Here is a 55,226-nt window from a genome sequence, read left to right as displayed (position 1 = left end):
GGCGGGGGAATTGGACGGTGGGGTATCAGACGGCGGACCGACACTCAGGTGGTTTGGACCCTGGAGGAGCGACCGGCCCGGAGGACCAGTGCGATTGCCGCTGCCGCTGCAACAAACAGCCCCATGCTGGCGGCGGCGGTCACCGGACCCGGTTGGACAATCGATTCACCGGCGAGGGCCTGAAGTGTAAGCACCACGAGCATCCCGGCGTACAGCAGCGACAGGACGATGACGATACCCACCCGAACCACCTCAGGCCGGAGCGCCGGAAGCCTGCGGGCAGCCCATGCCAGCGCGAGCGCGGCGATCGGCAGCAGCTGCAGGGCGTGCATTCCCACAAAGTGCGGGACCCGCAGGTCGCCGCCCACGGTGCTCCATCCCAGCAGGAACAGCCCGGGACCGCCGTCGGGCACCCCGACGGCGTGGGCTCCGGCGACCCCCTGGAAGTCCTCGAGCTGGGCGCTGGTCGGTGAGGTCATGAAGTACGCAACACCCATGCCGGCCAGGCCGAGGACGACCCCGGCGCGGACCGCCCACGAGACCGCGCGGTCGCCGAGCCGGCTGAGGGCCAGGAGGGCGCCGACGATCAATGTGGCAAGCCAGACCACCACGATCGAAAGGGCCATCACGCCCCACAGGGTGGCGTGAAGCGGAGTCGAGACGTTGAAGTGGCTCGTGGTACCGAACAGCACAGCGCCGACAATGACCACCATTTCAATGCCAAGGGCGGCGGCCGCCACGGTGGCCACCCACCAGGCAAGTCTCCGTCCGCGGGTGAGAAGGCCCGTGAGCCAGGCGAGGGTGAGGGCGTAGATGAAAATCGAGAGGGCGAACTTCAGCGGTTTGGCCCACGCCGGAGCGCCCGTGATTTCGCGGGGATCGAAGATCAGGCCGAGCAGGCTGATGACGGCAAGCAGGGCCATGGCCCCGGCGAGGAGAAGCAGCGGACGGTGCCACGTCAGCGAGGCACGGGTTGGACGCTGGGAATCCGGGATGAGCAGTTCCATGATGTCTCCAAGGTGATCAGGGAGATGCGTTAGGGAGCGGTTTCGGTGCTCCCGGAGGGGTAGCGCTGGCTGGAAAAGTGCTCCTGCGCAGCGCGTCGAAGGGCGGCGAGGAGGGCATCGCCGAGCACGGTGCCGATTACGACGGTCTCGGCTTTGGCCAGCCGGCCCTCCCGGCGGTCAATCAGGTCGATGTCGGCTTCGCCGATGATTTCGGCCGCTTTGCGGTAGCTTTCCCGCCACGCACCGTCGGCCTCGAGCCCGGCCTCGGCCATGGCCCGGAGGGTTTGCGCCACTCCGAAACGGCCGGGGCCGTCATGGTAGGTCAGGCCGGCGAGAAAATCATCGGCACGGGCAAGATCGGCGTCGCTGAGATCGGTTCCGTCGACGTCGGGCGAGGCCGCGCGCTGGGCGAGGCCGAAGGTCCAGTTCAGCGGCAGGTCGGAGTCGATGGCGTCTAGGACGGTTTTGGCCGAAGCGACGGAGAGCCCGCCCACCTGGGTGAGCGTGCGGATGATCCCGAGGCGCCGCACATGGGCTTCCGAGTAGGTCGCCTGATTGGCATGGGTCTTGGCCCCCGGTGGAAGGAGGCCCTCGCGCAGGTACAGCTTGATCGTGGGCTGGGAGACACCACTGGCGGCACTCAGCTGCGAGATCTTCATAATGGATAGTCTAGGTATCTATAGTGGTAGTGTCCATATTTTTGGGCACCGAATCGGCTGGCCCGCGCTTTACTTGGCGGTACCGCGAAGGGCTTCGCCCAGAAGTATCGCGGAGTCAAGGAACTCCACGATTCTGCTTTTCGTCCCATCGTCCCGCGCCGAAATGGGAAGGGACCGCACCTGGCGGCCGTCGCCGATGAGGGAACCGTCCGGGTCGGGCAGCAGGGCGCCCTGCTCGAAGGTCAGCAGCAGGCCCGTCGGCCGCGGAAACAGGCCGCAGACGTATCCGGCTCCGGCATGGACGAACCCGATGGCCTGCCACCCCTGGTACACCCGCTGCTCAAGCCCCGGAGCCGCCTCGAGCAGCACGCCGCGGACCCAGAGCGCCAGCTCGGCGGCGTCGGGGTGGTGCTGGCGGAGATAGTCCGCGGCGGAGTCCACTACACCCTCATCCAGCGGTCGACGAGCCTCAGGAAGTCTTCCCGCTTTTTCTCTGCGTCGTCGGCGCTGGCGAAGGATACGGTTCCCCGGTCCCGAGCCAGCCATTGCACCAGTCCCGACTCATCGGCGAACTGGAAGCCCGCGACGTCTGCGCGCACTTTCGCGCCCCGGTGCAGGACAATCTGGAGGCGATCCGTCGGGCGGAGGTTCATGGTCACCCGGTCCGTTCCCGCGAAACCGAAACTTGGCGCCTTCCACTTAATCTGCTCGGTGATGCCGGGATCAAGAGCGAGGATCTCCGACCGAAGCACCCCGATGACCTCCTTGAAGGGGTGGTGAAGATCGCGCAGAAAGGCTGTCACGGCCGGTGATTGGTTCTCCATCGTCGTCCTCATCTCCAGACGGTACGTCGCTCCAGCGGAGGGCCTGTAGCGCAGCCTCGTGGCGGCGTGGCGCGCAACCATTCTCGCCCCACCTGCCGCCGGGCGGTAGGCCCGGGACCGTGGTGCCACCCCGGCTATCAGGACGGCACCTCGGCCCTATGCCGCGGCGTCCGGCACTTCCTAGTCTCGAAGAGGAAGCCCAACCGGGCTCCCGACGAGAAAGGAACCTCCGATGACTTCTCCCTATCTCACCCGCTGGGTCGGCGCCGGACTGATCGCCCTGCCCGTCTCCGCGCTGATGACCGCCCTGTCCACGCTCAAGCCCCAGCCAGACCAGGAGAAGGACCCCCAGGCGTGGGCGGAATTCGTCAGCACGCCGACATACCTGACCAGTCACCTGATCGGCAGCACGGGCGGCACCATCCTGGGGATCTTCGGATTCCTCGCCCTGGGCATTTACCTGGCCGGCGGGAGGGCTGCCCGGATCGCGGTGCCCGCAATGGTCATCGCGGTCTTCGCCCAGACCCTGCTGCTGGTGCCTTCGGTGATTTCAACGTTCGTCACGCCGGCAGTAGGCCACGCCTACCTGGCGGGGATACCGGAGGTCATGGAGCTTGAATTCCCTGCTTCAATGATGGCCACGTTCTTGCTCGGTCTCCTGCTCGCCTTCGTCGGGCAGGTGCTCCTCGGGGTAGCCGTGTGGCGCTCGACCGTCCTCCCCAAGTGGGCCGGGGCCCTGTGGATCGCCGCCACGGTGATCTTCTACCCGCTGGGGGTCGTGCTCGGAATGGTGACCACCGGCAGCAGCCTGCCCACCCAGCCGGTCGGCGCCCTCCTTGCGGCCGTTGCCGGCGGCTGGATTGCCTGGACCGCTGTGCATGGTCCTCGACAGCAAGGCCGGCATCCGCGTGGATGAGGCCTGCCGGGTCGACCCGTGGGCGTTGGGCCCTGGGCGGAGGGCTTTCCCTCGGGGAAACCCCGCCAGGAGAGCTGCGGCGACGCGTCTCCGCCGCCGGCACCGAAGACGACCTGCGGCATCCGAAGCGGCTGAAAATTCTCGCCATCGTCGCTGCTCACCTCAGACCCGGCCACCACCGGCAGATCGGCGTAGGGGCCGCGGGTCATTGCTGCCTCCTCGATTGATCGGGAACTAGGGGTGCTCGTCCACGGGGCTGCCCGGTCCGTCGATGGCGGTCCGGCCGGACTGCGGGCCGCCATCCTCACAGTGCCGCAATCCCGGCTGAATGCCCCTCGTCCACGGCCTTTTTGACGGGCTGCTGCGGCGCAGCAGCGGCACCGGCATGCCGGTGCCGGGGGCTAACCGTCCGGCTTCCGGCAGGCGCGGTGAGTCATCGGCGTGATTTTCGGGACCTATAACCATTTGGCCACAGGATCTACCGGTAACTTTTCGGCTACCCGTGAATTCGATACGCTCCGGTGATCAGGTTTAATACGGGGGGAATTGGGATGACAAAATCATCGTTTGGCGTGGAAACTTCACCGCCGACCGCTTTGAGTGGGTAATTACTTTCCCGCACTGCCCTTCCTGGAACAGCCCGGCGGCTAACCGCCTGCGGCACACGGAAGCGGCCCTTCCGCAACGAACCTCCGCTGACTCCAGTGCTCTGCCCGCGTGTTTTGTCGCGCGCCCCGGCGGTACTCCCTGCGGTAATTCCTCCCTCCACTTTGCGCACAAGGAATCTATGAACACACGATCCGCAGGGCTGCGGACCATCGCCGCGGTACTTGCCGCAGCCGGCATACTGGGCGGCGGCCTCCTCGTACAGGCACCCCCGGCGCGGGCCGACATCCGGGAGGCCGTTCAGGAGACGAACCCCTGCGAACGCTTGAACGCAGGCCAGGTGCTGTATCCGGGGTACGGAGCAAATAGGGTCACCTTCGCGACCACGGCCCACCGAAGCAGCAGTGATGCCCTGGTCACCACCTGCGTGAGGTCGGGTCCGCGCTACGTGCAGGACTGGCAGAAACCCGGAAATGTGGGGCGCAATGGGTTTCGAGCCCCCGGAATTCCAAGCGGCCACACGGCGGCGGAGTATTCCCCGACGGGTTCCTACTCGGTTACCGAAGGCTTTGGGCTGTGGAACCCGGGCACCCGGCTCCGGTTCCGGATTCTTAACAGTCTGTCCCGCTGGGGCGGCGGGGGAGAGTATTCGGCCGATTACAACAGATATTTCGAATCGAGCTCCCATGACTTCCCCGACGAAGACATGTGGGAGTTCGCGACGCGCGCGACCGGAGATTACCGGCAGGGCGTGGTCCTGAATTACAACAGGCCCCCGGATTCTCCCATCCGGGAGGGCGCGGGATTCGCAATTTTTATGCATTCGAATCCGGCCCCGACGGCGGGATGCATTGCACTGCCTGAGGCTCTGGTTACCCGCTACCTCAAGGATGCGGTGCCCGGCGACCGGGTGATCATGGGCGCGGTGGGTGATGTCTTCACCCCCTACTCCGCCGCCCCGACCGGTCCGATCACCAGCAAGTTCACGGTGGCCGGCGGGCGGGTGGCGTTGGGCGGGCCCGTGGGCAATGAGGTCACGGGGTTGACGCGTGGCGGAAGGTCCCAGGATTTCGAGCGAGGGACCATCCGGTGGTCACCGGACGGCGGAGCGCACGTCCTCCGGGGTGCGATCCGGGGTGCCTATGACCGGGCGGGCCGGGAGCAGGGAGCTCTGGGGTATCCCACGTCGGATGAGACGGGCGGAAACGGCGGGGTTTTCCAGACCTTCGAGGGCGGGGCGGTCTACTACTCCCGTGCGACCGGAGCCCGGATCTCCACGGGCCTGGTCCACGACCTCTATCTGGAAGCGGAGGCCCGGGCGGGCCGGCTGGGCTATCCGACGTCCAATCCCACTCCAATTCGAGGCGGAGTTCGGCAGGCCTTTCAGGGCGGGTCGATCACCTGGTCCCTAACCTCAGGGATCCGGGTGGAACGGCTGCCTGCCCTGTAGCTTCACGGGGCAACAGGGAACGGGCAGGCGGCGGGCGGGGCTATTCGGCCGGTTCGATGAGGTGCGGCCCGTCATTGCGGACCGATCCCACGTCCTTGCCCACGACGCGGGGGACCAGGACGGGTTCCGGGATCGCGTCGATCAGTGCCAGGACGTCCTGCTTCGCGGTGACCGCCGGATCGAGCCAGTCCGAATGGAGGTCCTTCGGGACGATCAGCGGGGAGCGGTCGTGGATGTGCCCGAGGCTGTCGGTGGCGTCGGTGGTCAGGATGGTCGCCGTGGTCAGCCACTTCTGAGGATCTCCGTCCGCCTTCTGAGGATCCGGCCAGAACTCATACAGGGCGGCGAAGGCGATCAGGTCGTCCTCCCGCTCGGGGTGGAGGTAGGTGGGAGTCTTCGTGCCGTCGGGATTCTTCTGCCATTCGTAGTACCCATTAGCGGGAACCAGGGCCCGGCGTTTGGCGGCCGCGGTGCGGAAGGAGGGCTTGTCGAGGACCGATTCGGCGCGGGCATTGATCATCCGGGCGCCGATCTTGGGGTCCTTCGCCCACACGGGGACAAGGCCCCAGCGGGCAATGTCGAGCCGGCGGGTCAGGGTGCCATCGCTGAGCCGTTCCGAGACGAAAGGGATCCCGGTCATCGGGGCAACGTTCCAGGACGGGTTCATTTCGTCCTCGAACGACTCGTCCACATTGAACGCATCGAGCATTGCCGCCTTGTTTCCCGCGATCACGAAACGTCCGCACATGCTGCCATTGTGCCGCACTCCCCGCCCGGAGTCCGCTTCCTTCCGCGGGCGTCGGGACCGAACCGTTAGCCGTACGGCGGGCCGCCGATGAGCGGGCGTGCCCGGACGGTAGGGTCGAGGCTGAGCAATTCCGCACCACCACACCCCTGGGAACCATGCACCTTCGCACCACGAGAGCCGCCGTCCTGCTCGGGGCCGCCCTGGCCGCCGGGGTCGTCGGCTGCTCGCCCGCCCTGCAGGGCGCCCCGGCGCCCGTGCCGTCGGTGGCTCCCGCCCCGTCGACCGCCCCGACGGAGGACGGGTCGGACGAACCCGCAGCTCCTGTCCCGGACGCGTCGATGCCGGCCGCCCCGGCGCCGCCGGCCGGGACGGCGCTCGCCGGCCTCGAAGCGCTCGCCGTCAAGGGGCGGGCGCCGAAAACCGGATACGAGCGGGAGAAGTTCGGGCCGGCCTGGGCCGACGTCGATCGGAACGGCTGCGATACGCGCAACGACATCCTTGCCAAGGACCTCTCGGAGGAAACCTTCAAACCCGGCACCCGGAACTGCGTGGTGCAGGCCGGTGTCCTGAAGGACCCGTACACGGCGGTGAGCGTATCGTTCGTCAAGGGCGGGGACGCCCTTGTCGACATCGATCATGTCGTCGCGCTGGGCAATGCCTGGGAGACGGGCGCCCAGCAGCTTTCGGACCAGGACCGGCTGCGCTTCGCCAATGACCCGCTGAACCTCCTCGCCGTCGACGGCCCGGCCAACCGGCAGAAGGGGGACGCCGATGCCGCGACCTGGCTGCCGCCGAACACGTCGTACCGGTGCGACTACGTGGCCCGGCAGACCGCGGTCAAGCTCAAGTACCGTCTGTGGGTGACGGCCGCCGAACGAGGCGCCATCGAGCGGATTCTCAGGTCCTGCCCGGGCCAGCCGCTTCCCAGCGCGACCACCGCTCCGCCCGCCGGCGCCCCGGCCGGGACGCCCGGGGAAATCCCGCCCACGGGCGGACCGGGGGGACGGGAGAGCGTGCCGCCAACCGGGGAGGTGATCTACGGGAACTGCTCGGACGTCGAGGCGGCCGGCGCCGCGCCGATCACTCCGGCGGATCCGGGGTGGGATGCCTCGTTCGACCGGGACGGCGACGGTATTGGGTGCCAGTCCTAGGCCGGTTCCGAACGATTAGCGCGCTTTCAGCCCCTCCGGACACGCCCACGGTTGCCGTTTTTCGAATTGCGTGCGACGCGGAAATTGCATGTTACGCTCCGGTAATGTCGCCAACTTTATCGGCCGACTAATGCGCCACAGACGCATTAAAGGGACGTGGAGCCGGGGCCTGCGAGGGCAGGTCGGCCGCCGAACAGCGAGGGTCTCACCATGCCATGTGCACACCACGGGTTCGCCCCTGTCGCGGCGGACGCCGCACAAACCGGCTTTCGGGCCGCCCGCTCCACACGCTTGAGGCGCACCGCGTGAGTGCAGCTCCAGGCTACGGTCCCGGGTCCGGAGCCCTTTCGGGCCGGAACGCGCTTCGGTATCGAAGCGGCGCTGAGCGCGACCCCGAAAAGTGGACGGGGAACCTCGTGGATTGCGATGCGGGCATCGCGAAGGCCAATTTTCCAGCCCAGGGAGCCTCCGGCAGCCCTTCCCTTCTCGACGTGGTGCTTGATACCGCCGACCCCGGCCCGGACGAGCTGCTTTCGGCGATCAAGGGGCTGGCGGCAGAGCTCGATTACTGCATCGTCCGCCTCGCGCAGTCTTCATCGGCAGGAATTGCCGACCGGGACCTGCGGGTTGCCAACAGTTCGGCGGCGGAGTGGGTGCGGCGGACCCTCGAGGACATCATTGCCACCTCCGCGGGAATCCGCTTCGCGGGCCGGGATCAGGTTCAGTCCTCCCCGGCGAGGGAAGGCCTTTCCGCAGCCGGCTGAACGGGCCGGTCCGGCCCCGGCGACCGACGCGGTGCCATTTTTACTTAGGTAACCCTTCCTCATAAGGTTACGCAGTGACCTCGAACCTGTTCCTCACGCGTGCCTCCTTCGCCGCCGATCTCGCCCACCACGGGGACCGCCCTGCTGTGCTGATCGATGGTTCGACCCTCAGCTACCGTGAACTGGCCGGCCGCGTTGAGGCCTTCGCCGCCCGCCTGGGCGCCCAGCGGCGGTTGGTGGCGCTCGCGGCCGCCAATGATCTCGATTCGCTTATCGCCTACCTCGCGGCGCTCACCGCCGGCCACCCCCTCATCCTCGTTCCTGCCGACAAGCCGGCCGCCCTCGAGTCCATCGTGGCGGCGTACGACCCCGACGTCGTCCTGCGCTCCGGCGATTTCCTCTCCTTCGAGGAGCGGCGCCCCGGCACTGCGCATGAGCTGCACCCCGAGCTTGCCCTGCTGGTCAGCACCTCCGGCTCAACCGGTTCCCCCAAACTGGTGAGGCTCTCCCACGAGAACCTCCAGTCCAACGCCGAAGCGATTGCCGGGTACCTTGCGATCGGGCCCGAGGACCGTGCCGCGACGACGCTTCCCCTGTCCTACTGCTACGGACTGTCGGTGATCAACAGCCACCTGCTGCAGGGGGCGGGCCTGGTGCTGACAGACCTGTCCGTCGTCGACCCCTGCTTCTGGGAGCTGGTCCGCACCCACGGGGTGAGCTCCTTCGCAGCTGTGCCCTACACCTTCGAACTCCTTGAACGGGTGGGGTTCGCCGACCTTGAGCTTCCTTCCCTGCGGTACATCACCCAGGCCGGGGGGCGGCTCGCGCCCGAGCAGGTGCGCCGGTACGCCGCGCTCGGCGCTGAGCGCGGCTGGGACCTGTTCGTCATGTACGGCGCCACGGAGGCCACCGCCCGGATGGCCTACCTCCCTCCGGACCTGGCGACCGCGCACCCGGGCACCATCGGCGTCGCGGTGCCGGGCGGAGCCTTCCGCATCGACCCGGTGCCCGGGCTCGACGACGGCGAACTCGTGTACACCGGCCCGAACGTCATGCTCGGCTACGCCGAGGCGCCGGCCGATCTGGCGCTGGGCCGGACGGTTCAGGAACTGCGCACCGGGGATCTGGCGCGCCGGCACCCCAACGGCCTGTACGAGGTGGTGGGGAGGCGCAGCCGGTTCCTCAAGATCGTCGGACTGCGCGTCGACCTCGGCCAGGTTGAGCGGATTCTCGACGGCCTCGGCGTGCGCGCGATCAGTACCGGCACCGATGAGCGGCTCGTGGTCGCGATCGAGGGCGGAGCCGATGTGCGCCTGCTCGGCAAGGTCCTCGCCCAGCAGCTGGGCCTGCCCCGGGCCGCCGTCCAGGTCCACGGCGTCGACCGGCTCCCGCGCCTGTCCAGCGGCAAACCCGACTACCAGGCCGTGCTCGCCTTGGCCGCAACACGGGCAGGGGCGGTGTCCGAGGAAGCCCCCGCCGGGGATGGCCCGGAGGACCTGCGGAGGATCTACGCGGAACACCTTGAGTGCGGCGCCGTCCGGGACGATGACACCTTTGTCTCCCTCGGCGGGGATTCGTTGTCCTATGTGGCGCTGTCGGTGCGGCTCGAAAAGGTCCTTGGCTCCCTTCCGGCCGACTGGCACCTGATGCGGGTCGGGGACCTCGCTCGGCCGGCCCGGAAGGCGCGCCCGGCCCGGCGCTTCCTCGCCCCGCTCGAAACGAGCATCGTCCTGCGGGCCGTCGCCATCATCTTCATCATCAGCACCCACGTGGGCCTGTTCACGTGGCCGGGTACCGCCCACGTGCTGATGGCCGTGGCCGGTTACAACTTCGCCCGGTTCCAGCTCGCGGGGGAGCGGGTTGCCCGCCTGAGGCGCCAGGTACGGAGCCTCGGACGGATCGTGGTGCCGAGCGTGGCCTTTATCGCTTTCGCCTACCTGGTGACCGACCGGTACTCCCTGGCGAACATCGCGCTCCTGAACTCGCTGATCGGGCCCCGGCACGTGACCGCGGAGTGGCAATTCTGGTTCGTCGAAGTGCTCGTGTATGTCCTGATCTTCCTGCTGGCGCTCCTCGCGGTTCCGTGGGTGGACCGGGCCGAGCGGGGCGCACCGTTTGTCTTCCCGCTCGCTCTGACCGCCCTCGGCATGCTGGGCCGCTACGACATCCCGCACATCAGCGTGCCGCACACCGCACCCGTGCTATGGCTTGTTGGCCTGGGGTGGCTGATGGCCCGGTCCCGGACCGCCCTCCAGCGGTCGGTGGTGACGGCCATTGCGGCGCTAAGCGTGCCCGGCTTCTTCGACGACGCCGCCCGGGAAGCGACCCTGCTCGGAGGGCTCCTGCTGCTGGCCTGGCTTCCTGCCATCCCGCTCCCGCGCGGGCTCCACCGGCCGGTCGGGGTGCTCGCCAGTTCCTCGCTGTACGCGTACCTCACCCACTGGCTGGTTTTTCCCCTGCTGGAGCCGTTCAGCCCTGCGCTCGCGGTGGGCGCCTCGTTGGTTGCCGGCGTGTCGTACTGGGCGCTGACACAACGCGTCGCCGGCGTCGCCGGTCGGATAAGGGCCCGCCGCGCACGGCAGACTCTCAAGGTCCCCGCAACGGAAACGGCGTCCGCCCGCCACGGGGTGGACGCCGTCCGGCCGGGATGACCCTCAGCCGGCAGGTTGGATGTCGAAGGCCTTTTCTCCGGCCTCGATCTTCACATCAAGGCTGTTGTTCCTCACCGGCATGGCGCATGTGCCGTAGGGGGTGAAGGCGCTTGGATAGTTGATCGCACGGTTGAAATCGAGGACCACTGTGCCGTCGGGGCGGGGCCGGCCGGTCTCCACCTTCCGCCAGTCGTCCGTCGTTGCGCCGTTGGTCTTGTCGTGGAACGTGACGGTCAGGCCGCCGAGTTTCCCTTCCTCGGCCTGCAGCCGATACTCGTGGTCGATGCCGGGAAGCCGGAACACGAGCTCACCGGCGCTGCGGTGCACCCCGTCCACGAGTGGGTTGGCGGTTCCGATCGGCATCTCGACCGGCTCCGGGTAACGCTCGAAGCGGGCAAGGACGGCGAGTTCCGGGCTGTAGTCGAACGTTGGAACTCCCTCAAACTCGGTGAACACCGGGGAGAGCGAATCGCGGGTGCGGATGGCATACTTGTTGCCGCGGACGGCAAGCTCGACCACCACGCGCCGTCCATCCTCGCCGCCGAAGGCGACCCACATGAGCGATTCCTCATTGTCGAGGCTGGCGGTGACGGTTCCTTCGACGGGGTCGCCCGTCTCTCCAAGCGTCAACCCGTCGGCGGCAGCGGCCGTCAGGACCGCCTTCGTGCCGTCCGTCGACCACAGCCCAGGAACCAGCTCCATCGGGGAGGGCTCGGCCGGGAGCCACTGCAGCGACGTGAGCGTCAGCCAGCCGTGCTCCTTGGCCAGAGCGGTGTTCCGGCTGTTGCGAAATCGAAGCCATCGCTCCAGCTGGGCTTTTTCGGGGGTGCTCATACTTCCTCCAGGGATAGGTGACTACCTTCTCTCAACCGCATGCCGGGGTCGGGAATTCCCCGTACGCAGGCGGGGGGCGGTCCCCGGGTGCTGCGTCCAGGCGGCATCGACCTCTGGCTGTTCACGGCCGTCCGGCGTAGCATGACCGCCATGGCTGAGCCTGAAATCGGGACTCTCATCCGGCGGGCGATGGACACCGGTGACGCATCGATGATGCGCGAGGCGTTCCTGCGCCTGGTCGGCGGTGGTCATGACTCGCTCTCGCCCGAGGCCGAATACGAACTGCGGCATCCCGATTACGTCATGGAAATGCCGCAGTCCGGGGAACGAATCCGCGGGCGGGACGCCATGCGCTCCATGCAGGAGCAGTTCCCCGCGCCGCCCGACATCACCGTCCGGCGGGTCACCGGCACCGGGACGGTCTGGGTGATCGAGGGAGTCAACGATTACGGCGGTGGAGAGCTCTGGAACGTCGTCGTGATCCTCGAGTTCGACGGGCAGGGCCGGATCCTGCGCGACACCCGCTACTACGCCAAGCCCTTCGACCCTCCCGCCTGGCGGGCCGGCCTCGTGGAGCAGATGGGTGAGTCGAGCCAATAGCGTCCGGATCGCCGGCCGCCTCCCGGCACGCCGGTGTCCGCACCGCCCCGGCACCCGGGTGAAGCTGCTGTGCATTCCCCGCGAAAGGCCAGCAGGTAGTTCAGCGCCCGCTGACCAAGTAGTCCTAACGGCTTTCGAGTAGTCGGTACTGTGTCCCGACGCAACCAATGTCCATAGATTCCTTGAGGCAACCAAATCATGTTTTTCGGTCTCAGGAGTAATCATGCGCGACTCAAACGCGACATCCGTCCTCGCCCGCCGTGTTGCAAGCGCAGTGATCCTGCCCGGCATCCTCGCAAGCGTGCTGGTGTTCGCCCCGCAGGCCTCGGCCACGACCGGCCCGACATCGGGCATCTGCAACGGGGTGGTCAACCAGCAGGCGCACCGCGGGGGCGTGCAGGAAAACCTGCTCCGGGCCGCAGCCAAGAAGAACGCGGAGCAGATCTCCAAGCTGCAGGCCGAGCGGACCGCGCTCCAGGCCACCGCCACCACCCTCACCACCCAGATCGCTGATGCGGAGAAGGCAATCGCCGCCCTCGACGCCGAGGCCGCGCAGCTGGACATCGATGTGAAGGACGCCGAGGCAGAACTCGCAACGCTGACGGCGGACCAGGCGAGTGCCGCCACGTCGATCGAGGAAGCCAAGACGGCGCTGGCCGACCTCAACGTGCAGCAGGCCGACACCATTGCGAAACTCGCGCCCCTTCAGGAACAGCTGACCGCCGCGCAGGCCGACTCCGAGAGCCTGGCGAAGCAGGCCGCAGACGTGGACGCAGACCTGGCGGCCCACCAGGAAGTGCTGAACACCGCCACCGGGGAGCTGGCCCTGCTTGACGCAGCGGCCGCCAACACCTCAGGTGCCCTGGCCGCGCAGAACGACGCGGTCGCCGCCGCCGAGACCGCGCTTGTTTCGCTGACCACGACTGCGGAGGATGCCGCCGCCGCGGTGACCGCCGCGGAGCAGGCCGTCTCCGGATCCGAGGTCGAGCTTCAGCGCCTCGCCGACTCCGGTATTGCCGCGCAGGCCGAGCTCGATGCCCAGGCGGTCCGGATCGAGGAGGCGAAGACACTCCTCGCCGCACGCCACGCCGATGCCCAGAAGGCTGCGGATGCCGTCACCGCGAAGAACGCCGAGATCACCACCGCACAGGGCGAACTTGGCGTACTTCAGGCCGATGCCACGAAGGCTGCGGACGCCGTCACCGCGAAGCACACGCAGATCGCTGCCGCCCAGAATCAGCTCCCGTCCCTGAAGGCCGACGCGACCAAGGCCGCCGACGCCGTCGCTGCCAACGCCGCAGCCGTCACCTCGATCAACGGGCAGATCACGACGCTGCAGAACGACATTGCGGCTCTGGGCACCACGATCTCGACGAAGCAGGCCCAGCTCTCGGCGGCTCAGGCCGAGCGGGCGGCACTGCAGACCCGGCAGACCCAGCTGCAGAACGACATCAGCGCCCTCAACGCCGAGATCGACGCCATCAAGGGCAATGGCAAGAAGAAGGAGGAGCTGATCGCGCTGCGTAACACCAAGCAGGCCGAGCTCACCTCCGTGACGAACCAGATCACCCAGAAGTCCGGCACCATTGCCGGCCTTTCGGGCGACCTCACTACCCTGCAGAACCAGGTCAACGCACTCAACGCCCAGCTCGTTGCGAAGCAGGGCGAAAGCAGCGCCCTGCAGCGCCAGGCTGCCCCGCTGCAGGCCGCGCTGACCGCGGCGCAGGGCGCGGTTGCCACCAAGGAGGCTGAGATCCTGGGCCTCCAAGGCCAGCTGCCCGCCCTTGGAACGGCGCTGACCGAAGCCAACGCCGCGGTGGCCACGAAGCAGGGAGAACTGACTGCCCTCCAGGGGAAGCTGCCGGCCCTCGAGGACGCCGCAGCCGCAGCCGCCGGTGCGGTGGGCGCCCAGGAGAAGGTTGTCGCCGACCTCGAAGCCGGCCTGCCGGCCCTCACCGAGGGTGTTGCGGAGGCCGAGGCGGCCATCACCGCCGAGCGGGCGGTGCTCGAGGAACTGCAGGGTAACCTTGCGGACGCCGAGGACGCGCGCGCAGCTGCGGAGGCGGCCGTGGACGCCAAGAACGCGGAGCTGACGGGCCTGCAGGATCGGCTGCCGGCACTGCAGGCAGCCGCCGACAGCGCGGCCGCGGCTGCCGCTGCCACGCGGGTCGAAATCACCAAGCTTAACGCCGATGTGGACAAGCTGGTGGCCGATCTCTCGGCGCTGAACGGGCAGATCGCTGCCAAGGAGGCCGCGGTCCTCGGGCTGCAGAACCAGGTGGCGCCGCTGCTGACCCAGCTCAATAGCCTCAACGGGGAAATCAGCGCTGCGGAAGCGGCCCTCAAAACCCTCCAGGGCCAGCTGACCACCCTCGACAAGCAGGTCACCGACGCCCAGGCGGTCCTTCGGAACCTTGAGGCGCAGAAGAAGACAAACAAGGCGGCCGTCGCCGCGCAGAAGGCCACGGTCCTCTCGCTTGAAGACCAGCTCGGAGCCGTCCAGCTCAAGATCCGCTCCATCGACGGCCAGATCGCCCTCGGCGGCTGCGTGGCCTGATACCAGGGCAGCACTCAACCGAAGAAGGCCGCTGTCGGATCCATCGATCCGGCAGCGGCCTTCTTCGAGTGTCTCCCGTCGTGCCGTGCAGGGTCCGGGCAGGGCAGGCGGGCGGCCCGGGCCCGCTAGCATCAACCCGGCCATCATGCTCGGTGCGGTGCGTCCAACAAAATTCTTGACCCTCTTTCCGCGGCCGTGGAACGCTACCAACCAGCCCTCGAACTGCCCTGAAAGGCGGCGCTGATGCGAGCAATGGTGTACCGCGGACCGTACAAGATCAGGGTTGAGGAAAAGGACATCCCACCGATCGAGCACCCCAATGACGCGATCGTCCGGGTGACAACTGCGGCCATTTGCGGGTCGGATCTCCACCTCTTCCACGGCATGATGCCCGACACGCGGGTGGGAATGACCTTCGGCCACGAGTTCGTCGGCGTCGTCGAGCAGGTCGGCTCCTCGGTGCAGAACCTCAAACCCGGCGACCGGGTGATGGTTCCGTTCAACGTCTACTGCGGCACCTGCTATTTCTGCGCACGCGGGCTGTACTCCAACTGCCACAACGTCAACGCCAACGCCACCGCGGTCGGCGGCATCTACGGGTACTCGCACACCTGCGGCGGGTACGACGGCGGCCAGGCCGAATACGTCCGCGTGCCGTTCGCGGATATCGGGCCGAGCATCATTCCCGGGTGGATGGACGAAGAGGACGCCGTCCTGCTCACCGATGCCCTCGCCACCGGCTACTTCGGCGCCCAGCTCGGGGACATCGTCGAGGGGGACACCGTCGTGGTCTTCGGTGCCGGGCCGGTAGGCCTTTTTGCCGCGAAGTCCGCCTGGCTGATGGGGGCCGGCCGGGTTCTTGTGATCGACCATCTCGAGTACCGGTTGGAGAAGGCGCGCACCTTCGCCCACGCGGAGACCTACAACTTCGCCGAGTACGACGACATCGTCGTCGAGATGAAGAAGGCAACCGACTACCTGGGCGCCGACGTCGTTATCGACGCCGTTGGGGCCGAGGCCGACGGCAACTTTCTGCAGCACGTCACTTCCTCGAAATTCAAGCTGCAGGGCGGCTCTCCGATCGCGCTGAACTGGGCGATCGATGCGGTGCGCAAGGGGGGAACCGTCTCGGTGGTCGGAGCCTACGGCCCAATGTTCAGTGCCGTGAAGTTCGGTGACGCCTTGAACAAGGGGCTCACCCTCCGGATGAACCAGGCTCCCGTGAAGCGGCAGTGGCCGCGCCTGTTCGACCATATCCGCAACGGTTACCTTAAGCCGAGCGATATTGTGACGCACCGGATCCCGCTCGAGCACATCGCCGAGGGATACCACATCTTCTCGGCCAAGCTCGATAACTGCATCAAGCCGTTGATTCTCCCCGCGGCCAGCTGAAGGGAAGGACCGTGCCGTACACAGCCAAGAAGCCTACCCGCGCGAGGTCGAGCGAGGAGCTGCGCGCCGCGATTCCCGGCTGGGGCGCGGACCTCGACCCGAAAGACCGCCCCTCGGTGCCGAAGGAACAGTTCGACCCGACCCTCAACGGTGCGCGCTGGGAATTCCCCGAGCGGCAGGAAGAAAAGTGGCCCCGGGAACGCTCGATCGAGCACAAGTTCCTGACCCCGGTCTTCGGGACCTCGGTGAGGCCCAAGGGGCTGTCAGGGATGATGCGCAAATACGCCTACCGCACCTTCAGCGAAGGACGGGCCGCGCACTGGGTGATCCTGCTCGCCTCCGACCGGGTCGACGCCTGGGAGAGCCATCTGGCCTCGTTCGGAACACTGCGCCCCGACAACCCGATCACCCAGACGGGGGTCCTCAGCGAATTCTCCCGCCATCCGATCGCCTCACGTACCGGGACCAAACGCGTCGACCTCAGGCACCAGTGGATCGATCCGATTCTTGTCGGCGGGCCATGGGTCCTTGCCGGCGGGCTGAGCGTCGCCGTGGCGCGGCGGCTGCTGAGGCTCCGCCGCGCCTGACCGGGACACCGGCTCGGCGCCGGTCGCTCCTACTAACGGGTGACGCGGCTCAGCGGGTGACGCGGCGGCGCCCGGCCATGGCTTCGGCGACGCCGATCAGCAGGACGGCGGCGATGACCGAGACAATGAAGCCGAGGAAATTGAGCTCAAAAATGCCCCCGGTGCCCAGGAGGCTGGCGATCGAACCCCCGATGACCGAGCCAACGAGGCCCAGCAGCAGGGTGGCGACCAGACCGAGGTTCTGCTTGCCCGGCTTGATCAGCCGCGCGAGTGCGCCGATGATGAGTCCGGCAATGATGAATCCAATCACTGTTGCGTACCTTCCTTGCTGACGTACCCCGCTGGTGCGGGGCGCGCTGCCTGATGCAACGCCGTTCTCCTCGATCCTATGGCCCCGGCGGACCGGTGGCCGGAACGGGAGGGGTGCGCACTATCACTCGCCCCGGTTGCTGATGGTGGTGTACAGGCACTGGAGAGGAGCACTCGCCCGGGCCCGGGCCCGGGGCCCAGGTGAGCGGCGGAGGCGGCTCAGTCGAAGAACGCCTTGGACACAGCCTCGGTGTCTTCGGAGAGATGCATCCGAACGAACCTGCCGTCGGCGGCAACGAGGTGGAGGACGGCTGGGGTCACCCAGGAGCGGCCGGTGCTGCGGGCTGTATGCGCGAAGGTTGCGAAGATGACGGCGTCCTCGCCCGAGAGGACGAGCTTGTCGAGTTGGACACTGCTCTTATCAGAGTCGAAGTGCGGCCACATCGTGGTGAAGTACTCAGCGACCTGGGATCCCTTGGATCGCCTGCCCGTCCACGGCAGGTCCGGGTGGCCAGGGACGTACCAGTCGATGACATCGGCGAACAGGGCTTCGACGCCTTCGGCGTCCTTGCTGCCCAGGGCCTGAAGGAAACGGGTGACGAGGTTCTCGAGGGATGAATCGTTATTTACCATACATTCAAGAATGACGTTTCTTGACCTTATCGTCAAATAACGCCCTGTTCCTGCCTGCGGCCGGCCCCTCAAGCCGGGCACCCTGAACCTCGGGCCCCCGGGAGGTCGAGGTGGTGCCGGCCCCCCGGCGCGAGCGGTGGTCCATGGGAGAATTGAGTGGAATCACGGCTGCGGCTCGTCCGTTGATTTCCACGGACGCGTTCGATGGCAGGAGGGTGAAGGCTGATGGCGGCTCGAGGCAGGCCCCGCGAGTTTGATGTCAATGAGGCCCTTGAGCGCGCGGTCGACGTCTTCTGGCGCCAGGGGTATGAGGGCACGACCCTTGAGGACCTCACGAACGCGATGAGCATCAGCCGCCCCAGTCTGTACGCGGCCTTCGGCAACAAGGAAGGCACCTTCCGGCAGGCGATCGGCCGGTACTCACGCGTCGAGATGTCCTACGTCGATGCAGCCCTTGCCATGCCCACCGCCCGGGCGGTCGCGGAGCATTACCTGCGCTCGAACGTTGTCTCGATTACGCTGCCTGATCGACCCCGTGGGTGCCTTTCAATCCAGGGCGGGCTCTCGGGTCATCCCACCGATCAGCGGATTGTCGATTTCCTGAACGAGAGCCGCGGCGCCGGCGAGGCCCGGTTTGTCCGCCGCTTCCAGCAGGCCATTGACGAGGGCGATCTTCCCGCATCCGAGGACCCTGCCGAGCTGGCCCGGTATCTTGCCACGGTCACCGCTGGGCTTGCCGTCCAGGCCTCGGCCGGGGCGTCCCGTCCCGATCTGGCCCGGGTGGCAGAACGCGCACTGGCCGCCTTTCCCCGGTGACCCTACCGGCAGCACCGGTAGGGTCGGGCGGCGGTGCTATTCCGTGAGGGTGCCCGTGATCTCCTCGAACTGGACGGTGACCGGGGCGTTGGTCGCCCCCGATGAGAGGTAGGTGTTGATGCCGGCGGCCCCGGGGGTCTGGAGCCCGGGGGCGGAATCCCGGGTGTCGATCTGCCATTCCGAGGGTTCAGGTTCTCCTGCCTTCCATACCTTCGCACGCAGGGTTGTCGGGCTCGTACCGGTGGCCTGGGCCCGCACATTGACGATCTCCCCTCCGGCGACCGTGAGGTCGGGGACTGGAACTTCAGGTCCGATCCGCACCTCCGCGCCGTCCCTGTTGACCCGGTCGATGAGGAAGGAAAGCTCGCCCTCAGGCGAGAATTTGAGGACCGTTCGGTAGGCTCCGGCGCGGTCGGTCTGGCGGGTGATCAGACGCAGATACAGGCTTCCTCCGGCCGGGCGCCGATCCACCCCGAGGGCGGCACGCAGGTCCATCCTGGAGCTGTTCACCGCCTCCAGGGACGCGGCCGCTCCCGACGCGGGGGTGGCCAGCTGCATGATCCCGCTCCCGTCCGCCACAAGAAAGGCGCCCGGTTCCCCGCTGTCGGTCCAGGCCCCGCCTTCCTCGGCGTCGCCCCAGCCGGTGTCCGTGGTGCGCTCGAACGGGTCCGAGAAGGTCGAGGTGGCCTCGTCACCTTCGGTCACCGAAACCTGTTTGGAGACGGTTTGACTGCCTGCCTTGTCCTTGACGGTCAGCGAGATCTCATAGTCCCCCGGAGCGTCATAGGTGATGGTCGGCCGGACCCCGGTGGCGGTTTCGCCGTTGCCGAAGTCCCACGTGTAGGTGCGGTTCCCCTGCGCGGGCAGGGGCGTGGAGGCGTCCAGGGCGCAGCCAAGACCCGCGCAGTCCTCGGTGAAGGAAGCCTCGCCATCCCGGCCTCCTGCTTTCCCCCGAATGGTGAAGGAGTCATCGAAGGTTCCGCCGGCCGCCTTGACGAACTCGGCCGAGATTGAGCGTTCGGTGACGGAGACATCGAGCAGGCCGTGGGTGGGATTGGCATTGGTGGCCGTGTGGGCCGCGAAGTAGCCGGCCTCAGGGTCAGCGGGGTCGGCGTCGCGCAGGCCGATTCCACCGGTGCCGATGGTCGCGAACACCGTGCCCGAGCCCTGGGCGAGCGAACTGTCGGTATCGGTGATGCACTCCTCATTGAAGGCGTCGGGGACGATTTCGGCGCAGCCCTCCCCGTGCCCGATCTGGTAGGTGCGTTGGTACAGGTGCTCGTGGCCGTTGAGCACAAGATCGACCTTCTTGCTGATTAGCAGGTTGGTGAGCTCTTCGCCCGCCGAGCAGCTGTATTCGCCCAGCGATAGGCACGGCATGTGGTTCCCAACGATCACCCACGGGATGCCGCTGTCGCGGGCACCGTCGATCGCCGACTCCGTCCAGGCGTAGTGGTCCGAGCCGGGACGGTAATCCCAGGACGTTTCACTCTCGGGAAAGACCAAACCCGGGGAGATCATCACGAAGCGGGCGATCGGGTCCTCCGCCGGCACATCGACGTACCACTCACGCCCGTAGGTCCCCACCAGCCCGGGCAGCCGGTTGGGAAGGCAGGCGGAGAAGTCATTGATGTTCCCGTCACTGCCATCGCTCTCATGGTTGCCGGCGATCAGCTGGAAGGGAAAGGCTGTACCCACCTTGCTCGTGACGAAGTCACACCATTCCTGTTCACCGCCCGGACGGCCGTAGGACAGATCCCCCAGTGCCAGGGTGAATTCCGGGGACAGTGAGGCATTCTTGGTCAGGACGGCCGCTGCCTCTTCCGAGGCGGCGAAGTCCCCCGCCGCGGTGAAGTGGATTGCGGCCGCCGGCTTGCGCTCACCGTCCTCTTCGCCGTTGAGCAGAAGGAAGCCCACAACTAGAAGGGCGAGAGCAGCGATCACTGCCGCCGCTATCCCGAAGACACGGACCATCGTTACCTCTTGTCATTGAAGGGGCCCCAGCACCAGCCTTCGACAATCGGCTCGTGACGTATCCGCAGTATATGAGGGCTTCCGCGGATCTGACCACGGCCCTCCTAGCGGGCTCCCAGGATCCGCACAGCGTCAGCCTGGGCCGTCAGCTGCTCCGCGCTGAGGGCTGTCCCCGGCAAAAACCCTGCGGCGGACCGCAGAGCGCGCAGTTCGGCCGGCGAGTAGGGGTCCGGGAGACGCCGGTGTGCCATGGAGTGACAGTTGGGGCACAGCGGGATCAGGTCGGCGATCGGATCGAGTTCGTAGCCCGCCCCCAGCCGGGTGGCCGGGACAAGGTGGTGCACGTGCACGAAGTCCCGACCGGGCGGCCCGAAGGCCTCCTCGAAGGAAAAGCCGCAGACCGCGCAGGAGGTCCCGTGGTGAGCCAGGCAGACGCGGCGGGCGGAGGGGTCCCTTTCGTACCGGTTCACCCGGGCCTGAGCCAGCGCGCCCGGGGGGAAGGTTCCGGGGGGAGGAAGAAGGGGATCTGCCTCCTCGAGGGTGCTCGTTTCAGCCCACAGGGTCCGCAGCGCCGACCCGGCCGCGGCTGGGATCCGGCGGGAGGGACGGTTCACCCCCCAGGCGATGCCCGGGACACGCAGGGTCAGGAGGTCCAGGGGAATTGAATCTCCCCGGGGCCTCAGAGCATCGAACTCGACGAAGCCCGGAGACCCGCCCGGGCCGGCCGGTTGGGCGTCGGGGGACGAGACAACCCTGCCGTGGCCCAGAACACCGCGGTCGCCGCCTCCCTGGCTGAACAGCCACACCTCGGTTCCTGCCGTTGCCTGGCGGGGTGGAAGAACCCACCTGCAGCGGAAAAGCCCGGCCGCGGCGACCTCGTCCACAGCCGACCGGTACCCGCCAAAGGGATCAGCTCCCCGGTCGGGATTCCAGCCAAGCAGGATCATAGGGTCAGTGTGCCATGCCGGTGAGCGCTTGCGGAGGCCCGTCCGGCGGGTCAGGCCCGAACCGGCAGGAGGTGGAGGTCGACCTCGAGCCGGTGGCCGTCAACGGTCGCCGTGAGATACGAGCAGTGCGGCTGCCGCCGTCGATCGGTCGGGGATCCCGGGTTCAGCAGCCGCATGCCGGCGCCGGTGACGGTATCCCACGGAATGTGGCTGTGACCGAAGACCAGCACATCCGTGTCGGGGAATTCGCGGTCCATCCGCTGCTCCCTTCCGGTCTTGGCGCCCGTCTCATGGACGACAGCGAACCGGAGGCCCTCAATCTGTTCCCGTGCCACCAGCGGCAGCCGGGCCCGCAGGGCGTCGCCGTCGTTGTTGCCATAGCAGCCCAGGAGCCGCCGGGAACGGCGGCGGAGTTCTTCGAAGAACGATATGTCCGTCCAATCACCGGCGTGAACCACGATGTCGGCGCTTTCGACGGTGGGCCAGAGGGCTTCGGGGAGGGTTTTCGCGCGGGAGGGGATGTGCGTGTCCGAAAGGATCAGCAGGGAGGTCGGCATGACAGGAATTGTGCCAGCTTCAACGGGTGGCCGTCCGTGACAATCAGCAGGCGGTGTGTAATGCTCTCAGTAAGCGTGCTTAGTATTTCAGTTTTGTCGAACCGGCATCCAAGGTCTGGACGTCCGAGCCACGGAGGAACTATGAACATTGATAAATCGCTGATCATTGAGTTGTTAAAGTCGCAGGGTAATTCCGATAAGGCGGATAAGGCCGAGTCCGAGCTACCCGACACTGTAGACACCGAGCAGCACGCGGGACTTCTCGCCAAGCTCGGAATCAATCCGCAGGACCTGCTGGGCAAGCTGCCCGGCGGTCTTGGCGGGCTTGGCGGCCTCGGGGGCTAGTCCGCCGGGACTCAGCGCATTGAATAAGGCACCCCGCACGTCAAAGGCGACAGGGAAGGTGAACGGGCAGTGGAGACAAGTCAACTGATCTGGATCATTGTTGGGATCATCGTCGTGCTGGCGGTGATCGGAGTGGTGATAGCGCTGAGCCGGAAACGCCGGCAGGCCCACTCTGAGCGGCAGAAGGAAAAGGGCCGCCGGCAGGCAGCCGAGATTCGGGAGAAGGCCCAGGAGACTGAACTTGAGGCTCGTGAACGCGAAGCCAAGGCAGCCATGGCCGAGGCCGAGGCGCAGCGTGCCGAGGTCGAGGCCGAGCGGCTTCGCCGCCAGGCCTCAGAGCGTCAGTCGGACGCCCAGGGCCTGAGGGAAGAAACGATGAATCATGCCCGCAAGGCCGATGAGCTCGATCCCGACGTCGACACCCGCCGCCGCGACAGCGACAGCGGCAGTTAGGCGTCTGGCAACCACCGCCGGAGCCCACGAAGCGGGACTCCCCAGCCTCGGCTGGGGAGTCCCGCTTTGTGTTCCTTGGGTCCTACGTCGCCGCCGGAACGGTGGGGCCGGTGGCCCAGCGCAGCAGGGCGGCGATAGGTCTTGAATCAAGCGCCCCCGGCGGATAGAGCACTGTCTCGGCGTCGGTCAGCGCAGCCGCACGCAGGATCGCGGCGAGCGCAGGGACGCTGCCAAGTGGGCCCGCTCCGGCAGTGGCTTCCTCGTCCGCGGCGATCCAGGGCGGGGCGTCGAGAGCGAGCAGCGTCCTGTCTCCCCAGGCCGTGGATTCGAGGAGCAGGGTTTCGACCTGTGCCTGCTGCAGCGCGGTGACAACCGCGCCCAGGCCGGCCGCCGAGATACCGGATCCTTGGCCTTCGTGCTCGGCGAGCCGTTCGAGCAGGTGATGCTGGTGGTCGGCCATCACCTTCGTGACGAGCCGGTCGACCTGCAGCGTGAAGGTGTCGGCATCGGATCCGCCGGTGCGCGTGTGACTGTCGACCACGCCGAGGATCGCCCGGGACTCCTCTGACACCTGGTCGGCGACGAGTTGCCGGGCCCGGATGTCGCCGGAGAGGACGACGAGCTTCGCGCGCGAGGACGAGACGGCCCTGTCGATCTCCGCGGCGACCTCCGCGGCATTGGACTTCCAGACCTTTTCTGCGTGGTGGTGGTACCGCCCGTGGGCCCAGCCGCCGGCGTGGACCTTCCGCATGTGTTCGGTGTCGCCCTCGATGGCGGCCACGGGCTCGCCGCGGTCCGGGGCTCCCCATTCCCGGTCCGCCCTGCGCAGGTACACCTCCCCGCCGTCGCGCCCGACTTCGGCCACGACATAGGCGAACCCGCCCGGGCAGTGGCGGGCGAGCGGGCTGAGGTCGGGGATGGGCCCGACGGCGATGACGGGGGATCCGGTGACAAGCCCGCCCGGGAGGAAGTCGTCCACGGCGGCTTCACCGCCGCGGACCAGGACGAAGCGGGCCACCGGGTCGGGTAGGCCCCGGGCCGACTTCGTCAGCGCTGCCATAGCGGCCTTGATGTCCTCCTTGGGCGCGCCGTTGCGCTCCATGGCGTCCGCGACGGTGAGGGGAAGGGTGTCGTCGCTCGCGAACGAGTCGTCGGCGCCTGCGCTTCCATCGACGTAGATGGTCGTCCAGGGCCCGGCGAGCTTGTAGAGGCCCGCATGGTCTTTCACTGCTTGGGTCATTGGCAGCACCTTTCTAAATGTGCTTGTGCGCCGTCACCGGCGCAGCCTGCGTGAGGTACGTACGGTTTACCACTTGGCCCGAGCGCTGGAAAGCGCACGGATCGAAATGACGGCGGGACCGGGCTTTAAGACTTCCTGCCGGCAGCTCTGCGCGGCGGCCCCCAGCCCAGCGGTCAGGAGTCCTTGCCCGAGGGGGTGTCTCCGTACTCGGCGGCGGAGTCGTCGCCCTCGGCGGCATCCTGACTGTGTTGGCGAAGATCGGCCGGGTCCGCGGCGGGATCGCCCTCGGCGGGTGCCTCGTTGTGGGTTCGTTCCTGCGGCTCTGAGGGTTCTGACATGGCGGCGACCGGTCCTTTCAAAGGCGACGGGAGGAGGTGAGTTCCCTGAGGGGCAGTCTACGGAGCGGCCGGGCCGAGCATAACCCCCTCCAACTCCTTTGCTTCGGAGGTGCGTGGGCGGATACTACTAAGCAGGCTTACGGTTAATTGCCGGAGCCCGCGGCCGTGTCCATCGACGCGGCGCACCCAGCAGGAAGGAGAGCGTCATGCCAACCACAGCGCGAGACATCATGACCGGCAGCGTCGAATGCGTGGGCGAAAAGGACACGCTGCAGCAGGCGGCAGTGAAGATGAGGGACCTCGATGTTGGGTCGCTTCCGATCTGCGGCGAGGACGGCCGGCTCAAGGGCATGCTGACGGACCGCGACATTGTGGTGAGGTGCCTGGCCGACGGAGGCGATCCCACCAGCGTCACAGCCGGCGACCTCGCCCAGGGCAAACCGGTGACCATCGGCGCCGACGACACCGTTGAGGAAGCGATCCGCACTATGCAGGACCATCAGGTCCGGCGGCTGCCCGTCATCGACGGGCACGACCTCGTCGGGGTGATCAGCCAGGCGGACATCGCCCGCAACTACCCTGAGGACCGGGTGGGCGACCTCGTGGAACTGATTTCGTACTAGTCCCGGTTCGAGCCGGCGCGGCGGCCGCAGGCCGGCCCGGAGCCGCTTTTTCTAAGTTCTCGGCACATCGCCCGCTCCGGAACGGCGACGGCGGCCGCCTCTCCAAGGGGCGGCCGCCGTCGCTGGGGCAATTCGAAAGGACGACTACTGAAGGTCCTTGTCGTCGATATGGCTCAGCGGCGATCCGCCACTGTTGGAGGGGTCGTCGCTTGAGTCCACCTCGTCGTCCTCGCCGATGCCGAAGTCGACGTCGTCGGCTGCCTCGCCCAGGGTCGGGACGTCCGGGGGGATCTGCTCGTCGCCGTGCTCCCAGCGTGCCCGCGCGGTTTCATCGCGGAGGATCTGGTCGGTGAGCAGGGAGTCATCCTCCTCGTCGTACCCCTCGCCCTGGAGCAGCGGGTCCTCCTGCCAGCGGTCCGGGTTGTCCTCGGCCGCGCCCGGGTACAGGTCAGCGTTGTCCCCTGCCAGCGGATCGAGGTCGGCCAGCGACCTTTCCTCCGCTTCGAGCTTGTCGTCGGTGATGATGGTGAGGTCCTCGTCGGGGAGGTTCTCTTCGGTCATGGTTTCACCTCTCGTTGCATGGGCACACTGTCCATCCTTCATCAGTAAGCCTACTGATCTTTTTTCCCCGACGGTAGCCGCCGCCCTTACCGGGGGTCCCGCCAACTGTGTCGGGGTTCGAAGCCCAGCACCCGGCGCGCCTTGTCGATGGCGAGCAGCGTTCCGTTCCCGCCGACGTCCCTGCGGAACTCCACTCCCGGAAACACCTCGGCGGCCAGCTCCGCGCTGGAGCGGGTCATCACCGTATCGGCGGCGGCGATCAGGAAGGTGTCGAAGCCGGGCCCCGCATTCTCAAGCGCCTTCTGCACGGCCTGCGCGCCGTCGCGGCCGTCGATGTATCCCCACAGGTTCCACTTCCGCAGCCGCGCGTCGGCGTCAAAAGACGGAAATTCGTCGTAGTCCTCCGGGTCCATCACATTGGAGAAGCGAAGGGCCGTGATGCTCAGGGCGGGGTCCCACCGGGCGAACTCGGCGGCCATCTGCTCCTCGAGGTGCTTCACCAGGGAGTAGGTGCTCTCGGGGCGTGCGGGATATTCCTCGTCGACGGGCAGGTACGGCGGATCCGTGTCGAAGGGCAGACCCTGGACGGTCTCGCTCGAGGCGTAGACGATCCGCCTGATCCCGGCGCGCCGGCACGCCTGGAAGACGTTGTAGGTGCACGCCATGTTGTTCGCGAAGGTCGCCGCGTCCGCCGTGATCCCCGGGGCGGGGATCGCCGCAAGGTGCACGACGGCGTCGAAGCCATCGTGCACGCCGTCCACGTCGAGCAGGGCGTCGAGCACCTGCCCGTAGTCGCGCAGGTCGATCCGCAGGAAACCGTCACCGCGCTCGCCGTGCTGGTCGAGCTCGAGGACCGTGTTGCCCGCCTCGCGCAAGCCGCGCACCACGCTGCGGCCCAGCTTCCCCGATGCACCCGTGACGGCGATGCGTGAGCCGCCCATCAGGCCGGCCGCTTCTCGGGGGACTGCGTGCGGGCCGGGTCCCGTTCGGCGAGTGCGCCGAGCGCCTCATCGATGGCCGCCACAACGTCCGGCTCAAGGACCACGCCGGAGGCCGCGGCGTTTGACTCCACCTGCTCCGGCCGGGAGGCGCCGATGATGGCAGAGGCGACATTCCGGTTCTGCAGCACCCAGGCGATGGCCAGCTGCGCCAGAGTGAGCCCGACGCCGTCGGCGATCGGCTTCAGCCGCTGCACGCCGGTGAGGACGTCGTCCTCCATCCAGCGCTTGATCACTGCGGCGCCGCCCTTCTCGTCCGCGGCGCGGGTGCCCGGTTCGGGTTCCCTTCCCGGCAGGTACTTGCCGGTCAGGACGCCCTGGGCCACCGGCGACCAGACGATCTGGGACAGGCCCAGCTCCTCGGAGGCCGGCACGACCTCCTCCTCGATCACCCGCCAGAGCATTGAGTACTGCGGCTGGTTGGAGATCAGCTGGATTCCCAGATCCCGGGCCAGGGCATGCCCGGCGCGGATCTGGTCCGCCGTCCATTCGCTGACCCCGATATAGAGGGCCTTGCCCTGGCGGACGACATCGGCGAAGGCCTGCATCGTCTCCTCAAGCGGGGTCTCGCTGTCATACCGGTGCGCCTGGTACAGATCGACGTAGTCGGTCTGCAGGCGGCGCAGGGAACCGTCGATGGAGTCCCGGATGTGCTTGCGGGACAGCCCCACCTCGTTGTGGCCCTTGGACCCGGTGGGCCAGTAGACCTTGGTGAAGATCTCGATGGTCTCCCGGCGCTCGCCCTTCAGCGCCTCGCCCAGCACGCTCTCCGCGGCCGTGTTGGCGTAGGCATCGGCGGTGTCGAAGGTGCTGATGCCGGCGTCGAGGGCGGCGCGGACACACCGCATCGCCACGTCGTTTTCCACCTGCGACCCGTGGGTCAGCCAGTTCCCATAGGTGATTTCGGAGATTTTCAGTCCACTGTTGCCGAGGTATCGAAAGTCCATGCCCCGATGCTACCGAGGTGGAACGCTCCTGCGGGTTAAAGCGGTTCCCGCGTCGCGTCATGCGGTCCGCCTTCGGCGCAACAGTTAGACTTGGGCGGGTAAATCCGTGCGCCGGGACCCCGCCGGCCACCTCCGGGCCACCAGCAGAGAAGGCACCTTGATCAACTTCACCGCGCGTTTCGCCACGAAAGCGGAGCAGGACAAGTGGGACGACCTCGTTCCGTCCAACCCGGACGGCGGAAATGTCCTGCAGTCGGCCTCTTTCGCCGAAGTGAAGTCGCATCATGGGTGGAAGCCGCGGTTCCTGGTCCTCGAGTCCGCCGAGTACTTGAGCTATAACCTGGTGCTCGAGAAGTCCTTCCCGGTCCTTGGCCGGCTCTGGTATCTGATCAAGGGCCCGGGCGCGGCCGTACCGGCCCACGTACCGGCCATGCTCGGCGCGCTGAGAGACTTCACCGCCGCATCCGGCCTGAACGTCTTCGCGGTGAAGATTGAACCCGATATCGTCGACTCTCCGGAGGTCCGGCAGCTTTTCACCGCCGCGGGCCTGCACAAGACCTTCGACCTCCAGCCGAATGACCATACGGCCCTTCTCGACACCACGCCGGAGTCGAACCAGCTGCTGCGCAACCTCTCCTCCCGCGGCCGCAATGCAGTGCGCCGGGCTCTGCGGGAAGGCGTCGAAGTGCGCCGGGTCGAGCCGACCGAGGAAAACTTCCGCATCATGTACCGGCTGATGGCCCATATCGAGGACCGCTCGGCCGCCCGCCTGCGCTCCTTCGAGTACTACAGCCGGTTCTGGGGGAACTTCGCCGCCGCCGGCCAGGGCCGCCTCTACTTCGTCTACGAGGACGGCGAGCCCTCGGTGGGCGCGTTCATCATCAACTACGGCAGCAAGGGAACCTACAAGGACGGCGGGTCAAAGCCCGGGCGTTCGCAGTACGGGGATTCACACCTGCTGCAGTGGACGGCCATCAACGACCTCAAGGACGAGTTCGCCATCCGCGAGTACGACTTCTGCGGCACCCCGCCCGCCGACCGGCTCAAGGACACCTCCCACCCGCACCACGGCCTCGGCCTCTTCAAGACGAGCTTCTCCAAGACAGTCACCGACTTCACCGGCTGCTGGGACCTTGCTTTGAATGAGAAGAAGTATCGGCTCTGGACCGCCGTGGGGGAACGGGTGGCCCGCCAGATCTACTGGCGCCGGCACCAGCAGCCCTTCTACTGATCGAAGAACAGCCCGCGGGCAGCAAGGCAGGGAATACACCGTGGATGACAAGGCCGGCTCGAACGGGGGCCGGAAGCCCGAAACGAATCCCTCACCAGCGGCGGGCCCGCTGCCGGTGATCCAGCGACCCCTCCGTCCGCCGTCGGCCGAAAGCCCGTCGGTCGCCAGAAAGCCGGGAGGCGACCCGTCGCCTCCCGCGCAGGGCGCCCAGCGACCGGCCGGCGCCGGCGCGAAGCAGCCGCCCGCACCCGGCCCCGCGCAGCCCTCGACGCCGGGCGCCAAGTCCCGCCCGCGGCCCGCCCGGCGTCCCGCACGGGCGCCGTCGCCGACGGATGCGCTGCCGACGACGCCGCGCACCGTGCGCCCCGACCGCTCCAACGCCGCGGCGCGGAACGTACTCCGCCGCCTCGTGCAGGGGGAGGAGCCGCCCACCCAGGCGATGAGCATCGTTGAACGGCTTGCCGGCAGCCCCTACGCCAATCCCACCATCCAGGTGGGGGGACCGGACGCCAGCGCCCGCAAGACCCTCGACTTCGCCCTGAGCCTGGCCGAGACGATGTTCCGTTACGGCGCGGGAGCCCTCGAGGTCGAGACAAGCATCATCGCCGTCACCGCGGCCCTCGGCCTTGACCACATCGAGGTGGACATCACCAACCAGTCGGTGGTGATCAACTACTCGGCCAAGGACCAGACGCCCACCACGGTGCTGCGCGTGGTGCGGTCCTGGACCAACAACTACGCAGGACTGACGGCGATCCACCAGCTCGTCTCCGATATCGCCGCCGGCGGTGTCTCACGCATCGAGGCCGCCCGCCGCCTTGAGCAGATCACCCGACGGCCCAAGCCGTTCCCGCGCTGGATGGTCACCGCCGCGTTCGGGATCTTCGGTGCGGCCATCGTCGCCTTCATCGGCGGGGGAGTGCTTGGGGCCCTGATCGGGCTGGGCAGCTGTATCCTCGTCGATCTTCTCTCCCGCCAGCTGGGCCGGTGGAGGGTGCCCGAGTTTTTCTCCGTGGCCACCTCCTCGGCGATGGCCACCCTGATCGCCATGCTGTTCTGGTGGCTCGAGGTGCCGATCGCGCCGTCGCTGGTGGTGGTCGGCGGCATCCTGCTGCTCCTGCCCGCCGGCCGGCTGGTCTCAGCCACCCAGGACGCGATCAACGGGTTCCCGGTCACCGCTGCAGGACGGTTCCTGTCGGCGCTGCTGATTTTCGGTGGGGTGGTCTCGGGAATCGCCGTCGCCCTGGTATTCGGTGCGGCCATCGGCATCCCGGACCTCGAGCTGATCGCGGCGCCGACATCGCCCTACCCCTGGCCGGTGATCGCGGTGCTGATCTTCATTGCCGTGGCGATGTTCGCCGTCACCGAGCAGACCGACCTTTCGCTTGTGGTTCCCACGGCCCTGGTGGGCACCGCCGGCTACGTCCTGTGGATTTCGGCGATCAACGCGGGCGTGGGGTACCGGCTGGCGCCGGCGCTGGCAGCCGTGCTGATCGGTGCGCTGTCACGCATCGTGGCGCTTCGCATGGGCGCGCCCCAGCTGGTGCTGGCGGTGCCGGCGGTCATGTTCCTCTACCCGGGCCTTTCGATCTTCCGTGCCATGTACATGCTCACCACCAACACCGGAGTTCCGAGCGCCGGTGCGCTGGGGCTGTTCAACGCGTTCACCGTCATCCTCGCCATCGCCGGCGGCGTGGTGCTCGGCGACAACCTCGCCCGGCCGCTCACCCGCGGCCTGGGCAGCAACGAGCGTCGGCGGAACCGCAGGCGGTAGCCTCAGACCGCCAGCCAGTCCACCGGGTCCGCGCCCTGCTGCTGCAGAAGGGCGTTGACCCGGCTGAAGGGCCGTGACCCGAAGAAGCCCCGGGAGGCGGAGAGCGGGCTGGGGTGCGCCGACTCCACTGTTGGGATATCGGCGAACAGGGGCTTGAGTTTCAGCGCCTCCCGGCCCCACAGGACGGCGACCAGCGGTCCTCCCCGCGCCACGAGCGCTCGCAGCGCCGCGTCGGTGACGTCCTCCCAGCCCCAGCCGCGGTGCGACGCGGGTTCGCCCGCCCGCACCGTCAGTACCCGGTTCATCAGCAGGACGCCCTGCCGGGTCCAGCCCGAAAGGTCTCCCGTGGCGGGGGCGGTGACGCCGAGGTCATCCGCGAGTTCCTTATGGATATTGACGAGGCTCCGGGGCAGCGGCCGGGTGGCCGGGTCGACCGAAAACGCAAGGCCGACCGAATGCCCGGGCGTCGGGTAGGGATCCTGGCCTACGATGACGACCTTCACCCCGGCCAGGGGGCCACTGAAGGCCCTGAGGATATTTCCGGGCTGCGGAAGGATCCGGTGGTCGGCGCGGCGGTCCTCCTCGAGCCGCGCGGCCAGGCGGTGGAGTGTCGGTTCCTGGGGCGCGAGGGCGGGCGCCCAGTCCTCGGCGACGACCGTTCGGACCGGGACGGGGGCGGCAAAGGGAAAATCCGGACCGCCCGAGGCTCCGCCCGGCACGGCCGGCTCCGGGGCCGGGGGCAGCGGGAACAGGGGAACATCCTCGTAGCGCATTCCCTCATTCTGGCCGATCGGCGCGGGGCTCCGGGAACGTGCGGGCGGGCCGGGCGGTGAATGACAGTTATGTCATTCACAATTACCATGGGTGGGGAAGCATTACCTAGAACGAGGAGCGGCGCGTGAGCGAGCCAGCGGGGGCCCCTGCCCCAGCCCCCGGCAGCAGGGGCGTCCTCAGCGAGCGGGAACAGCAGATGCTGGCGCTCGAGCGTGAGTGGTGGAAGTACTCCGGAGCCAAGGAACAGGCGATCCGGGACCTCTTCAACATGTCCGCCACCCACTACTACCAGGTTCTCAATGCGCTGATCGATTCGGAGGCGGCCCTCGCCCACGACCCGATGCTCGTGAAGAGGCTGCGCAGGCTGCGGACATCGCGCCAGCGTGCACGCTCCGCCCGCCGCCTCGGCGCCGACATCTGACCAACGCAAGGATCCCCTCACCGCATGAGCAAGTACCCCCAGGACGAGTTTGACCGCATCCCCGAGACGGCGTCGCGCCACGGGGTACACCGGGAGCGGCTTGTCGCCGTCCGGGGAAGCGGCCTCGGGTTGAAGATCGCCGTGGGAGTTCTTGCTTTGCTTGTGGGCCTTGCCGCCTACTTCCTGCTCCCGCGGATTGAGCTGGGCGGGGCGGGGTCTGCTTCCGCGGCCAATGCCGGCGCGGCCGCGGACAGCAGCCCTGGGCCCACCGGATCGTCGACGGACAGGCTGCGCTCGCCGGAACCGGGATCCCCGGGGGCCACCGGCACAGCCGCAGCGTCCACGCCGGCGACGTCGGCACCTCCGCAGGACCCGAAACCGACAGTCGATAAGGCGCAGAAGGTAAACGTGCTCAACAGCACCGGCGTCCCCGGGCTCGCCGGAACAGTTGCCGGGCGCCTGACCGCCGACGGCTGGACCGGCGCCCTGCCCGGAAACTGGGCCGGCGCCCCGCTCGAGGGGTCGGTCGTTTTCTACAACGGGGCGGAGCAGCGGGCCGGTGCCGAAGCCCTGGCCTCCGCACTGGGGATCGCCGCGGTGCAGGATGGTGCCGGCGTGTCGCCGGACCTCACGGTGGTCATCGGACCCGAGTTCCAGTAGTCCGGCAGCGACCGGCCGGTCTACGTACCGGCCGGCCTGCTCCCTTACTCCTTGAGGGGTACGCCCTTGGCATCGCGTCGGAAGGATTCGGTGCCCACGAGGATCATGATGCCCTCGATGAAGCCCCAGACGGCCCCCAATCCGAAGGTCACGATCGTGACGGCGATCTGGGCGATGCCGATACCCACGTATCCGAGATAGAACCTGTGGATACCCAGGGAGCCGAGCAGGATTCCGAGGAGTCCGGCCACAAGCCGCGACTTCTGCTCGGGATAGCCCGAGCCGTACGGGTAGCCGGGAGGGCCGTACGGCTGGCCCTGCTGGTACTGGCCCTGCTGGTACTGGCCTTGCGGGTACTGGCCCTGGAACTGGCCCGGGGGATACTGCCCGCCCGGGGGCGGGCCCTGCTGAAACTGGCCCTGCGGGTACTGGTTCCCCTCATACGGGTTCTGCTCGTAGGGGTTCGGCTGGTACTCACCGTACGGGGCGGGTCGGGAAGGATCCTGCGCGTAGGCATCCTGGGAGAACAGGTCCCGGGCGTAGGGATCCTGGCGGGGGCTTGAGGGCGCTGCGGGCTCTGGGTAGGCATCGCCGTTCTCCGGGAGGTTGTCCTTCCGCTCGAACAGCTGAGCCTGCGGGTCCACGGCGGTATCGTCGTGCTCCCGCGCTCCGCCCGGCAGGGGGTACCCGTCCGGCTGCGGGGCCGCTGCGTCCGGCGCAGGGTCCGATTCGGAGCGGGGCTGGTCTGGGGTCGTTGACACATTTCTCCTTGGTTGTTGGTGCTGCTTCCACGCTATGCCCGGGTGAAAGGCTGCGCATCAGGTAGAACCCCGGATCCGGCCCCCGGTTTTCAGGGTCATCCCCGGCCGTTCGGGTTCCGGCGGCTTGCACTCGTGCGGTGGGAGTGCTAATTATTGACTTAGCACTCGAACCCGCTGACTGCTAAGTCATGGGCATCGAGCAAAGCAGGCATACCACTGTGGTGAGGGTGCACCCGGAGCGTAAAGAGATCGTTTCCGGGAAAGCCCGTCCGTCGCGGGCACCGCAGGCTGGTGACCACTCGTTTGCTGAAATGCATAACTGTCCCCGAAAGGACCTAAGCCGTTATGGCCAAGATCATTTCTTTTGATGAAGAGGCCCGCCGCGGCCTCGAGCGCGGGTTGAACATCCTCGCTGACGCCGTCAAGGTGACGCTGGGCCCGCGTGGCCGCAACGTCGTCCTCGAGAAGAAGTGGGGCGCCCCCACGATCACCAACGATGGTGTCTCCATCGCCAAGGAAATCGAACTGGACGACCCGTTCGAGAAGATCGGCGCCGAGCTGGTCAAGGAAGTCGCCAAGAAGACCGACGACGTCGCAGGCGACGGCACCACCACGGCGACCGTCCTCGCCCAGGCCCTGGTCAAGGAAGGCCTCCGCAACGTGGCCGCCGGCGCCGACCCCCTGAGCCTCAAGCGCGGCATCGAGAAGGCCGTCGCGGCTGTCACCGAGGAACTGCTTGCCTCCGCCAAGGAGATCGAGACGAAGGAAGAGATCGCCGCCACGGCTTCGATCTCCGCTGGGGACACCCAGATCGGCGACTTGATCGCCGAGGCGCTCGACAAGGTCGGCAAGGAAGGTGTCATCACCGTTGAGGAGTCGAACACCTTCGGGCTCGAACTCGAGCTCACCGAAGGCATGCGCTTCGACAAGGGCTACATCTCCGGTTACTTCGTGACCGACGCCGAGCGCCAGGAGACGGTCCTCGAAGACCCGTACATCCTGATCGTCAACTCGAAGATCTCCAACGTCAAGGATCTCGTTGCCGTCCTCGAGAAGGTCATGCAGTCGGGCAAGCCGCTGCTGATCATCGCCGAAGACGTTGAAGGCGAAGCACTCGCCACCCTCGTGGTGAACAAGATTCGTGGCACCTTCAAGTCCGTCGCCGTCAAGGCTCCGGGCTTCGGTGACCGCCGCAAGGCGCAGCTGGCCGACATCGCCATCCTCACCGGTGGCCAGGTCATCGCCGAAGAAGTCGGCCTCAAGCTCGAAAACGCCACGCTCGACCTGCTGGGTCAGGCCCGGAAGGTCGTCGTCACCAAGGACGAGACCACCATCGTCGAGGGTGCTGGCGACGCCGACGCGATCGCCGGCCGGGTCGCCCAGATCCGCGCCGAGATCGACAACTCGGACTCGGACTACGACCGCGAGAAGCTGCAGGAACGCCTGGCCAAGCTGGCCGGCGGCGTTGCAGTCATCAAGGCCGGTGCAGCCACCGAGGTCGAGCTCAAGGAGCGCAAGCACCGCATCGAGGACGCTGTCCGCAACGCGAAGGCCGCCGTTGAAGAGGGAATCGTCGCCGGTGGCGGCGTTGCCCTGATCCAGGCCGGCGCCAAGGCGTTTGCCAGCCTCGAGCTCTCCGGCGACGAGGCAACCGGTGCGAACATCGTCCGCGTTGCCATCGATGCTCCGCTGAAGCAGATCGCCTTCAACGCCGGTCTCGAGCCCGGTGTTGTCGCCGACAAGGTCCGCGGCCTGCCCGCCGGCCACGGCCTCAACGCCGCAACCGGTGCCTACGAGGACCTGCTCGCCGCAGGCGTCAACGACCCCGTGAAGGTCACCCGCTCGGCGCTGCAGAACGCCGCGTCGATCGCCGGGCTGTTCCTGACCACCGAGGCCGTTGTCGCGGACAAGCCTGAAAAGGCTGCCCCCGCAGGCCCCGGTGCCGACGAGATGGGCGGAATGGGCGGCTTCTAGTCCCCACCCGCGGCTCTCGAGCCGACTAGGAGCGGCATCCCCTTTCGAGGGGGTGCCGCTCCTTCGCGTTAATGAGCGTCAGCGCCAGGGCGGTGGCCGCGGCGGGGGACCGCCGGTACTGCGGTGACCGGGTGTCAGGGAAGGAACATCCGTGCGTTGGTCAGTTCCGCCTCGGCGTAGTGGCGGCCCGCTGCGGCGAGCGCTTCGTTGATGGCGGCCAGGGATTCCTCGACCCTCGCCTGCGTTCCCCGCCACTGGGCAACGAGGGCCTGGAAGTTGGAGGCGGCCTGGCCGGTCCACAACGCCTCGAGCTCCCGCAGCCCCGCCTGCATCGAGTCGACCTCCGCCTGCAGCCTGCCGATGGTTCCCTGCACCTGCGCGCTGCGAGCGGCAAGACTGTCGGTGTCGACGTTGAAATGTGCCATGGAGTCCTCCTGGGCAGGTTCCCTTCCGGCGGGTGCCGGTTTCGAAACCGTAGGTCACCGCGGGCCGGGCGGGGCTCCTCCCGGTCCGGTTGGGGACAACCGGACCTCAGGCGGGGTCTGTGGAGGAAAACTCATGGGGGTGCTCGTCCACGGCGTGGGGCAGGCGGATCGACAGGGTGGCTCCGCCGCCCGGAGTCTCCTCGAGCCTCACCGTGCCGTCGTGCTGGGCCACGAGCGCGGCGACGATGGCGAGCCCCAGCCCGGTACCTCCGGTTTCCCGGTGCCGGGAGGAATCGGCGCGGTAGAAGCGTTCGAAGACGCGCGCGGCGTCCTCTTCGGAAATCCCGGGCCCGTGGTCGCGGACCTCGATCACCGAGTCGCTCCGTCCGTGGATGACGGGGGCGACCCCGACGGCGACCTCGATGGGGGATCCCTCGGGGGTGTAGCGCAGCGCGTTGGTCATGAGGTTGCCCACCACCTGCCGCAGCCGGGCTTCGTCGCCGACAGTGGGCGCCGGACGTGGTGCACCACCGTCGAGCCCGGTGACGGTGATGGTGCGGTCGGGCGCGATGGCCCGGGCGTCGAGGGCGGCGTCATTGCCGAGGACCATCAGGTCGATGGGCTTCGCCTCAAGCGGCCGCTGCTCGTCGATCCGTGCGAGTGTCAGCAGGTCCTCCACCAGGTGGCCCATCCGGATGGCTTCGCTTTCGATCCGGCCCATGGCCGCCGCGACGTCCTCCTCCTTCTGCAGCGCTCCGTGCCGGTACAGCTCCGAGAACCCGCGGATGGTCACCAGGGGCGTGCGCAGTTCGTGGGAGGCGTCGGCGACGAACCGGCGCATCTTCCGTTCGGATGCGGTGCGCGCGGCGAAGGCCCGCTCGATGTGGGCAAGCATGGCGTTCAGGGAGCGGGAGAGGCGCCCGACCTCCGTGGCGGGCCGCTCGACGTCGACGCGGCGCGAGAGGTCCCCGGCGGCGATGGCGGCGGCGGTGCGCTCCACCCGGGCCAGTGGGCGGAACTGGCGGGTCACGGCGACGAAGGCGATGGCCGAGGCGATCATCGTCGCCACCAGGCCCACCGTGAAGATGATTTCAGAGGCCTCCTGGACGGAGTCGTCCACGGTGGTCATGGGGGAGGCGATGGCCAGGGTCTGCGGCCCGTCCTCGTACTCGAGGACCTTCACCCGCCAGCCCGGGCTGTCCGGTGCGGTGCCGCGCACCTCGAACGCCTTACCCTTGAGCCTGTTTACCTGCTCGGAGGTGAGGTGCGGAAGCCGGGGAACGTCGGACTCAGCGGCCGAATGGGAGGTCTCGAGGATGGTGCCGTCGGGGCCGAGGAGCGCCCCGTAGAAGCGCAGAAGCGGGCGGTCGCTCGCGCTGCGGTCGTGGAAGAAGGCGTTGGAGACGTTCTGGGCGTTGGCGGTCAGGTCCCCGTCCATGCGTTCGATCAGCCCGTTGCGCAGCAGCGAAACCGTCACGATCCCGGTGATGCCCACGGTCACCACCATGAGCAGGGTCATGATGGCCACCAGCTGCGAGCGCAGCGAAGCCGAATTCCACCGTCGAATCAAGGGCCCTGCTACCTACCGTCGGTCCGTGGAGCGCAGGAGATAACCCACGCCCCGCTTTGTCTGGATCAGTGCCGCCGCGTCGGCGTTCTTGTCGATCTTCCGGCGGAGGTAGGAGATGTACGACTCGACGATCGAGGCATCCCCGTTGAAGTCGTACTCCCACACGTGGTCGAGGATCTGCGCCTTGGACAGCACCCGGTTGGGGTTCATCATGAGGTAGCGCAGCAGCTTGAACTCGGTAGGGGACAGTTCGATGATCTCCCCGGCCCGGCGGACCTCGTGCGCGTCATCGTCGAGTTCAAGGTCGTCAACCCGGATGACGGCATCGTCGTCGGACAGGGGCTGGGTCCTTCGCAGCACGGCCCGGATCCGGGCGACCACCTCATCGAGGCTGAAGGGCTTGGTGACGTAGTCGTCACCGCCGACGGTGAGGCCGGTGACCTTGTCTTCGGTGTCGTCGCGCGCGGTGAGGAAGACCACCGGGAAATGCCTGCCCGCCGCCCGGAGGCGCCGGGTGACGGTGAAGCCGTCCATGTCGGGAAGCATGACATCGAGGACTGCGAGGTCGGGGTTGTGGGCCTCGGCCGCGGCGAGGGCCTCCCGGCCGTTGCCGGCGGCGACGACGTCGAAACCGGCGAACCGCAGGGAGGTGGACAGCAGTTCACGGATGTTCGGTTCATCGTCGACAACGAGGAGCTTCGCTTCGGGGGTCGGTTTCTTCACCTGCGCCATTATCCGCTCGTTTTCTGGAAATTGTCTGGACGTCCGCTGGATGCCGCCCCGACGTAGGCGGGCGCCCCCTCCGGCGTCACCCGGCGAGTCCGGCGGCGTCGAGGATCCGGTAGGCGTAGCCCTGCTCGGCGAGGAAGCGCTGCCGCTTGGCGGCGAAATCCTGGTCGAGGGTGTCGCGGGCGACGACCGTGTAGAAGCGGGCGGCGCGTCCGTCGGCCTTGGGCCGCAGCAGCCGGCCCAGGCGCTGGGCCTCCTCCTGGCGTGAGCCGAACGACCCCGAAACCTGGATGGCGACCGAGGCCTCGGGCAGGTCGATCGAGAAGTTGGCGACCTTGGACACCACAAGGGTCGAAATCTCCCCGCTGCGGAAGGCCGCGAAGAGCCGCTGGCGCTCCTTCACGGCGGTGTCGCCCTTGATCACCGGCGCGTTCAGCCGCTCGCCGAGGTCATCGAGCTGGTCCAGGTACTGCCCGATGACCAGCAGCTGTTCACCCTTGTGGGCGGCGGCGAGCTTCTCGACCACGCCGGACTTGGTATCCGACGTCGCGCACAGCCGGTACTTGTCGCCGTCCTCGGCCATGGCGTAGGCGACGCGTTCGTCCCGGGGCAGGTCGACGCGGACCTCGACGCAGTCGGCCGGGGCGATGTACCCCTGGGCCTCGATGTCCTTCCAGGGGGCGTCGTAGCGTTTCGGGCCGATCAGCGAGAAGACCTCGCCCTCCCGGCCGTCCTCGCGGACGAGGGTGGCGGTGAGCCCGAGGCGGCGCCGTGCCTGAAGGTCGGCCGTCATCTTGAAGATGGGAGCCGGGAGCAGGTGGACCTCGTCGTAGACGATCAGCCCCCAGTCGTTCTTGTCGAGCAGCTCAAGGTGCGGGTAGAGTCCCCCGCGCCGGGTGGTGAGGACCTGGTAGGTGGCGATCGTCACCGGCCGGACCTCCTTCAGGGCGCCCGAGTACTCGCCGATGTCCGACTCGGCCAGTGAGGTGCGCTTGAGGAGCTCGTCCTTCCACTGGCGGGCCGAAACGGTGTTGGTGACGAGGATCAGGGTGGTGGTCTGGCTGGTGGCCATGGCCGCCGCCCCGACGATGGTCTTGCCGGCGCCGCAGGGCAGCACCACCACCCCGGACCCGCCGGAGAAGAAACTGTCGGCCGCAAGCTTCTGGTAGGGACGCAGCGACCAGCCGTCCTCGGTCAGGGCGATGGGGTGGGGGGTGCCGTCGACGTAGCCGGCGAGGTCTTCGGCCGGCCAGCCCAGCTTGAGCAGCAGCTGCTTGAGCTGGCCGCGCTGCGAGGAGTGAACGACGACGGTTTCACCGTCGATGCGCGGGCCAAGCAGGGGTGCGATCTTCCTGGCGTGCAGGACCTCCTCCAGCACCGGATAGTCCGTGGTGCGCAGGACCAGCCCGTGCTGGGGGTCCTTCTCCAGCCGCAGCCGCCCGTAGCGGGACATCGTGTCCTCGATGTCGATCAGCAGGGAGTGGGGGACGGGGAAGCGGGAGTACGTCAGCAGGGTGTCGAGGACCTGCTCGGCGTCGAGGCCCGCGGCGCGTGCGTTCCACAGCCCCAGCGGGGTCAGGCGGTAGCTGTGGACGTGTTCGGGGGCGCGCTCCAGCTCCGCGAAAGGCGCAATGGCATGGCGCGCCTCGTCGGCCCGCGGGTGGTCGACCTCCAGCAGGAGGGTCTTGTCGCTCTGGACGATCAGCGGTCCATCAGCCATCGGGGGTCCCTTCGATAATTTCAACGTCCATCACCCGGTGCACCGAGACAACCTTCTCGACCTGCCGCACCGGATCGAAAACCCGCACCCTGCCGCCGGAGACCGACAGGGGAACGAGGACCTGCCGGACGGCGTTGCCCTGGCTGTCGGCGGTTCCGAGGCGGACCGGGGAGCGCTGCCGGATGGCGGTGCGCAGCGTCTCGAGTCCCAACAGGGTTTCACCTTCGGCGCCCGCCGCCCGGTCGGGCGCCTGCCGGGCGCCGGCCCGGAGGGAATCCACCTGGGCGGCGATCTCCTCATCGGTGATGGACCAGGGGCCCGGACGGGCACGTGTAGGTCCTGGAGGCAGGGCGGACGATGGGCTCGACGGTGGGGCGGGGGCCGGGGGAGGGGCGCCGGCGCCCGGAGGGGTCGGGCGCTCGGGGGCAGGGGTGTAACCAAGGTCCCGCAGCAGCGCCGTAAGCTCGTCGGCGCCGGCGCGGGCCGCCACGACGGTCGGAGCCAGCCGGACCACGCCCAGCGCTGCGGCCCGCGGGTCGGCGAGGAGTGCCTCAACGGCGGCGTCGTCCTCGGTGCGCAGGTAGCTGCCCGCGCTTCCCACCCGGAGGGACCCGTACCGGGCGGCGGTGTCTTCGACGAGGTAGGTGAGGGCCTGGGGCAGGCCGGTTGCCGAACGGCGGGTCAAAAAGGCGAGGATCGACGCTGCGTCCTGCCCGGCGTCAAGAGCCGGGCGGAGTGAGGCCGCGGAGAACCGGTAGGTTGTGGCCGGCCCCCGGCCCTCCGGCGCCGCCAGCAGCAGCAGCTCCCGCGCCACCGCCGGGTCGAGGTAGCCGGGGGCGACGGCGGTGAGGTCCGCCTGGACGACGAAATGGCTCACGGGCGCCGGGAGGGCTTCCCGGACCGCGGCGGCGGCCTCCGGCAGGCGGTCCTGCTGCACGAGCTCCCCGATCGGGGTCAGGGCGCCGCCGCCGAAGAGCCCGAGCGCCTCCGCCTCCGCGAGAATGCCGGGGACGAGGCGTTCGAACCGCCGTCGGAGCCGCGGCTGGTGCCAGGCGAGCCGCGCGGTCAGGGACGGGGCGTCGACGCCCGGGGCGCCGTCGTGCTCAGCGGTCAGTTCGACGGCGGCGTCGAGGACCCGCCGGCGCACGCGGGGTGCGTCGGGGCGCGAGGCCTCGGCGGCCAGCGCGTTGATGGTGGCCCCGTCCGGGGACTTGGTCCCCACCATCGCGGGGGCGCGCTCGAGGTCGAGCCATCCGCCGGCCAGGGCCAGCCACAGCGCCTCCCGGTCGCCGTCGACGGCTGCGGCCGCTCCGGTGGGCTTCCACCGTGAGTCGTCGACATCGAGCCCGAGCAGGCCCGCCCCGGCGGCGAGTTCGAGGAGCCACGGTGTGGCGGCCGGCTCGACCTGCAGCGCCTCGGTCAGCCGCTTCACCTCCCGTACGCCGACGCCGCCCGAGCGAAGGGTGGCCACCGGGGTGGGCCCGCCGGAGGCCAGCAGGGCATCCACGAGGCGCAGGGTCTCGGCGACCGCGCTGTGGGCGGCGTTGTCACGGACCGCCGGGCGCACCGGGCGGATCTCGGGATCCGGTGGCGCGGCCTGCAGCGAGGCGGCGACCCGGTGCCCGCGCACCGCCCGGCCGACGCTGCGGGGCAGCTCGACATGGGCGACGTCGAGCGGGGCAAGCAGCCCGTGTCCGAGCAGCCAGTCCACCGGAGCCGCGGCGTGCCCGGGCCGGTACCCGGCGCGGGCTGCGGCGGGAACGACGCCCACGGGCGCTCCGGCTAGCCGCTCAAGCAGCTCCGCGGTGCCCGTCGGGGCCGTGGCCAGCAGGAGTTTCCAGTCCGCCGGACGTCCGACGGCGTCGGACAGCTCACGGGCGGCGGCCTCAGGATCAGGGGTCGGACCCAGGGCGATACCGAGCGACCGGACCCGCCCGGCCGCCTCCACGAGCTGCCCGCCAAAGCCGGGCAGGACGCGGACGAGGGTTTCGAGGGGCCGGCCCAGGCCGGCGGGGTAGGGTCCGAGCGCCTCGGCCAGGGCGCCGACGGGAACGTAACCGGAACCGTCCGGCGTCGAGCCGTTCGACGCTCCGTCCTGTGGCCCTGCGTCCTGCGACACCGGGGGAGCCTGCAGCAGGGCCCGTGCGGTGAGCTGAGCCAGGACCGGCTCGAGCACCGGGGGTTCCGCGCCGCCGAGGAGGGCGCCCAGGGTGGCGGCGTCCACCCTGGTTCCTCCGGTGTCCTCGGCGGCGATGAGCACCGCCTCGAGGACCTGGAGCTGCGGTTCGGTGAGGTTCTCCAGTGCCCGCTGGAGGCTGGCGCGCGTCGAGGCCCGGGCGGCCAGTGCGGCGAAGTCCGGCACGGGCGGCAGCGACAGATCAGGGCGTGCCGATAGGAGGCTGCGCAGATCGGAGTCGCTGCGGGCGGCCAACTCGTCGGCCAGGGCGCGGATTGCGGACATTAGCTCAAGGTTACCCGGCAGCTGGCGGGAGCCGGCGCGGTGACCGGGCCCGGGGCTTTCCCGCCTCAGCTCCTGCGGCGCGTGATGACCGCGCCGAGGACCAGAGCGACCATCAGCAGGAAACCCAGCGGCAGCAGGATGAACGCCGCGTAGACGAAGCCCGGCCAGGCAGATCCCTGCAGCCAGGCTCCCACCAGGACCGCAATCAGCGAGGCCAGGCCCAGCGCAGCGCAGGTGACGGCGGCGAGCATCAGGGCGGTGCGCCCGCGCTGCGGTGCGGCGGCCGGCGGGGCCGGGATCTTGGAGGCTTCCATAACGCTTACAGCGTACAAGAACGCCCGCGCACACGAGTAAGCGCCAAGGGGATATTCTTTTATCTTAAAGACCTCCCCGGCAATGGCCGCCAGGGCAGAATCCTGCCGCAGCGCCGGGCTCCCCAGACAGCAGGCGGACACCGCCCCAGCAGACCAAGAAGAGGTAACTACGTGCCCATCGGCAAAGTGAAATGGTTCGACGCTGAGAAGGGCTTCGGCTTCGTCGCTACCGACGACGGCAAGGAGGTCTTCCTCCACGCTTCCGCCCTGCCTGCCGGCGTGACCGAGGTCAAGGTCGGCACGAAACTGGAATTCGGAGTCGCCGATGGCCGGCGGGGGCTCCAGGCCCTTTCCGCCAGGATCCTTGAGGCCGCGCCTTCGGTGGTCAAGGGCACCCGCAAGAAGGCCGACGACATGGCGGTCATCACCGAGGACCTCATCAAACTGCTCGACGGTGTGTCCAACGGGCTGCGCAAGGGCCGCTACCCCGAGAAGTCCCACGCGTCGAAGGTCGCTGCCGTGCTGCGCGCAGTCGCCGACGACCTGGACGCGTAGGCCGCCGTGATCCCCGCCCGCACCGACACCCCGGAGACCGATCCCGCTCCCGCCACCGACGCGGTCGACGCCGGTGCTCCCATAAAACGCCGGCCCGTCCGTCGGCAGGCCAAACCCGACACCGTGCTCGCCGCTGCGGTCGATTTCGCGCGGGAGGGCGTCCTCCAGGTGGCCCCGGCCGAGCAGGTCGGCGGCCACGTCACCTCCTACCCCGAGGGTGAGCGCCTCACGACCCACCGTTTCGAGGCTTTCGTTCCCGGCTACGGGAACTGGCACTGGTTCATCACCCTGGCCCGCGTGGCCCGCAGCAAGGAGCCGACGATCTGCGAGGTTGGCCTGCTGCCCTCCGAGACGGCACTGCTGGCACCGCAGTGGCTGCCCTGGTCCGAACGGGTGCGCCCCGAGGACCACCAGGACGCCGCCGACTCGCCGGCTCCCGGCGGGGCGGCCGCCGAACCGGCCGCCCAGGATTCGGCCTCCGTGGAGCCGGGTCCGGGCACCGACGGCGGTAGCGACGAGCCGGGCGCTGACCGGGCTGCCGACGACACTGACCGCGCCACCGACGACGCGACCGACGAGTCTGCGGCCGAGGACGGCACCGATCAGGTGGCGGCGGACAGCGGCACGGACCAGCCAGAGCTTAACAACGCCGCCGACGAGCCGGAGCCTAGCAACGCCACCGGCGACGGCGGTTCCGAGCCGGGCGGGGCGGCGTCGTCCGAAGCCGCAGACGTCCCCTCCGGTCCTGCCGCCGAACCGGCCGCCGGGCCCGCCCTCGCGGAGCCTTCCACCCCGGGCCGGGACGACTAGCGCCTTGCCTCCGACGGGTTCGGACGGTCCGGGAGTGCGCTGATGAGCACGTTCCGGTCGATGCGCATCCCGAACTACCGCCGGTGGTTCATCGGCGCCTCGATATCCAACATCGGCACCTGGATGCAGCGCACGGCCCAGGACTGGCTCGTCTACGACATCCTGACCGACCAGAACGCCTCCGCCCTCGGCATCGTCCTGGCGCTCCAGCTCGGCCCGCAGCTGCTGATCTCGCCCCTGGCCGGGCTGGTCGCCGACACGGTTGACCGCCGGAAGCTGCTGCAGGCGACGCAGGTTCTCATGGCGGTGCTCGCCGTCGGGCTCGGCCTGCTGGTCGTGCTCGGCGTGGCCGAACTCTGGCACGTCTATGCCTTCGCCCTCGCCCTCGGCGTCGTGTCCGCCTTCGATGCGCCGGCGCGGCAAAGCTTCACCTCGGAGCTGGTGCGCGATGAGTACCTGCCCAATGCGGTGGCCCTCAACAGCGCCTCCTTCAATGCCGCCCGCCTCGTCGGCCCCGCAGTGGCGGGGCTGCTGACCGCCGCCGTCGGGCCAGGGTGGGTGTTCCTGATCAACGCGCTCACCTTCGGCGCCATGGTTTACACCCTGATGGCGCTCCGCATCCCCGACCTGCAGGTCCAACCCAAGTCGCCACCGGGCAAGGGACGCATCCGGGAGGGCTTCCGGTATGTGCGGGGCCGGCCCGACCTGATGATGGTACTGCTCACGATCTTCCTTGTCGGTACCTTCGGCCTGAACTTCGCGGTGTTCATCGCCGCCATGGCCCGCACCGAGTTCGGCCAGGGCGCCGGGGTGTTCGGAGTGCTGTCCTCGGTCATGGCGATCGGGTCGGTCGTCGGGGCGCTGCTGTCGGCCCGGCGGGAGCAGCCCCGGCTGCGGTTCGTCTTCGGTGCCGCCGGCGCCTTCGGCACGGCATGCGTCCTCGCGGCGCTTGCACCCAACCTGATCCTGTTCGGCCTCGCCCTGGTCCCCGTAGGCCTGTTCGCCCTCACCCTCCTCACCAGCGCCAACGCCTACGTTCAGACCACGACGCAGCAGGTGATGCGCGGGCGGGTGATGGCGCTGTACCTGGCGATCTTCCTGGGCGGGACGCCGCTCGGGGCGCCCGTCGTGGGCTGGGTCTCGGACGCCTTCGGGCCGCGGTGGAGCCTGGGCGTCGCCGCAGCCTCAGGGCTGGTGGCGGCGGCCGCCGGGCTGTTCTGGGCCTGGCGGTACCACGAGGTCCGGATCCGGTACGACCGTTCCACGCCCCGGCGGCTGCGGATCACGCACGAGACGCCGCAGGGCCCGGGGGACTGACCCGGGGCACGCCCGCGCGGGACCTCACTCGGTCGGACCGTCCGCCGGGAGCCTTTCGATGACGTAGTCGATGCAGGCCAGCAGCGCCGAGACGTCGTCAGGATCGATCGAGACGAAGGTGGCGATCCGCAGCTGGTTCCTGCCGAGCTTCCGGTAGGGCTCGACGTCGACAATGCCGTTAGCGCGCAGCACCGACGCGACCCGAGCGGCACGGATCGGCGCCGCGATGTCGATGGTGGCGATGACGTTCGAGCGGTCCTCCGGGCGCTGGACGTACGGGGTGGCGAGGGGGGAGGCCTCCGCCCAGGAGTAGACGCGCCCGGCCGAGTCGGCGGTGCGGGCCGCCGCAAACTCCATGCCGCCGTTGCCGAGAAGCCATTCGACCTGCGCGTTCAGCATCACGAGGGTCGCCAGGGCCGGCGTGTTGTAGGTCTGGTTCAGTCGCGAGTTCCCGATCGCCGTCTGCAGGTTCAGGAAGTCGGGAATCCACCGGTCCGAGGCGTCAATGCGCTCGGCGCGCTCCAGCGCGGCGGGGGAGAACAGGCCAAGCCACAACCCGCCGTCGGAGGCAAAGTTCTTCTGCGGGGCGAAGTAGTAGACGTCGGACTGGGAGACGTCGACCGCCAGTCCGCCGGCGGCCGAGGTGGCGTCGATGAGCACCAGGGCGCCGTCGTCCGCGCCGGCGACGCGTTCGACGGGCGCCGCGACCCCCGTCGAGGTCTCGTTCTGCGGCCAGGCATAGGCATCGACTCCTTCCTCCGCGGCAGGAAGCGGCCGGCTGCCGGGCTCGGAGGAGCGGATCGAGGAACGCTCAAGGAAGGGCGCCTTGTCGGTCGCGGCGGCGAATTTCGAGCCGAACTCTCCGAAGGAAAGGTGCTGTGCCTTCGACTCCACCAGCCCGAAGGCTGCAGCGTCCCAGAACGCGGTCGAACCTCCCACTCCGAGGACCACTTCGTAGCCGTCCGGCGCCCCGAAGAAGGTGGAGAGGCCGTCGCGGACGGCACCGACGAGGTTCTTCACCGGCTTCTGCCGGTGGGAGGTGCCAAGGATCGACGGGTTGGCTTCGGCGAGGGCCCTCAGCTGCTCCCCGCGGACCTTCGATGGGCCTGCGCCGAACCGGCCGTCCCGGGGCAGCAGATCGGTGGGAATCGACAGGTCCATAGGCTCGCTCACTGGTCCTCCGTGCGGATCGTGGGTTCTGGGGCAACGCGCCTCATTCTGCCCCAGGACCGGTGCGCCGGGTTATTTGTGAAGTCCGGCACGGCCCCGGGTGCGGGGGCTCACTGGATTGCCGGGGCGCATGGTGCATGGGTTAACCTGAGGGGGCGTAGGGACGCGGTCGGCCCCACCCGGACGTGCTGCAGCACGCGTTATCCTTACCTGCCCCGCACTGTGCCGTACCTAGGAGCCGAACGGTTATGACGGATCTCATCGATACCACCGAGATGTACCTGCGGACCATCCTTGAGCTCGAGGAAGAGAACATCGTTGCCCTCCGGGCCCGCATCGCCGAACGGCTGCGCCATTCCGGTCCGACGGTGTCCCAGACGATCGGGCGGATGGAACGCGATGGGCTCGTCGTCGTCTCGGGCGACCGCCACCTCGAACTGACCGAACTCGGCCGGCGCCGCGCCACCGGGGTGATGCGCAAGCACCGCCTGGCCGAACGGCTGCTGAGCGACGTCATCGGCCTCGACTGGGCGTATGTGCACGAAGAGGCCTGCAGGTGGGAACACGTGATGAGCGAGCGGGTCGAACGGCGGCTCTACGAACTGCTCGGCCAGCCCTCCCAGTCGCCCTACGGCAACCCGATCCCCGGCCTTGAGGCCATCGGAGGGGTGGCCTCAGAATCCACGACCGACGGTGTGACAACGCTGCTGGCGGCAATGGACGACTACCGGCCGGGCTCCTCGGTCACCCTGCTGCGCCTCGCCGAGCCGATCCAGGTCGACCCGGAACTCCTCTCCCAGCTGGCCGAGGGCGGGCTGCGCCCCGGAGCCTCCCTTAACCTCGAGTCGGTGGGCGGATACGTCTCGGTCCGGGTTCCCGGCGTCGAGGGTGCTCTCGAACTGCCGCCCGAGGTCGCCGCGCACGTCTTCGTCGCCGTCGCCTAGCGCAGACAGGCCTTCCGTCGTCCGCCCGGCTGGGGCGGGGGCCCCGGGCCCCCGGCGTTCCGCCGACCTGTATGCCGGCCTGTGTGCAGTACCGCGTGCACCCCGTCGCGCCGCTCTGGTTCGCCAGCCTGTGGGCGCGCCGCGCGCACCCCGTCGTGCTGCCCCGTTTTGCCGCCGGGGCATGATGCTGTGAGACTGTTCCCGATCGTCTCCTGATCCCCGCGCAGCCGCGGGGACAAGCCCGCCACCGGCGCCGGCCCGCAGGAGCGCACAGCATTTCCGCTCCCGGGACGCGTCCGCCGCTGCGGCGCCCCCGGTGCGGCCTGCCCGGTGCCGGGCGGGCATCGGCAGTGAAAGGGGACAGCATGCCGAAACACCGGGTGTCAGGCCGCCGCCGCGCGGAACCCGCCCAGCCCGCGCCGCGGCCGCGGGACGCGCACCGGACCAGCCGGCGCCGCAGCGGCCGGTGGGCCGGCGGCTCACCGGACCGGGCCGGACAGAAGCTGGCGATGGCCGCGGCCGTCTCCGGGCTGGTCCTGACGGCGGCCCTGCCGACCACTGCCGCAGGCACCTCGGCCTCGGCCGCCGGGACCGTGCCGGCACCGCAGGAGGTCCGCGCCCCGGAATCGGCAAGCATCAGCTTCACCCCCGTTCCCCTTCGAGGTTCCCAGGACTTCGACACCCAGCTCCGGGCAATCGTTGCCGCCTCGGACCGCCCGGGAGTGCCGCTGGGCGTGAAGGGCTCCCTGAGCGGGCCGCTCGAGACCCTCAAGGGCACCTCCGGGTTCGGCCACCGCGTCAGCCCGATGACGGGCCTCGCTGGGGAGTTCCACTCGGGGCAGGACTTCAGCGCCGCCTGCGGCACTGAGGTCCGCGCCGCCGCCGACGGGACCGTGATGTCCGCCGGGTGGCACCCCTACGGCGGCGGCAACCGGGTCGTCGTCGACCACGGCAACGGCCTGGAGACGACCTACAACCACCTCGCCTCGATGGAGGTCGCCAAGGGGGATGTCCTCGCGCGCGGAGCCGCCGTCGGAACCAGCGGCAGCACCGGCTCCTCCACCGGATGCCACCTCCATTTTGAGGTTCTGATCAGCGGGCGTCCGGTCGACCCGATGGGCTGGCTTTAGGGGCGACACACCTGTCGTGATCTGAATGTGACAATTGGGTCAGATGTGAGGTACGGTACTACTCGTGCCAAATCGTTATAGATTCGGCGCCCTCAAGCAAATCGCCTAGCTCTGCCATTGCCTGAGGTCCGTCCGCACAATTCGCATGGCAGAGGCGGGGGAACCAATTTTTGGGTTTCGTTTAGAAATCCTTGGGGTTAAGTCGCTGATTTCAGCGGCCGGGTGACTCCCATCCGAATCCGACAGCTCACCTCGCAGGCATTGGGAGAGGCAATCAAACGTGTCCAATAGCTCTTCTCTGGGGCGCCACCGCGCCGTCCAGGCTCCTGTGAATCCGCTAACGGCTCTCTCAAAGGCCGTCACCTCGAATGCCGGCTCGGTCGGCCGCCAGGCCGCCGCCGTCGTCGCCGCCTCGGGCCTCGTGCTCGCAGCCGGCCTCCCGGCCCACGGCTCCTCCACCGCCGAGCGCGAAGTACAGTCCTCCTCCTCGCTGAGCGTCACCGCTCCGGAAACCGCGGCCGTCAGCGCCGCGGCCACCGCCGCCGTCTCGTTCGAGCGTGAAGCCGTCACCGTGGCCCCCGCGCCCGTCGTCGTCGAAGCGCCCGTCGTCGAAGCGCCGGTCGTAGAAGTCCCCGCTGCGGCCCCGGTCGTCCGGCCCGCAGTCGCAGCCCCCGCCGCTCCGGCTCCTGCCCCCATGCAGGTTGCCGCCGTCGCCGCCCCGGCTCCGGCCCCCGCCGCTCCTGCCCCCGCACCGAAGCCCGAGGTTCCCTCCTCCGGCATCGGCGCCGCACTCGTCGGATCCGCCTATTCCCAGATCGGTGTCGCACAGGACTGCACCGCGATGGTCGAGAAGGCCCTCCGCTCGGTTGGAAAGTCTGTGGGTGACCTCGCCCCCGGCCAGTTCTTCCAGTACGGCGACGTCGTCGGAACCCCCGCGGCCGGCGACCTTGTCATCACCGGCGGCCACGTCGCCATCTACGTCGGAAACGGCCAGGTCATCAGCGGTGGCCTCAACGGCCTTAATACCGGTCTTCACTCCCTGTCAGATCTGCCTGGCGCAAGCTTCGTCCGCGTTCGCTAGAACCCCTCTCTCAACACCTTCTGGAGATCTCCCATGTCTAATCGCGCCTCCATTGCCCGCCACCGCGGCGCAGCGCAGCGTACGGCTACACTCACCACCCTCGCCAAGGCCGTCAGCGACAACGCCGGCGGAATGGGCCGCCAGGCTGCCGTCGTTGCAGCCGCGTCGGGACTGGTCCTCACCTCCGGTGTGGCAGCGAACGCCGCCGACCTGCAGCCCGAGCGTGAATCCTTCACCTCGACGCTCGAGGTGACCGCGGCGCCGGCCGCCGTCGTCGCCGACGTCAACGCGAAGGTGGCGTTCAACCGCACCCCCGTGAAAGCCGTCGCCAAGCCGGTCGTCGTCGAAGCACCGGCCCCGGCCCCCGTGGCAGCCCCGGCTCCCGTGGCCGCCCCCGCCGTGGCCCCTGCCGCCCCCGCCGTCCAGGCGCCGGCACCCGCCGCCAAGGTCGTCACCGCAGCGGTTGCACCCGCCCCGGCTCCGGCTCCTGCTCCCGCGAAGCCCGCCGCCCCGGCAGCTCCCTCCGGCAAGGCAGCGACCATCGCCGCCGCCGCCAAGGCCCAGCTCGGTGTCATGCAGGACTGCACCCGCCTCGCCAGCAACGCCCTCGCCGCAGCGGGCATCAACTTCCACGGCTGGCCGGCCGGGTACCTTTCCCTGGGCCGCACCGTCGGCGCCGCCGAAGCCGTCCCCGGCGACCTGATCTACTACGCCGACGGCGGCATGGGCATGGCCCACATCGCCGTGTACATCGGTGGCGGCCAGGCGGTCCACGGTGGCTTCAACGGCAACACCACGGTCATCGCACCGGCCCAGCTCGGCTCGGGTCCCGTGTTCATCCGCGTCGGCGGCTGATCTCCGCGTTCAAAAGGACGGGCCGGCGGGGGAAACCTGCCGGCCCGTTGTTCGTTAACAGTGTCCGTCCCGCGGTGCGGCGGCGGGAGTGGGGTGCACCCTGCGATCCAGGCGATGACAGCGATGTGTTCCCGCCCGGGCGCCGGGCGGCTACCCTAGGCATTGTTAATTCGTAGAACTTATCCCGAACATCCGGGGTGGCAGCCGGCGGCGGGACATAGTCCGCAAAGAGGCATGCGCATGCGCACTCTCGTTTTGAACGCAGGATTCGAGCCACTGGCGGTTGTGACGTTCCGCCGCGCCCTGGTGCTGGTGCTGACGGGGAAGGCGAGCGTCATTGCGGAGGACGACGAGCCGGTCGTCGGGCCGACGGAGATCCTCGGGCGGCCGTCGGTGATCCTGCTGAACCGGTACGTGAAGATCCCGTACCGCCACGACCTGGCTGTCACCCGGAGGGGCGTCCTGCGGCGCGACAACCACCTGTGCGCCTACTGCGGGAAGACGGCGACAACCATCGACCACGTGGTGCCCCGCTCGCGGGGCGGCGGGGACACCTGGGAGAACATGGTGGCCTGCTGCCTGCGCTGCAACAACACGAAGGGGGACAAAACGCTCGCCAGTCTCGGCTGGCGCCTCCGGTTTGTCCCCAAGCCTCCCCGCGGGCCGCTGTGGCAGCTTAAGGAACTGGAGAAACCGGCGCCCTCCTGGAGCGAGTACCTCTCTGAATGGGCCGCGTGAGCGGAACCGTCCCGCCGGCGTTCGACGCCGTCATCCTGGCCGGCGGCAGGTCGAACCGCCTGGGCGGTACGCCGAAGGCCTCCCTGCGCATCGCCGGGGCGACCCTTCTCGAGCTCACCGTGCGGGCGGTCGCCGGCGCCGGCCGGATCACCGTCGTCGGCCCGGAGCCGGCCGCCGGGGTGCGCCCGGCGCCGGGTGCCCCGCCCGTGCGCTTCATGCGTGAGGACCCGCCGTTCGGCGGGCCCGCCGCGGCCCTGGCCGCCGCGCTGGCGCAGCCGGAGCCGGCGGGCTCCACCGCCCCCTGGCTGATGGTGCTAGCCTGCGACATGCCCCGGTCAGGGCAGTTGGTCCCCGCCCTGCTCGCGGCGGCCGCCGATGCCGGCACCTCCGTGATGGCGTCCGACGGAGGCCGGGACCAGCCGTTGGCCGCGCTGTACCGGCGCAGCGACCTCGAGGGCGCGGTGGCGGCCGCGGTCCAGGCCGGCGGTGTGGAAAATCTTTCGATGAAAGCCCTCCTTGCTAGGGTGAGTGTTCGACCGGTCCCGGTTCCACCGGGCACGACACTCGACGTCGACACGTGGGCCGATGCACGGGCCCTCGGGGTCGACGACGGCTAACCAACCCCGGGAGGGCCCTCATGGACGAGCGCGATCAATTACTTTCTCAGTGGTGTGAGAACCTGCTGGCCGCTTTTGAGCTTGAGGAGTCCCGGGTGGACATCAACGCGGTCCTGGCACTCGCCGGCAAGGCCGCCCACGCCGTCGTGCGGCCGGCGGCACCGCTGACGACTTTCGTCGCCGGCTACGCGGCCGGGCTTGCGGCGGCCAGCGGCCAGGCCTCGGAGGAGGTCGCCATGCGCTCCGCCCTCGCCCTCGCGGCCCGGCAGTGCGACGCCGCAGGGGCCGGCTCTTGAGCGCTGAGGCGGGGCGCAACCTCGGCTGGGAGGAGGCCCGGCAGGTGGCCCACGCCGCGGGCCAAGCCATGCCGTACCAGATGGTTCCGCTGGCCGATGCCCTCGGGCAGACGCTCGCCGAGCCGGTCACCGCGCTTCAGGACATTCCGCACTACGCCTCCTCGGCGATGGACGGGTGGGCCGTCAGCGGTCCGCCACCGTGGACCTTCGTCCACCCGCCGGTTGAGGACCCGCGCAGGCTGAATGCCCCGCACAGCGACTCGGGCACTATCACGCTTGAGCCGGGCCAGGCCACCTTCATCCTCACCGGCGGCACGGTGCCTGAGAACACCACGGGGATCCTGCGGACCGAGCACGGGCTGGTGCGCGGGGACAGCCTGGACCGCAACTCCCTTGCCCGCGCCGACGAACCGGCGCCTGGGGAGCACATCCGCCCCGCGGGCGAGGAGGCGGCCAGCGGCTCGACCGCTATTCCCGCCGGCGTCGTCCTGAACCCGGCGCAGATCGCCCTCGCGGCGGTGTGCGGCCACGACACCCTGGCGGTCCTGAGGGCCCCGCGGGTGTCGCTGCTGATGACCGGGGACGAGGTGATCGAGGCCGGGCTGCCGCAGCCCGGACAGGTGCGCGACACCTTCGGGCCGCAGCTCCCGGCGTTCGTGGCGATGCTCGGCGGCCACGTCGATGTTGCGGGCCGGGCCCGCGACGACTTCGACGACGTCGTACACGCCATCAGCTCTGAGGCCACCGACGCCGCCTCGCTCGCCCGGGCCTCGGGCGACGTGCTGATCACCACCGGCGGCACCGGAGGGTCATCCGCCGACCACATCCGGCGCGCCCTCGCGGCGCTTGAAGCCGAGCTGATCATCGACGGGATCGCCATGCGGCCGGGACATCCGACCCTGCTGGCCCGGCTGCCCGACGGGCGGTTCCTGGTGGGACTGCCGGGCAACCCGCTCGCGGCGATGATGGCGATGCTCACCGTTGCCGGGCCGCTGATCGCCGGGCTGCGGGGAGCGCCGCTCCCGCCGCTGCGCCAGGTGCTCAGCGGCGCCGACTTCGAGCCCCTGCCCGGCAGGAGCAGGCTGGTGCCGTACCGCACTGAGGCAGGGCGGGCCCAGCCGAGCACCCACCAGCGCTCCGGGATGCTCCGGGGACTGGCCCTGGCCCACGGGGTCATGGTGGTTCCACCCGCCGGCTGCGCCACCGACCAGCCCATGCAGGCGCTCGACCTGCCATGGCCCACTCCGCAGTGATGCGGCTACCCTCGAGATAGACCATCTCAAGGAGGCTCACCATGAACCGGGTCACCCAGCGGCGCCGCATCACCACGTTCCGCGCAACGGCGGATCCCCGCCGGCGCGAGGACGCACTGGCGGGGGAGGAACCCCTCGAGATCCGGCTGGGCGGGTCGGCCTTCACCGTGACCATGCGGACCCCGGGTGACGACTTCGACCTCGTCTCCGGCTTCCTGGTCTCCGAAGGCGTGGTGTGGGAACCCGGACAGCTGCCGAGCCTTCGGTACTGCGCCGGGGTGGACGAGTCGGGCCAGCAGACCTTCAACGTGGTGGAGGCGCAGCTGCGGCCGGGAACGGTGCTTCCCGACACGGCCCTTGAACGCCATGTCTACACCTCGAGTTCCTGTGGCATCTGCGGCACCGCCTCCATCGACGCGGTGCGCAAGTCCTCGCGCTTCGACCTGAGGGCCGATACGGCTGGGGTTGACCTCGAGGTGCTGCTCGGGCTGCCGGACCGGCTGAGGGAATCCCAGAAACTGTTCGACCGTACCGGCGGAGTGCACGCCGCCGGCCTGTTCACGGCCGACGGCGAACTGCTGTGCCTGCGCGAGGACGTCGGCCGGCACAACGCCGTGGACAAGGTGGTGGGCTGGGCACTGCGCGAGGGCAGGCTTCCCCTGGCGGGTACCATCCTCCAGGTCTCCGGACGGGCATCCTTCGAGCTGGTGCAGAAGGCCCAGCTCGCCGGGATCCCCATCCTGGCCGCCGTCAGCGCGCCGTCATCGCTGGCGGCCGACCTGGCCGACGACGCCGGCATGACGCTGGTGGGCTTCAGCAGGGGCTCCTCGCTCAACTGTTACTCCCACCCGGAGCGGATCCGGGCCGGTGCCGATGCCGGTGCCGGTGCCGCCGCGGACGCCGGTCCGGCGGGCCGTTCGGTGCCGGCCGCCGGGTAGTCCCGTGGAACTGGGCGTCTTCAGCTTCGGCGACCTCCACCCCGATCCGGTCACCGGAGAGCGGGTCTCCCCCCAGGCGCGCATGGCGCACCTACTCGAACGGGTGCGGCTCGCCGATGAGGTGGGCCTTTCCTACTTCGGCATCGGCGAACACCACCGCCCGGACTATGCCGTCTCATCGATCATTCCGGTGCTCTCGGCCGCGGCGGCCCAGACGACCTCCATCCACGTCGGCTCCGCCGTGACCGTCCTGAGCACCGAGGACCCGGTGCGGGTGTACCAGCAGTTCGCGACGCTTGACCTGCTCTCCGGCGGCCGGGCCGAGCTGACGGCTGGGCGGGGATCCTTTATCGAGTCCTACTCCCTGTTTGGTGCCGCGCTCGAGGACTACGACGCGCTCTACGAGGAGAAGATCGGCCTGCTCCTGCAGCTCGACACGCAGGAGCGCATTACCTGGAGCGGACGGTTCCGGCCCGCACTCAGGGACGCGCTCGTCCTGCCGCGCCCGCCCTCGGGTCACCTCGACATCTGGATCGCTACCGGTGGAACGATGACGTCGACGGTCCGGGCCGCGCGCCTGGGCCGCCCGGTGATGTACGCAATGCTCGGCGGGACGGTCGGGAACTTCGCCGAGCACGCGCAGCTGTACCGGGCCACCGCCGCGGAGGCGGGGCACGATCCGGAGAGGCTGCGGGTCGGGGTGAGCAGCGTGGGCCTGGTGCTGCGGGAGGGCGCCCGGGAGCTGTTCCGGCCGTACTGGCTCGATACGATGACCCGAATATCGGCGGAGCGCGGATTCCCCACTCCCAGCGGCCTGACATACAACATGCAGGCGGCGCGCGCCGGTGCGGTCTTCGTCGGGACTCCGGAGGAGGTGGCGCAGAAGATCGCGCTCACCTCCGCCCAGATGCAGCACGACCGCCACATCTTTCAGTTCGATTTCTCCTCGGTGCCGCAGGCGAAGGTCCTTGAGTCGATCGAACTGCTGGGGACAGAGGTGCTGCCGTTGGTGCGGCGCGAGCTCGGAACCGCCTGACGGTCCCCCTCGGGGTGCGTGCGTCCCGCCGAGTGTGCAGTTAACCACGCTTCGGCGCCGGCAGTCTCTAGTTTTTAGCGCAACACCTTGAGGAACGGGGTGTGGTGTGGGTAAGAAGATTGGGTGGGAGACGCGGGCGGCGGCGTATCGGGCGCTGATCCGAGGCGTTTCGACGGTCCGGGTGG

Annotated in this window: 56 protein-coding genes and 1 riboswitch; of the genes, 31 read left to right on the top strand and 25 right to left on the bottom strand. The window is 68.8% G+C overall.

The window, feature by feature from the left end; translation table 11 throughout:
* Window positions 1-44: 44 nt before the first annotated feature.
* The 4 genes from GVV77_RS14100 to GVV77_RS14085 form a co-directional block, all read right to left on the bottom strand.
* On the bottom strand, window positions 45-1,007 hold the full coding sequence (locus GVV77_RS14100) for a hypothetical protein (RefSeq protein WP_159619381.1): 963 nt from the start codon (window positions 1,005-1,007) through the stop codon (window positions 45-47).
* Between the two features lie 29 nt (window positions 1,008-1,036).
* Window positions 1,037-1,666, bottom strand: a complete 630-nt coding sequence (locus GVV77_RS14095) for a MerR family transcriptional regulator (protein ID WP_159619379.1) — start codon at window positions 1,664-1,666, stop codon at window positions 1,037-1,039.
* Window positions 1,667-1,735: 69 nt separating this feature from the next.
* Window positions 1,736-2,107 (bottom strand): DUF1801 domain-containing protein, encoded by a 372-nt coding sequence (locus tag GVV77_RS14090; RefSeq protein WP_159619377.1) that lies wholly within the window; start codon window positions 2,105-2,107, stop codon window positions 1,736-1,738.
* On the bottom strand, window positions 2,107-2,490 hold the full coding sequence (locus GVV77_RS14085) for a DUF1801 domain-containing protein (protein ID WP_201293243.1): 384 nt from the start codon (window positions 2,488-2,490) through the stop codon (window positions 2,107-2,109). Before GVV77_RS14085 ends, GVV77_RS14090 begins: the two co-directional genes overlap by 1 nt.
* Before the next feature lie 232 nt (window positions 2,491-2,722).
* Between GVV77_RS14085 and GVV77_RS14080 the strand changes: the two genes are divergently transcribed.
* A complete protein-coding gene (locus tag GVV77_RS14080) occupies window positions 2,723-3,406 on the top strand; it encodes a hypothetical protein (protein WP_159619375.1) in 684 nt (227 codons plus the stop codon).
* A 787-nt stretch (window positions 3,407-4,193) separates the two neighbouring features.
* A complete protein-coding gene (locus GVV77_RS14070) occupies window positions 4,194-5,462 on the top strand; it encodes a hypothetical protein (protein WP_159619373.1) in 1,269 nt (422 codons plus the stop codon).
* 40 nt (window positions 5,463-5,502) lie between these two features.
* On the opposite strand, the gene GVV77_RS14065 is transcribed toward GVV77_RS14070, so the two are convergent.
* The gene (locus GVV77_RS14065; protein ID WP_159619371.1) at window positions 5,503-6,210 is read right to left on the bottom strand and encodes an SOS response-associated peptidase; all 708 of its coding nucleotides are present in this window, start codon (window positions 6,208-6,210) and stop codon (window positions 5,503-5,505) included.
* Window positions 6,211-6,365: 155 nt separating this feature from the next.
* Between GVV77_RS14065 and GVV77_RS14060 the strand changes: the two genes are divergently transcribed.
* The 3 genes from GVV77_RS14060 to GVV77_RS14050 all read left to right on the top strand — a co-directional run bounded on the left by GVV77_RS14060 (window position 6,366) and on the right by GVV77_RS14050 (window position 10,776).
* Entirely contained in the window at window positions 6,366-7,361 is a 996-nt protein-coding gene (locus GVV77_RS14060; protein WP_159619369.1) for a GmrSD restriction endonuclease domain-containing protein, read from the top strand.
* A gap of 305 nt (window positions 7,362-7,666) precedes the next feature.
* Window positions 7,667-8,125: a hypothetical protein gene (locus tag GVV77_RS14055; RefSeq protein ID WP_159619367.1), complete on the top strand. Its 459-nt coding sequence runs from the start codon at window positions 7,667-7,669 to the stop codon at window positions 8,123-8,125.
* A 74-nt stretch (window positions 8,126-8,199) separates the two neighbouring features.
* Window positions 8,200-10,776, top strand: coding sequence for an AMP-binding protein (locus GVV77_RS14050; protein WP_159619365.1), 2,577 nt, complete (start codon window positions 8,200-8,202; stop codon window positions 10,774-10,776).
* Window positions 10,777-10,779: 3 nt separating this feature from the next.
* On the opposite strand, the gene GVV77_RS14045 is transcribed toward GVV77_RS14050, so the two are convergent.
* Window positions 10,780-11,610 (bottom strand): DUF1684 domain-containing protein, encoded by an 831-nt coding sequence (locus tag GVV77_RS14045; protein ID WP_159619364.1) that lies wholly within the window; start codon window positions 11,608-11,610, stop codon window positions 10,780-10,782.
* Window positions 11,611-11,760: 150 nt separating this feature from the next.
* Here GVV77_RS14045 and GVV77_RS14040 point away from each other — a divergent pair, with 150 nt between their 5' ends.
* The 4 genes from GVV77_RS14040 to GVV77_RS14025 all read left to right on the top strand — a co-directional run bounded on the left by GVV77_RS14040 (window position 11,761) and on the right by GVV77_RS14025 (window position 16,746).
* Window positions 11,761-12,210: a nuclear transport factor 2 family protein gene (locus GVV77_RS14040; protein WP_201293242.1), complete on the top strand. Its 450-nt coding sequence runs from the start codon at window positions 11,761-11,763 to the stop codon at window positions 12,208-12,210.
* A 223-nt stretch (window positions 12,211-12,433) separates the two neighbouring features.
* Window positions 12,434-14,767: a coiled-coil domain-containing protein gene (locus GVV77_RS14035; RefSeq protein ID WP_159619363.1), complete on the top strand. Its 2,334-nt coding sequence runs from the start codon at window positions 12,434-12,436 to the stop codon at window positions 14,765-14,767.
* Window positions 14,768-15,010: 243 nt separating this feature from the next.
* Entirely contained in the window at window positions 15,011-16,159 is a 1,149-nt protein-coding gene (locus GVV77_RS14030; protein WP_159619362.1) for a zinc-dependent alcohol dehydrogenase, read from the top strand.
* An 11-nt stretch (window positions 16,160-16,170) separates the two neighbouring features.
* A complete protein-coding gene (locus GVV77_RS14025) occupies window positions 16,171-16,746 on the top strand; it encodes a hypothetical protein (RefSeq protein WP_159619361.1) in 576 nt (191 codons plus the stop codon).
* 49 nt (window positions 16,747-16,795) lie between these two features.
* Here GVV77_RS14025 and GVV77_RS14020 read toward each other — a convergent pair whose 3' ends face one another.
* Window positions 16,796-17,056 carry a GlsB/YeaQ/YmgE family stress response membrane protein gene (locus GVV77_RS14020; protein ID WP_159619360.1) on the bottom strand — a complete coding sequence of 87 codons (261 nt, stop codon included), beginning with the start codon at window positions 17,054-17,056 and terminating at the stop codon, window positions 16,796-16,798.
* 218 nt (window positions 17,057-17,274) lie between these two features.
* Window positions 17,275-17,688 (bottom strand): nuclear transport factor 2 family protein, encoded by a 414-nt coding sequence (locus GVV77_RS14015; RefSeq protein WP_159619359.1) that lies wholly within the window; start codon window positions 17,686-17,688, stop codon window positions 17,275-17,277.
* A 225-nt stretch (window positions 17,689-17,913) separates the two neighbouring features.
* Between GVV77_RS14015 and GVV77_RS14010 the strand changes: the two genes are divergently transcribed.
* The gene (locus GVV77_RS14010; protein WP_246199833.1) at window positions 17,914-18,504 is read left to right on the top strand and encodes a TetR/AcrR family transcriptional regulator; all 591 of its coding nucleotides are present in this window, start codon (window positions 17,914-17,916) and stop codon (window positions 18,502-18,504) included.
* Window positions 18,505-18,540: 36 nt separating this feature from the next.
* Here the strand turns inward: GVV77_RS14010 and GVV77_RS14005 are convergent, their stop codons facing one another.
* From GVV77_RS14005 to GVV77_RS13995, 3 genes are all read right to left on the bottom strand, one after another.
* Window positions 18,541-20,478, bottom strand: a complete 1,938-nt coding sequence (locus tag GVV77_RS14005; protein WP_159619358.1) for a PKD domain-containing protein — start codon at window positions 20,476-20,478, stop codon at window positions 18,541-18,543.
* Between the two features lie 104 nt (window positions 20,479-20,582).
* Window positions 20,583-21,425 carry an HNH endonuclease gene (locus tag GVV77_RS14000; protein ID WP_159619357.1) on the bottom strand — a complete coding sequence of 281 codons (843 nt, stop codon included), beginning with the start codon at window positions 21,423-21,425 and terminating at the stop codon, window positions 20,583-20,585.
* 50 nt (window positions 21,426-21,475) lie between these two features.
* Window positions 21,476-21,982: a metallophosphoesterase family protein gene (locus GVV77_RS13995; protein ID WP_159619355.1), complete on the bottom strand. Its 507-nt coding sequence runs from the start codon at window positions 21,980-21,982 to the stop codon at window positions 21,476-21,478.
* Between the two features lie 141 nt (window positions 21,983-22,123).
* Here GVV77_RS13995 and GVV77_RS13990 point away from each other — a divergent pair, with 141 nt between their 5' ends.
* Window positions 22,124-22,327: a hypothetical protein gene (locus GVV77_RS13990; RefSeq protein WP_159619353.1), complete on the top strand. Its 204-nt coding sequence runs from the start codon at window positions 22,124-22,126 to the stop codon at window positions 22,325-22,327.
* 69 nt (window positions 22,328-22,396) lie between these two features.
* A complete protein-coding gene (locus tag GVV77_RS13985; RefSeq protein WP_159619351.1) occupies window positions 22,397-22,780 on the top strand; it encodes a hypothetical protein in 384 nt (127 codons plus the stop codon).
* Window positions 22,781-22,862: 82 nt separating this feature from the next.
* On the opposite strand, the gene GVV77_RS13980 is transcribed toward GVV77_RS13985, so the two are convergent.
* Window positions 22,863-24,020: a baeRF2 domain-containing protein gene (locus GVV77_RS13980; RefSeq protein ID WP_159619349.1), complete on the bottom strand. Its 1,158-nt coding sequence runs from the start codon at window positions 24,018-24,020 to the stop codon at window positions 22,863-22,865.
* A 173-nt stretch (window positions 24,021-24,193) separates the two neighbouring features.
* Complete coding sequence (locus tag GVV77_RS18165; protein ID WP_201291487.1) at window positions 24,194-24,358, bottom strand: hypothetical protein; 165 nt, start codon at window positions 24,356-24,358, stop codon at window positions 24,194-24,196.
* A gap of 206 nt (window positions 24,359-24,564) precedes the next feature.
* Between GVV77_RS18165 and GVV77_RS13975 the strand changes: the two genes are divergently transcribed.
* On the top strand, window positions 24,565-24,981 hold the full coding sequence (locus GVV77_RS13975) for a CBS domain-containing protein (protein ID WP_120169891.1): 417 nt from the start codon (window positions 24,565-24,567) through the stop codon (window positions 24,979-24,981).
* 144 nt (window positions 24,982-25,125) lie between these two features.
* On the opposite strand, the gene GVV77_RS13970 is transcribed toward GVV77_RS13975, so the two are convergent.
* The 3 genes from GVV77_RS13970 to GVV77_RS13960 form a co-directional block, all read right to left on the bottom strand.
* Window positions 25,126-25,542: a hypothetical protein gene (locus GVV77_RS13970; protein WP_159619347.1), complete on the bottom strand. Its 417-nt coding sequence runs from the start codon at window positions 25,540-25,542 to the stop codon at window positions 25,126-25,128.
* An 86-nt stretch (window positions 25,543-25,628) separates the two neighbouring features.
* On the bottom strand, window positions 25,629-26,483 hold the full coding sequence (locus GVV77_RS13965; RefSeq protein ID WP_159619345.1) for an NAD-dependent epimerase/dehydratase family protein: 855 nt from the start codon (window positions 26,481-26,483) through the stop codon (window positions 25,629-25,631).
* The gene (locus GVV77_RS13960) at window positions 26,483-27,487 is read right to left on the bottom strand and encodes an aldo/keto reductase family protein (RefSeq protein WP_159619343.1); all 1,005 of its coding nucleotides are present in this window, start codon (window positions 27,485-27,487) and stop codon (window positions 26,483-26,485) included. The genes GVV77_RS13965 and GVV77_RS13960 overlap by 1 nt, the downstream gene beginning before the upstream one ends.
* Before the next feature lie 157 nt (window positions 27,488-27,644).
* Here GVV77_RS13960 and GVV77_RS13955 point away from each other — a divergent pair, with 157 nt between their 5' ends.
* Both GVV77_RS13955 and GVV77_RS13950 read left to right on the top strand, forming a co-directional pair.
* Window positions 27,645-28,718: a lipid II:glycine glycyltransferase FemX gene (locus tag GVV77_RS13955; protein ID WP_159619341.1), complete on the top strand. Its 1,074-nt coding sequence runs from the start codon at window positions 27,645-27,647 to the stop codon at window positions 28,716-28,718.
* Window positions 28,719-28,758: 40 nt separating this feature from the next.
* Window positions 28,759-30,492: a threonine/serine exporter family protein gene (locus tag GVV77_RS13950; RefSeq protein WP_246199832.1), complete on the top strand. Its 1,734-nt coding sequence runs from the start codon at window positions 28,759-28,761 to the stop codon at window positions 30,490-30,492.
* A 2-nt stretch (window positions 30,493-30,494) separates the two neighbouring features.
* Here the strand turns inward: GVV77_RS13950 and GVV77_RS13945 are convergent, their stop codons facing one another.
* Window positions 30,495-31,265, bottom strand: coding sequence for a uracil-DNA glycosylase (locus GVV77_RS13945; protein WP_159619337.1), 771 nt, complete (start codon window positions 31,263-31,265; stop codon window positions 30,495-30,497).
* 125 nt (window positions 31,266-31,390) lie between these two features.
* Here GVV77_RS13945 and GVV77_RS13940 point away from each other — a divergent pair, with 125 nt between their 5' ends.
* Together GVV77_RS13940 and GVV77_RS13935 are read left to right on the top strand one after the other, a co-directional pair.
* Window positions 31,391-31,687 (top strand): DUF3263 domain-containing protein, encoded by a 297-nt coding sequence (locus GVV77_RS13940; protein WP_120169905.1) that lies wholly within the window; start codon window positions 31,391-31,393, stop codon window positions 31,685-31,687.
* A 24-nt stretch (window positions 31,688-31,711) separates the two neighbouring features.
* Complete coding sequence (locus tag GVV77_RS13935; protein ID WP_159619335.1) at window positions 31,712-32,347, top strand: LytR C-terminal domain-containing protein; 636 nt, start codon at window positions 31,712-31,714, stop codon at window positions 32,345-32,347.
* A gap of 44 nt (window positions 32,348-32,391) precedes the next feature.
* Here the strand turns inward: GVV77_RS13935 and GVV77_RS18415 are convergent, their stop codons facing one another.
* On the bottom strand, window positions 32,392-33,108 hold the full coding sequence (locus tag GVV77_RS18415; protein ID WP_246199831.1) for a TM2 domain-containing protein: 717 nt from the start codon (window positions 33,106-33,108) through the stop codon (window positions 32,392-32,394).
* A 345-nt stretch (window positions 33,109-33,453) separates the two neighbouring features.
* Between GVV77_RS18415 and groL the strand changes: the two genes are divergently transcribed.
* Window positions 33,454-35,082, top strand: coding sequence for a chaperonin GroEL (gene groL / locus GVV77_RS13925; RefSeq protein ID WP_159619333.1), 1,629 nt, complete (start codon window positions 33,454-33,456; stop codon window positions 35,080-35,082).
* A 134-nt stretch (window positions 35,083-35,216) separates the two neighbouring features.
* On the opposite strand, the gene GVV77_RS13920 is transcribed toward groL, so the two are convergent.
* From GVV77_RS13920 to GVV77_RS13895, 6 genes are all read right to left on the bottom strand, one after another.
* Window positions 35,217-35,507 carry a WXG100 family type VII secretion target gene (locus tag GVV77_RS13920; RefSeq protein WP_159619332.1) on the bottom strand — a complete coding sequence of 97 codons (291 nt, stop codon included), beginning with the start codon at window positions 35,505-35,507 and terminating at the stop codon, window positions 35,217-35,219.
* Between the two features lie 106 nt (window positions 35,508-35,613).
* Window positions 35,614-37,026: a sensor histidine kinase gene (locus GVV77_RS13915; protein WP_159619330.1), complete on the bottom strand. Its 1,413-nt coding sequence runs from the start codon at window positions 37,024-37,026 to the stop codon at window positions 35,614-35,616.
* A 63-nt stretch (window positions 37,027-37,089) separates the two neighbouring features.
* On the bottom strand, window positions 37,090-37,809 hold the full coding sequence (locus GVV77_RS13910; RefSeq protein WP_159619328.1) for a response regulator transcription factor: 720 nt from the start codon (window positions 37,807-37,809) through the stop codon (window positions 37,090-37,092).
* A gap of 76 nt (window positions 37,810-37,885) precedes the next feature.
* Window positions 37,886-39,526, bottom strand: a complete 1,641-nt coding sequence (locus tag GVV77_RS13905; protein WP_159619326.1) for a DNA repair helicase XPB — start codon at window positions 39,524-39,526, stop codon at window positions 37,886-37,888.
* Complete coding sequence (locus GVV77_RS13900; protein WP_159619324.1) at window positions 39,519-41,987, bottom strand: helicase-associated domain-containing protein; 2,469 nt, start codon at window positions 41,985-41,987, stop codon at window positions 39,519-39,521. Before GVV77_RS13900 ends, GVV77_RS13905 begins: the two co-directional genes overlap by 8 nt.
* Window positions 41,988-42,052: 65 nt before the next feature.
* Entirely contained in the window at window positions 42,053-42,301 is a 249-nt protein-coding gene (locus tag GVV77_RS13895) for a hypothetical protein (protein ID WP_159619322.1), read from the bottom strand.
* 171 nt (window positions 42,302-42,472) lie between these two features.
* Between GVV77_RS13895 and GVV77_RS13890 the strand changes: the two genes are divergently transcribed.
* The 3 genes from GVV77_RS13890 to GVV77_RS13880 are packed head-to-tail and all read left to right on the top strand — an operon-like array spanning window position 42,473 to window position 44,983.
* Window positions 42,473-42,856, top strand: coding sequence for a cold-shock protein (locus tag GVV77_RS13890; RefSeq protein ID WP_120169921.1), 384 nt, complete (start codon window positions 42,473-42,475; stop codon window positions 42,854-42,856).
* Window positions 42,857-42,862: 6 nt separating this feature from the next.
* The gene (locus tag GVV77_RS13885; RefSeq protein WP_246199830.1) at window positions 42,863-43,666 is read left to right on the top strand and encodes a DUF3027 domain-containing protein; all 804 of its coding nucleotides are present in this window, start codon (window positions 42,863-42,865) and stop codon (window positions 43,664-43,666) included.
* A gap of 42 nt (window positions 43,667-43,708) precedes the next feature.
* Window positions 43,709-44,983 (top strand): MFS transporter, encoded by a 1,275-nt coding sequence (locus GVV77_RS13880; RefSeq protein WP_159619320.1) that lies wholly within the window; start codon window positions 43,709-43,711, stop codon window positions 44,981-44,983.
* Window positions 44,984-45,007: 24 nt separating this feature from the next.
* On the opposite strand, the gene serC is transcribed toward GVV77_RS13880, so the two are convergent.
* Window positions 45,008-46,144 carry a phosphoserine transaminase gene (gene serC / locus GVV77_RS13875; RefSeq protein ID WP_159619491.1) on the bottom strand — a complete coding sequence of 379 codons (1,137 nt, stop codon included), beginning with the start codon at window positions 46,142-46,144 and terminating at the stop codon, window positions 45,008-45,010.
* Between the two features lie 257 nt (window positions 46,145-46,401).
* Here serC and GVV77_RS13870 point away from each other — a divergent pair, with 257 nt between their 5' ends.
* The 10 genes from GVV77_RS13870 to GVV77_RS13830 all read left to right on the top strand — a co-directional run bounded on the left by GVV77_RS13870 (window position 46,402) and on the right by GVV77_RS13830 (window position 55,041).
* The gene (locus GVV77_RS13870; protein WP_159619319.1) at window positions 46,402-47,097 is read left to right on the top strand and encodes an iron-dependent transcriptional repressor DtxR; all 696 of its coding nucleotides are present in this window, start codon (window positions 46,402-46,404) and stop codon (window positions 47,095-47,097) included.
* 365 nt (window positions 47,098-47,462) lie between these two features.
* Complete coding sequence (locus tag GVV77_RS13865) at window positions 47,463-48,227, top strand: M23 family metallopeptidase (protein WP_159619317.1); 765 nt, start codon at window positions 47,463-47,465, stop codon at window positions 48,225-48,227.
* Between the two features lie 123 nt (window positions 48,228-48,350).
* Window positions 48,351-48,502, top strand: a riboswitch (cyclic di-AMP (ydaO/yuaA leader).
* Between the two features lie 53 nt (window positions 48,503-48,555).
* Entirely contained in the window at window positions 48,556-49,308 is a 753-nt protein-coding gene (locus GVV77_RS13860) for an NlpC/P60 family protein (RefSeq protein ID WP_246199829.1), read from the top strand.
* 33 nt (window positions 49,309-49,341) lie between these two features.
* Complete coding sequence (locus GVV77_RS13855; protein WP_159619315.1) at window positions 49,342-50,163, top strand: NlpC/P60 family protein; 822 nt, start codon at window positions 49,342-49,344, stop codon at window positions 50,161-50,163.
* A 240-nt stretch (window positions 50,164-50,403) separates the two neighbouring features.
* Window positions 50,404-50,901 (top strand): HNH endonuclease, encoded by a 498-nt coding sequence (locus tag GVV77_RS13850; protein ID WP_159619314.1) that lies wholly within the window; start codon window positions 50,404-50,406, stop codon window positions 50,899-50,901.
* A complete protein-coding gene (mobA, locus tag GVV77_RS13845; protein WP_246199828.1) occupies window positions 50,898-51,518 on the top strand; it encodes a molybdenum cofactor guanylyltransferase in 621 nt (206 codons plus the stop codon). Before GVV77_RS13850 ends, mobA begins: the two co-directional genes overlap by 4 nt.
* Window positions 51,519-51,538: 20 nt before the next feature.
* Window positions 51,539-51,814, top strand: coding sequence for a DUF6457 domain-containing protein (locus GVV77_RS18410; RefSeq protein ID WP_246199827.1), 276 nt, complete (start codon window positions 51,539-51,541; stop codon window positions 51,812-51,814).
* On the top strand, window positions 51,811-53,067 hold the full coding sequence (locus tag GVV77_RS13840) for a molybdopterin molybdotransferase MoeA (protein WP_159619313.1): 1,257 nt from the start codon (window positions 51,811-51,813) through the stop codon (window positions 53,065-53,067). Before GVV77_RS18410 ends, GVV77_RS13840 begins: the two co-directional genes overlap by 4 nt.
* Window positions 53,068-53,108: 41 nt before the next feature.
* Window positions 53,109-54,005 carry a formate dehydrogenase accessory sulfurtransferase FdhD gene (gene fdhD, locus GVV77_RS13835; protein WP_159619312.1) on the top strand — a complete coding sequence of 299 codons (897 nt, stop codon included), beginning with the start codon at window positions 53,109-53,111 and terminating at the stop codon, window positions 54,003-54,005.
* Between the two features lie 4 nt (window positions 54,006-54,009).
* Entirely contained in the window at window positions 54,010-55,041 is a 1,032-nt protein-coding gene (locus GVV77_RS13830) for an LLM class flavin-dependent oxidoreductase (protein ID WP_159619311.1), read from the top strand.
* Window positions 55,042-55,226: the final 185 nt, after the last annotated feature.

The organism is Arthrobacter zhaoguopingii, assembly GCF_009828605.1.
In the GTDB taxonomy this organism is placed as follows: Bacteria; Actinomycetota; Actinomycetes; order Actinomycetales; family Micrococcaceae; genus Arthrobacter_D; species Arthrobacter_D zhaoguopingii.
The sequence above is the reverse complement of the archived record's forward strand: the minus strand, read 5'-3'. Positions and strand labels throughout refer to the sequence as shown.

What these genes read in the sequence shown, in the direction of transcription:
- GVV77_RS13965 (WP_159619345.1), bottom strand. Translation starts at nt 26,483, where the DNA reads ATGGGCGGCTCACGCATCGCCGTCACGGGTGCATCGGGGAAGCTGGGC.
- GVV77_RS13920 (WP_159619332.1), bottom strand. Translation starts at nt 35,507, where the DNA reads ATGGCACATTTCAACGTCGACACCGACAGTCTTGCCGCTCGCAGCGCG.
- GVV77_RS14085 (WP_201293243.1), bottom strand. Translation starts at nt 2,490, where the DNA reads ATGGAGAACCAATCACCGGCCGTGACAGCCTTTCTGCGCGATCTTCAC.
- GVV77_RS14080 (WP_159619375.1), top strand. Translation starts at nt 2,723, where the DNA reads ATGACTTCTCCCTATCTCACCCGCTGGGTCGGCGCCGGACTGATCGCC.
- GVV77_RS14015 (WP_159619359.1), bottom strand. Translation starts at nt 17,688, where the DNA reads ATGGTAAATAACGATTCATCCCTCGAGAACCTCGTCACCCGTTTCCTT.
- GVV77_RS13910 (WP_159619328.1), bottom strand. Translation starts at nt 37,809, where the DNA reads ATGGCGCAGGTGAAGAAACCGACCCCCGAAGCGAAGCTCCTCGTTGTC.
- GVV77_RS18165 (WP_201291487.1), bottom strand. Translation starts at nt 24,358, where the DNA reads ATGTCAGAACCCTCAGAGCCGCAGGAACGAACCCACAACGAGGCACCC.
- GVV77_RS14010 (WP_246199833.1), top strand. Translation starts at nt 17,914, where the DNA reads ATGGCGGCTCGAGGCAGGCCCCGCGAGTTTGATGTCAATGAGGCCCTT.
- GVV77_RS13990 (WP_159619353.1), top strand. Translation starts at nt 22,124, where the DNA reads ATGAACATTGATAAATCGCTGATCATTGAGTTGTTAAAGTCGCAGGGT.
- GVV77_RS13900 (WP_159619324.1), bottom strand. Translation starts at nt 41,987, where the DNA reads ATGTCCGCAATCCGCGCCCTGGCCGACGAGTTGGCCGCCCGCAGCGAC.
- GVV77_RS13895 (WP_159619322.1), bottom strand. Translation starts at nt 42,301, where the DNA reads ATGGAAGCCTCCAAGATCCCGGCCCCGCCGGCCGCCGCACCGCAGCGC.
- GVV77_RS14040 (WP_201293242.1), top strand. Translation starts at nt 11,761, where the DNA reads ATGGCTGAGCCTGAAATCGGGACTCTCATCCGGCGGGCGATGGACACC.
- fdhD (WP_159619312.1), top strand. Translation starts at nt 53,109, where the DNA reads ATGAACCGGGTCACCCAGCGGCGCCGCATCACCACGTTCCGCGCAACG.
- GVV77_RS13850 (WP_159619314.1), top strand. Translation starts at nt 50,404, where the DNA reads ATGCGCACTCTCGTTTTGAACGCAGGATTCGAGCCACTGGCGGTTGTG.
- GVV77_RS13915 (WP_159619330.1), bottom strand. Translation starts at nt 37,026, where the DNA reads ATGACCCTGCTCATGGTGGTGACCGTGGGCATCACCGGGATCGTGACG.
- GVV77_RS13855 (WP_159619315.1), top strand. Translation starts at nt 49,342, where the DNA reads ATGTCTAATCGCGCCTCCATTGCCCGCCACCGCGGCGCAGCGCAGCGT.
- GVV77_RS14100 (WP_159619381.1), bottom strand. Translation starts at nt 1,007, where the DNA reads ATGGAACTGCTCATCCCGGATTCCCAGCGTCCAACCCGTGCCTCGCTG.
- GVV77_RS14000 (WP_159619357.1), bottom strand. Translation starts at nt 21,425, where the DNA reads ATGATCCTGCTTGGCTGGAATCCCGACCGGGGAGCTGATCCCTTTGGC.
- GVV77_RS14035 (WP_159619363.1), top strand. Translation starts at nt 12,434, where the DNA reads ATGCGCGACTCAAACGCGACATCCGTCCTCGCCCGCCGTGTTGCAAGC.
- GVV77_RS14060 (WP_159619369.1), top strand. Translation starts at nt 6,366, where the DNA reads ATGCACCTTCGCACCACGAGAGCCGCCGTCCTGCTCGGGGCCGCCCTG.
- GVV77_RS14045 (WP_159619364.1), bottom strand. Translation starts at nt 11,610, where the DNA reads ATGAGCACCCCCGAAAAAGCCCAGCTGGAGCGATGGCTTCGATTTCGC.
- GVV77_RS14030 (WP_159619362.1), top strand. Translation starts at nt 15,011, where the DNA reads ATGCGAGCAATGGTGTACCGCGGACCGTACAAGATCAGGGTTGAGGAA.
- serC (WP_159619491.1), bottom strand. Translation starts at nt 46,144, where the DNA reads ATGGACCTGTCGATTCCCACCGATCTGCTGCCCCGGGACGGCCGGTTC.
- GVV77_RS13935 (WP_159619335.1), top strand. Translation starts at nt 31,712, where the DNA reads ATGAGCAAGTACCCCCAGGACGAGTTTGACCGCATCCCCGAGACGGCG.
- GVV77_RS13905 (WP_159619326.1), bottom strand. Translation starts at nt 39,526, where the DNA reads ATGGCTGATGGACCGCTGATCGTCCAGAGCGACAAGACCCTCCTGCTG.
- GVV77_RS13975 (WP_120169891.1), top strand. Translation starts at nt 24,565, where the DNA reads ATGCCAACCACAGCGCGAGACATCATGACCGGCAGCGTCGAATGCGTG.
- groL (WP_159619333.1), top strand. Translation starts at nt 33,454, where the DNA reads ATGGCCAAGATCATTTCTTTTGATGAAGAGGCCCGCCGCGGCCTCGAG.
- GVV77_RS14095 (WP_159619379.1), bottom strand. Translation starts at nt 1,666, where the DNA reads ATGAAGATCTCGCAGCTGAGTGCCGCCAGTGGTGTCTCCCAGCCCACG.
- GVV77_RS14005 (WP_159619358.1), bottom strand. Translation starts at nt 20,478, where the DNA reads ATGGTCCGTGTCTTCGGGATAGCGGCGGCAGTGATCGCTGCTCTCGCC.
- GVV77_RS13995 (WP_159619355.1), bottom strand. Translation starts at nt 21,982, where the DNA reads ATGCCGACCTCCCTGCTGATCCTTTCGGACACGCACATCCCCTCCCGC.
- GVV77_RS13865 (WP_159619317.1), top strand. Translation starts at nt 47,463, where the DNA reads ATGCCGAAACACCGGGTGTCAGGCCGCCGCCGCGCGGAACCCGCCCAG.
- GVV77_RS13945 (WP_159619337.1), bottom strand. Translation starts at nt 31,265, where the DNA reads ATGCGCTACGAGGATGTTCCCCTGTTCCCGCTGCCCCCGGCCCCGGAG.
- GVV77_RS13970 (WP_159619347.1), bottom strand. Translation starts at nt 25,542, where the DNA reads ATGACCGAAGAGAACCTCCCCGACGAGGACCTCACCATCATCACCGAC.
- GVV77_RS18410 (WP_246199827.1), top strand. Translation starts at nt 51,539, where the DNA reads ATGGACGAGCGCGATCAATTACTTTCTCAGTGGTGTGAGAACCTGCTG.
- GVV77_RS14065 (WP_159619371.1), bottom strand. Translation starts at nt 6,210, where the DNA reads ATGTGCGGACGTTTCGTGATCGCGGGAAACAAGGCGGCAATGCTCGAT.
- GVV77_RS14070 (WP_159619373.1), top strand. Translation starts at nt 4,194, where the DNA reads ATGAACACACGATCCGCAGGGCTGCGGACCATCGCCGCGGTACTTGCC.
- GVV77_RS13870 (WP_159619319.1), top strand. Translation starts at nt 46,402, where the DNA reads ATGACGGATCTCATCGATACCACCGAGATGTACCTGCGGACCATCCTT.
- GVV77_RS13960 (WP_159619343.1), bottom strand. Translation starts at nt 27,487, where the DNA reads ATGGACTTTCGATACCTCGGCAACAGTGGACTGAAAATCTCCGAAATC.
- GVV77_RS13880 (WP_159619320.1), top strand. Translation starts at nt 43,709, where the DNA reads ATGAGCACGTTCCGGTCGATGCGCATCCCGAACTACCGCCGGTGGTTC.
- GVV77_RS13980 (WP_159619349.1), bottom strand. Translation starts at nt 24,020, where the DNA reads ATGACCCAAGCAGTGAAAGACCATGCGGGCCTCTACAAGCTCGCCGGG.